Origin of the sequence: Meridianimarinicoccus zhengii, assembly GCF_003254465.1 — a bacterium.
In the GTDB taxonomy this organism is placed as follows: domain Bacteria; phylum Pseudomonadota; class Alphaproteobacteria; order Rhodobacterales; family Rhodobacteraceae; genus Meridianimarinicoccus; species Meridianimarinicoccus zhengii.
Map to the genome: position 1 here is coordinate 57672 of NZ_QDFI01000002.1, position 55213 is coordinate 112884.

The window sequence follows — 55213 nt, forward strand, 5'->3', positions numbered from 1 at the left end:
AAACCGGGCTCGTAGCCCTGTTCCTTCATGGCCTTGATCTCGATCGCCCCAAGTCCGGCGGCATCGGCCACGGCAGAGCCCGACATGCCGGAAAACAACATCGATGCAGCGATGTTCACATGGCCCAGCCCGCCGTAAATGCGCCCAAGCACGGTATTCGCCAGCCGGAAGATGCGTTCGGTCGCGCCGGAATGGTTCATGATCTCGGCCGCGAGGATGAACAGCGGGATGGCGAGCAGCGGAAAACTGTCCAGCGCGTTGCCCAACCGCTGGGAGACGATGAGCGTCGGCAGTGCCCCGTCCCAGACGATCAGCGCGAGGCTCGACAGGAGCAGCGAGAATGCGACCGGCACCCCAAGAAGCAAAAGCAGGAACAATCCGCCGACCAGGATTAGCGTGGCCATTTTCTATCACTCCAGCAGGTCGTGAGGATTTTTTGCAGTGTCGCGATAGATGCTGCCGCCCGTCAGGCACGACAGGAAGTTGATCGCCGTCGCCACGATCATCAGCAGCGCGCCGACCAGAACCGGGTAGAACATCCACGCGGTGGACAGCCGGGTCGCCGGGCGTTGCATGTTCTCCACGACCGGGATGATCTGCCAGGCACCCCATGCGATCACGGCCAGCACGCCGATGCACAGCGCCATGCGGACAAGATCGAACACGCGGTCGACGGCCGGGGACATGCCGAAGGTCTCCTGAAGATCGACCGCGATATGGGTGCGCCGCATGGATGCTTCGGCCGCGCCGATGAACACGAGGTAGATGAAGAACAGGCGGGCAAGCTCGTCCGACCAGGACAGGGAATTGCCGGTAAGGATCCGCGACCCGATCTGACCGCCGATCAGGACGAGGATGATCGCGAGGGCGATCCCGGCAACCAGGACCGCCCCGCGCGCGATCGCCTCGGCGATCGCGGGCAGAATGTTCAGTCCCACTGGGACTTCAGTTCGTCGACCAGTTCCGGAGAATAGCCGACGATGTCTGCGATGGTGTCGAAGTTGGAGCGGAAATGCTCCTTCCACGCCTGAACATCCACATCGATGATGTTGATGCCCTCGGCGGCCATCTTTTCTTCGGCGTCTGCGATCTGGATGGCGACCTGTTCGTTGTGCCAACCGGCAACTTCGTCGATCGCCTGCACGATGGCGTTGCGTTGGTCCTCGGTCAGCGACTGGAAGACCCGCTCGGAGATCATCACGCCGGTTTCTTCGTAGTTGTGATTGGTCCGCGTCAGGTTGTTCGCGATCGTGTGGTACTTGTTGCCATAGAGCCAGTTCGACGCCTGTTCGGTCGACTCGACGATCCCCTGCTGCAAGCCCGTGAAGGTCTCGGACAGCGGTATCGGGGTCGCCGCGGCACCTGCCAGCTTGAAGTTCTCGATCCAGCTTTCCTGCGGCGGCACGCGGATCTTCAACCCTTCGAGGTCTTCGATCGTGGCGACCGGCCGGGTCGAGATGAAATTGCGCGGTCCGCGATCCCAGTTCTGCGCCAGCACCCGGATACCGTGGTTCTCGACAAGCCGGTCGCCCATGGCCTCGAACGTCGCGCTTTCATGCATCGTTCGCGCCTGCTCCTGATCGTTGAAGACGTAGAGCGTGCCCGAGATCCAGAAATCCGTCTCGAACGTGCCCAGCCACGTGGTCGCGCCGACGAACATCTCGACCGTCCCCAGCTTCAGGCCCGACAGCATGTCATTGGCAAACCCAAGCTGCGCGGCAGGGTAGATCTCCATCTTGATCTCGCCGTCGGTGAGTTCCGCGACGCGGTCGGCGACCCGCTGCGATGCGACGACATCGATATGTGCCGGCGGATCGATCAGTCCGACCTTGAGAACGGTCTCGGCGACCGCCGGGCTCATCATTCCGGCGCCCATCGCGACGGCACAGGCCAAGCCCCCCAATTTCATCGGTATCGTCATTTGCTGTTCTCCTCCCTGGTTTGCAGTCGTTCGTCTGTTGCACCGGACAGCGCGTAGCGTCCGGTGCTGCCCCGGATGACGAGGTCGCAGTCGAGGCAATAGTTGCGCACTGGCGCGCCGATGGGCTCGACCGCGATCTGCGCCGCGAGCTGGCCGATACGGTAGGCATCGACGCGCATGGTGGTGATCGGCGGGTCCTGGTAGGCGCTGAAATTCATGTCGTCGAACCCGGCGATGGATACGTCGCCGGGCACCGACAGCCCGCGCAGCCGCGCCGCCTTGAGCGCGCCGATGGCGAGCAGGTCGGAGGCGGCAAAGACAGCCGTCGGCGGCTCTTCCTGGCTCATCAGGCTGTTCATGGCCTCCCGCCCTTCCAGCAGGTCGGGCCGTCGTTCCACCACGAGGTCGGGATCGAAGGGCAGGCCGGCCTTGTCCAGCGCATCGCGATAGCCTTCGAGGCGATGCTTGACCCGCGCCGAGCGCGAATATGGGCCGACGATCATTCCGATCCTGCGGTGCCCGAGACCGATCAGGTGATTGGTCATGCGTTCGGCCGCACTGCGGTTGTCGAACCCCACATAGGAGATGCCGACATCCGCCTTCGGCTTTTCCCAGACTACCACGATTCGGGCGCAATGATCCTTGGCAAGACGGCGGATGCGGGCCTCGTTGCGCAATGTGACGCCGGTCAGGATCAGGGCGTGAACCCGTCGCTCGAGCAGCGACGCGATCAGCCGCTCTTCCCTGTCGTCGTCATAGCGCGAAGCGCCCTGGATGACGGAAAACCCGTGTTCTGCGGTGACATCCTGCACGCCATGGATGGTCTCTCCGAACAGGGTGCTGCTGGATGTGGGCACCACAAGACCCACAACGGTCGAACGGCCCCTCAGGATGTCGCTGGCGGTGGCGTTGTAGACATAGCCAAGCTCTTCCGCCGCCCGGCGAACGCGCTCGACGGTTGCGGGCGAGACCTGCTCGGGACTCCGCAGGGCTCGTGAAACCGTCGCGACTGAGACTTTCGCGCGCCGTGCGACCTCCCGCATGTTCACAGATATCCTCCCCCAAGGCTGTGCAACTAGTTTCATTAAATTGATGCCACATCGTGGGAGGGCGGTCAACAGTATTGATTTTTGGATGGAACATGCTCCATATGCGATGTTCAGAGGGTGTCCCAGCGCATCCGATCAGGTTTGGATGTGCAACTAGTTGCGAAGTGCCGCCTGCCGCGCGTCAACGCTGGCGTGCGTTCCGAACCGCGTCGGGAAGGAAGGTCGCTGCCGAATATTGCGTCACCAACACCTCGGAATGGGTGGCTTCCCTGATCCTTGGTGCAGCGCGGCATTTCCGATGCTTTGAATGCTAGAGCCGACTTCAGCGGCTTGACCGGGGCGCGGACGACTGCAAGAACTGTCGGCCCGTACGCGCCCGCCTGTCACACCGCTGGCATGGAAGGGCCGCGGCATCAGTTCCGGCAGGATCGACATGCGGCGCGCGGCGCACCGCTCCCTCAGATCGGCGGGGCGGCGCGCTCGGTGATGAGCTGGCGGGCGGTGACCCGTTCGCGGTGGATCATGTAGAGCCCCGCCCCGACGATGATGACGATCCCGATCAGGGCCAGCGCATTGGGGAAATCGCGGAACACGAGATACCCCAGCAGGGTCGCCACCGGCAATTCGAGGTACTGCAGCGGCGCCAGCGTGGCCGATGGCGCCAGCGACAGCGCATAGGTCATCATCATGTGGCTCAGCGCGGCGAAGAACCCGACCCCCAGAAGCCAGAGCCACGCGATCCCTTCGGGCCAGACCGGATCGAGCAGCGCGGCCCCCGACCCGTCGGCCAGCAGCATCACCGGCACGCACATCAGGCTGGAGATCAGACCGGTGTGGAACTGCAACGCCACGGGATGCATGCGCCGCGACAGCCCGCGCGTCACGAGAATGTAGAACGCGAACCCCACCGCCGTGCCCAGCGGGAACAGCGCCACCGCGCCGAAGGCCGCGAAACTGGGCTGGATCACGAAGAGCACACCGACGAACCCCACCAGCGCCGCCGCCACCCGGCGCGGGCCAACGTCTTCGGACAGGTAGAACTTGCCCACCAGCAGCACGATGAACGGCGACACGAACACGATCGCCAGCGCATCGGCGAGCGGCATCACCCGGATCGCGGCGACAAAGCAGAAGGTCGAGATCAGTTGCAGCGCCGCCCGGACCAGCAGCGCGGGCCAGTGGCCGTGCGGCACCCGAAGCGATACGCCCATGACCCACACGAACGGCGCCATCAGCGCGCACTGCACGACAAAGCGCGCGGTCGTAATCTGCCCCACCGGTATACTGCTCGATGCCAGCTTGGACGCCACATCCAGCATGGGGGCCGTCACGCAAAACCCCAGCATCAGGGCGACACCGGCCAGGATCCGGTCGGGAGGCGGGGAGAGGGTTGTCGTGCTCGTCATGCTACCCGCTTAGGCCGTGATCCCGCCCGCGTCTATCCAGTTTGCGCCCCAAGACAGCACTGGGCAACGGCTGTCTGCCTGCAGTCGGTCCATCGCTTGAGGGACGCACGACACGGGGCCGGCTGGCTCGCGGGATTTCGTTCCTAGGGCGGTCCGCCGGGCGGTCCTCCTGACGCCGGTGTGCATTCCCGAGGATCGGAACTTCCACAGTGGCGCTCCGCCGGATGATGACGGCGTGGCCGAGGCGCGTGCGCAGGTGCCGTCGGCGGTGCGCGTTCCGATCTGACCTGCCTCCGGGACCTTGCCAAGCGGGGTGGCACACGGGGCTGTCGCGCACCGTTTCATGATGGAGCCGATCAGCCCGCCGGTGCGAACTTTGCGAGTAGGGCAGACTACGAGTTCTTGTCGTCTCTCCCGCCCTCGAGGTCGAACGAGGCTTCGATGCCTTGAAGATATTCGAGCATCAAGTCACGCGCGGCTGCGCTGTCTCGGCGGCGTATCGCGGCAAGGATGGCCCCATGCCCGTTCGATCCGCAGCACGACACGCTTCTCGATTCGTAAAGCGACGCGACAAGCGACAGGCGTGCCATCAGGTTCTGCAGGATGTCGTGCAGGACCATTATCCCCGCCGGTCGTGCCAGCTCGAGGTGGAAATTCCCGGAACTCCGCCGGATTGCCTTGTTGTCGCTTACGGCTGTGACGAACGCCAGATCCGCGCGGCGCAGAGGCCAGTCGCGGCGACGCCTGGTCCAAGGTCGGGGCTGTCCATCCGTGAGGTGTCCCATGCGGTCGACGGCACGCCAGCGCTGCAAGACGTCGTTTTTGATGTGGAGGCGAGCGAGGTCGTCGCCCTCTCGGGGCCGAGCGAATGCGGGAAATCCACGCTTTTGCGCGCGATTGCATGTCTCCTGATCCCCGACCGGGGGGGCATCCTTCTGGATGGGCGGAACCTGCGGCAGGTGCCCGCACGTAGCCGGGCGAGGCAGCCAACAACGCGCTGTGGGAGACCAAAAGAGACCTTGGGCAAGTTGAAGCGTGCGTTCGCCGAGCATCGATCCGACATCGCCGCGGGTCGATGGGAAGCGCCGGGGCGGCCGGGCGAAGAGCAGATCATCTGGCTTCTGACCGACAAGCAGGCAAAACTTGCTGCGGGGCGGCACGATGCCCTCGGACGGTCTCTTGAACGACGCCCGAACGCCACGCCTTCAACCAAGCTAGGTGCTTTCCTGTCGCCCGCGTCTCCGTTACACGGCGTGCATGATCTGGAACCTGCCCAATGTGCTGACCGTCCTGCGCCTTGCGTCCGCGCCGGCGCTGGCGCTTGTCTTCGTGGTCCTGCCGCGGCCCTTGTCCGACTGGGCGGCGCTGGCCCTGTTCGTCGGGGCGGCGATCACGGACTGGTGCGACGGGTATCTCGCGCGGCGCTGGAACCAGACCAGCCGTTTCGGTGCGATGCTCGATCCGATCGCGGACAAGGCCATGGTCATCACCGCGCTGGCCCTTCTGCTTGCGTTGTTCCGTCTCGATCCCTGGCTGCTGGTGCCCGCAACGGTCATCCTGTTCCGCGAGGTGTTCGTGTCCGGCCTGCGCGAATTTCTCGGACCCGATGCACACCGGTTGAAGGTCACGCCGCTGGCCAAGTGGAAAACCACGGCGCAGATGGTGGCCATCACGCTGCTGTTCCTGTCGCTTGCCCTTGGCGGCCAAGACGATGCGCTTCCCGGCCAGGCGGCACGGGCGACCGGGGTTCTCGGTCTTGCCTTGTTCTGGATCGCCGCTGTCCTGACCGCGATCACCGGTTGGGATTATTTCCGGAAATCCCTGCCCTTCCTTGCCGAGCCGCGTCCGTGATCCGATCCGGCTCCACGCCGTGCGAAGGTGACGGCTTCCAGACCGAGGCGCCGACATGACACCCGAACAAGACCAGACACTCGACATCCTGTATTTCGCCTGGGTCCGCGAACGCATCGGCGTTGCGCGCGAGCAGGTCACGACCTCCGCCGCTACGCCCCGCGCGCTTGTGGCCGAACTCGCCGCGCGGGACGACCGGTATGCCGCGGCTCTTGCCGATCTCGGTGCCTTGCGCGTTGCGATCGACCAGACGCTGTCGGATCTCGATGCGTCCCTCGCCGGCGCACGCGAGGTGGCGATCTTTCCGCCCATGACCGGGGGCTGATCGGCGCCATGGCCAGGGACATATGCCTACTTGATGGTCCCTTCGACCCCGGGGCCGAACTGACAGCCTTCACCGCCGCCAATCCGGGGGCGGGCGGGGTTGTCAGCTTCACCGGTATCGTCCGCGATGCCGACACGGGCGGGTTGCAGCACATGGAGATCGAGCACTATCCCGGCATGACCGAGGCCGCGCTGGCGGATATCCGGGCACGCGCCTGTGCGCGCTGGCCGTTGTCCGGCGCCTTGATCGTGCATCGCCACGGCATCCTGCGCCCGGGCGAGGTCATCATGATGGTCGCCACAGCCGCGCGCCACCGCGCCGACGCCTTCGCCGCGGCGGAATACCTGATGGATTACCTGAAGTCCCGCGCGCCGTTCTGGAAGAAGGAAGTGACCGGAAACGGCGCCGCCTGGGTCTCGGCACGCGATGCGGACGAGGATGCGCTGGACCGCTGGGACCGACCGGCTCAGCCCGCGTGACCGGCCCGCCGCAATTCGGCGCGCAGCGCCTCGCTGTCATGCCGCGCCTCGCGCAGCCCGTCCATCGCCGCGCGCAACTCGGCCTCGGCCTGTGTCAGTTGCGCCCCCAGGCGCGTCTCGACCGCGATCCGCTCGGCCAGCGCCGCGTCGCGGGCTTCCTCGGCATCGTGCAGCGCTTCGGCCATCGCCTCCAGTTCGGACAGGTCCGATTTCGACACGTGCGACAGGCGGCTGACCAGCCAGTGGGTCAGGAATCCGAGCAGGAACGCCCCGAAGAGAAGGATCGCCGTCGCGATCACGAGTTCACTGCGGTCCATCTTCGCCGTCTCCTGCTGTCGTCGCCTGTTCTGCCGGGGGTGCGTCCTGCGATGCCGGGGCGGGCGGCCCCTGCAACGGGTAGCGCAGGCTGAAATCGATCCGGCGGTTCGCCTCGCGCCCGTCCTCGGTGTCGTTGTCCGCCACGGGGCGCTCCTCGCCATAGCCGACGGCGGTCAGCGATCCCACCAGCACCCGTTCCGCCATCAGCGCGTTCAGGACAGCGTCGGCGCGGGCCTGGCTCAGCTCGGCGTTCATTTCGGCGCGGCCCTGGCTGTCGGTATGCCCGCCGATCTCCATCGCGACGCCTTCGCAGTCGCGCAACGCCGCCGCGATCCGGCGCACGATCCCCAGTGCCGCGCCATCGAGCTCCGTGGACCCCGGCCCGAAGGTGATCTTGTTCCGCGCCTGTATCGCCTGCACGCGGCCCAGGCATTCCTCGGGCGTCGGAAGGGCGGCCACCGGATCAAGCTCCTCCGCGTATTCGATGTCGATCTGAAAGGCCTCGGACGGGCCGAGCGCGGCTGTCAGCCGTGCCGCCAGATCCGCCTGCAAGGCCGGATCGCCCGTCGCGCCGGTCAGAAGGATCATCGCGGGGGTCACGCTCAGCCGTCCGCGATCCAGCCTGCTGAACGCGTCCAGCCCGGCCAGCACCCGCAGGCCCCAGCCCTCTGGCAGGTCGGACCGGCGGCGCAGGGCGAGGGTCAGCCTGTCCGGGTCGAACCGCGCGGCAGCGAACCCCCCCACGAGATCGTCGGACATCGTATCCGGCAGCGGACCGCGCACCTGAACCAACCCCTCGGGGCTGCGCGTGGCCGAGAAGGTCGGCGTGGCCGTTCCGCCGGCCGCGGCATCGGCGCCGCCGCGGTCGGCGGGCAGGGTGACGCGGTAACCCGCGGGCAGGTCGCGCTCCAACCCAGCGATGGCCGCATCGACCGCGGCGCGCGGGACGGTGGCATCCGGTGCCAGCGTCACCGTGATGTCCGACAGGGTGACCGCTCCCGCACCAAGCCCCTGCAGCGCCGCGATCGCCAGGGTCGCGACGCGATCCCAGTCGTCATCGGGTGCGCCATGGGCGACGGTGCAGTCCGCGGCGTCCTCGGGCAGACCGGCTGCCCGTGCCGCGGCGCGGATGCGCGCGGCACCGTCCGCGTCAGAGGCCGCGCAGGCGTCGAATCGTGCGACGCCGTCGTCCAGTCGCAACCGCATCACGAAGGGCGCGAGGACCGGGCGCGGCAGCGACAGTTCCGTGGACAGTTGCCAGCCCTCGGGCAACGCGGCGGCAAGGGTGGCGGCGAGATCCTCGGCCTGCGCGCGGTCATGGGCGAGCCCGGTCACGGTGATGTCCCGGCCCGTGACGACGGCGCGCCCGTCGCGCAGCCCCGCGACCCCGGTGAGGGCAAGCCGGGTCGCCGCCTCCCATCCCGCGGGTTCGGGATCGGCGCTGACCGTGACGATCTCGGACGACGCGAGGCCGGGCGCGGTGTCCGCGATGGCGTCCAGGAACCGGGTTTCGCCCGCTACCCCGCCCGGCAGCAGCCCCATCGCCGTCAGCGTGTCGCCGGTGCGCAGCAGTTCAAGCCGAAACGCGGGCGGCGGCAGATCCTGCGCCGGGGCGACGGTGATGGCGTCGCGCAACTGGTCCGGATTGACCTTTTCCGACACGGCCCGCAATGCGCGGAACCGCGCGGATTCGTCCGGCGCCGTGCCGCTGATCGTGGCCTGCAGCCCGTCGATGGACACGACCGCCCAGGAATGGCCGCCCTCGACCAGTTCAGCCGCGATCGCGTCGCGGTTACGGGTTTCGATCAGGTCTGCGGCCTGCTGCGCACCCCAGACGCTTCCTGCCGCCGCCGCGGCCAGCGCGATCAGGCGCAGCACGGGTTTCAGGCTGGAACGCATGGGCAACCTTTCCGGATCGGGCGTGCGCGCCGTCTCTAGGGCGTCAGCCGCGTGTTGGCAATCGTGGCACCGGAAGCCCCGGCGGGATGCCGCGCATCGCTACGCGGGCCCGATGCCCGCCAGCAGCACCGCCACCGCGAAAGCCGCGACCACCAGCAGCCCCGCATCGCGGTTCGACCGGAACAGCCGCAGGCAGCCGTCGGTGTCGTCGATGTCGAGCCTGCGCAACTGCCAGTGCATGTGCGCCCCCATGGCGAAGGGGCCGGCCATGGCGGCAACGGCGGGCAGGCTCAGCCGCGGGAAGGCCAGCAGCACCGCCACCACGAGCAGCGCCACGGTCGCCACCTGGAACGCGCGCAGCCAGCGCGCCGTGTCGGACCCGAACAGCCGTGCCGTGGACTTGACCCCGATCAGCGCGTCGTCCTCGCGGTCCTGATGGGCATAGATCGTGTCGTAGAACAGCGTCCACGCGATCCCCGCGAGATACAGCGCCACCGCTGCCGGGTGCAGCGCGCCGTGATGGGCGGTCCATGCCAGCAGCGCGCCCCAGTTGAATGCCAGCCCCAGGAAGATCTGCGGCCACCACGTGAAGCGCTTGGCGAACGGGTAGATGCACACGAGCGCGAGCGATCCTATTCCCAGCGCGATGGCCGTCCCGTTGAAGGTCAGCAGGATGCCGAAGGCCAGCAGCGACTGCGCACACATCCACGCGATCGCGGCGCGGACGCTCACCTGCCCGGACGGAATCGGGCGGCTGGCGGTGCGCGCCACGCTGCCGTCGATGTCGCGGTCGGTGATGTCGTTCCAGGTGCAGCCCGCGCCGCGCATCAGCCACGCGCCGACGGCGCAGCCCGTCACGATCCATGCGCCCAGCCAGCCAAGCCCGCCGCCGCTTGCCGCCGACAGCAGCACCCCCCACCAGCACGGCAGCAGCAGCAGCCACATGCCCACGGGCCGGTCGGCCCGCGACAGCCGCAGGTAGGGGCGGGTGCCGGGCGGCGCGAACCCGTCCACCCAGTTGCCGCGCACCGCGTCGGCGACGCGGCCCTGAAGGGTCTGCTCTGGCGCTTGGCGCGTGTGGGTCATATGACTGCCTCCATGTCGTCCGATCCGTCCCGCGTGGCCCGAACCCGGCTGTTCATCGACCAACCCCTGGCCGAAGGGCAGGTGGTGGACTTGCCGCGCGACCAGGCCCATTACCTGACAGGTGTCTTGCGGCTGGGGGCCGGGGCCGCCGTGGCCGTGTTCGATGGCCGCTCTGGCGAATACATGGCCCAACTGGCCGAGGCGGGCAAGCGATCCGCCCGGCTTGCGGTCGGCGCGCGGACATCACCCCTGCGGATGCCGCCCGACCTGTGGCTGGTCTTCGCGCCGATCAAGAAGGCGCGCACCGATTTCATCGTGGAAAAGGCGGCCGAGATGGGCGCGGCCCGCATCGTGCCCGTGCAGACCGATTTCACCAATGCCGAACGGGTCCGCCGCGACCGGCTTCAGGCCCATGCCATCGAGGCGGCGGAACAATGCGGCGGCACGTTCGTGCCGCCTGTCGATGACCTGCGCCCCCTGTCGCGGCTGCTGGACGACTGGCCCGAGGACCGCCAGTTGATGTTCTGCGACGAGGGGCTGGCCGGGCCGGTATCGGACCTGCCGGCCGCACCGGGGCCATGGGCCATTCTGATCGGGCCGGAGGGCGGGTTCAGCCCCGCCGAACGGACGCGGCTTCGGGATCATCTCAAAGCGCATCCCGTCAGCCTCGGCCCGCGCATCCTGCGGGCGGACACCGCGGCTGTGGCGGCGCTGGCGCTGTGGCAGGCGGCACTCGGGGATTGGCGGGCATGAACTGGTCCGCCTTCATCCGCCCCGAACTGCGCGCGGCCCTGCGCCGGTGGCGCGAGTCGCTGGCCGGTGCCGGGCTGTGCCTTGTGGCGTTCTGGGCATGGCTTGACGGCATCGGGATCGTCGCGTGGCTGGCCCTGCCGCTGGTCCTTGCGGGGGGTGCGCTGATCTGGACAGGGATTGTTCGTGGCCGGTTGCGTGGTCCCGGCACGGGTCCCGGCGTCGTGGACATGACCGAGGGGCAGCTTGCCTATTTCGGCCCGCTCGACGGCGGTGTCGTGGCCCTCGACCAGGTGCAGGCCATCGTGCTCGACCCGACCGGCAGGCCGCATCACTGGGTGCTGCACCGCACTGGCGACCCGCCGCTGCACATTCCCGTGACCGCGAAGGGCGCGGATACGCTGATCGACGCCTTCGCGGCGCTGCCCGGGTTCCGGCTGGAACGCGCCCTGTATCTGCGCGGCCCCGGGCGCGACGGGCTGCGCGTGATCTGGCAACGCGACGCCACAGCGCCCGTGCCGCTGGCACCGGGGCGGCGGCTGGACTGACCGGCGGCGGGCCGCGCCATTGACAGCCCCTGCGATCCGGGCCACCTGTGCGACCCGGAACAGGCGGCGGAGCAAAAGGGCATGTCCATTCCACAGACGGGCGGTGGTCCGATCGAACATCGCGACCAGCTGGCCGCCTATCTGGAAGCGGGCTGCAAGCCCAAGGACGACTGGCGCATCGGGACCGAGCATGAAAAATTCGGCTATTGCCGGGACACGCTGAACCCGCTGCCCTATGACGGTCCGCGATCGATCCGTGCCATGCTCGAAGGGCTCCGCGACCGGTTCGGCTGGGCCGAGATCCGCGAGGCCGGGCACCTGATCGGGCTGGAAAAGGACGGCGCGAATGTCAGCCTCGAACCCGGCGGGCAGCTTGAACTGTCGGGTGCGCCGCTCGTGTCGATCCACGAAACCTGCGACGAGGTGAACACCCATCTGCGCGAAGTGCGCGAGGTTGCGGACCTGATCGGTGTGGACTTCATCGGTCTTGGCGCCGCACCCATCTGGACCCATGACCAGATGCCGGTGATGCCCAAGGGCCGCTACAAGCTGATGACCGACTACATGGGGCGCGTCGGCACCCATGGCACGCAGATGATGTATCGCACCTGCACCGTGCAGGTGAACCTCGACTTCGCGTCCGAGGCCGACATGGTGCAGAAACTGCGCGTGGCGCTGGCGCTGCAACCCGTGGCCACGGCACTCTTTGCCAATTCGCCCTTCTTCGAGGGCAAGCCCAACGGGCACAAGTCGTGGCGGTCGCGCATCTGGCGCGATCTCGACCCGGACCGCACCGGCACGCTACCCTTCGTGTTCGAGGCCGGCATGGGGTTCGAGCGGTGGGTGGACTACGCGCTCGATGTGCCGATGTATTTCGTCTACCGCGACGGGAAATACCTCGACGCGCTGGGCCAGTCCTTCCGCGATTTCCTGCGCGGCGAACTGCCCGCCCTGCCGGGCGAGATGCCGACCCTGTCGGATTGGGCCGACCACCTGACCACGATCTTCCCCGAGGCGCGGATCAAGAAATTCATCGAGATGCGTGGCGCCGATGGCGGGCCGTGGCGGCGGCTCTGCGCGCTGCCGGCGTTCTGGGTCGGGCTGACGTATGACCAGGGCGCGCTCGATGCCGCGTGGGACCTGTGCCGCGACTGGGATGCTGACACGCGCGAGGCATGGCGCGTCGCGGCGTCGGTGGACGGGCTGCAGGCCCGCGTCGGCGGCATGTCGATGCGCGATATCGCGCGCGAGGCCGTCGCGATCGCCGAGGCTGGGCTGAAGGCCCGCGCGATCCCCGGCGCGGGCGGGATGATCGCGGACGAAACCCATTTCCTCAATGCGCTGCAGGAAAGCGTCGAAAGCGGGCGAACCCCCGCCGACGAGTTGCTGGAACGCTACCACGGTGACTGGAATGGCGACCTGACGCGGATATACGCCGACTACAGCTACTGACCCCGCTCAGGCGAGTCCGGTCACCAGCCCGTCGATCAGCCGCACGAGATCGCCGAAATAGCCCTGCGACCGGGCGGGGCGTGTCGGGTCCGACGTGATCACCACGGTCAGCCCCCGCTGCGGCACAACGGCCACGACCTGCCCGCCATAGCCGCGCGCCAGCGCATAGGCCGCCCCGTCCGTGCGCCCAAGGAACCAGCCGAGACCGTAGCCCAGCCCCGACCACGGCGAGCGGGTACGCGCGCGAAAGCTGTCGCGGACCCATCCCGCCGACAGAACGCGGGTGCCATCCCACGTACCGCCCAGCCGGTACATTTCGCCGAAGCGGGCCAGCGCCATGGGCGACAGCGCCATCTCGTTGCCGCCCATGTAGAAGCCCTGCGGATCGCGGGTCCAGGCGGGGATGTCGATGCCCAGGGGGCGGCCCAGCCAGCCGCGGGCCAGCGTCAGCAGGCTGTCGCCCGTCACCTCGGCCAGCACCGCGCCCAGCACATGGGTCGTGCCCGTGGAATACAGCATCTGCGCACCGGGGTCGGCCACCACGGGCCGCGACAGCGCGTCGGCCACCCAGTTGCGGCTGCCGACCCAGCCGCCGTAATTCGCGCCGGAGGTCCGCTCCAGCCCCGCCTGGAGGGTGACGAGGTCTTCGATCGTGATGCGCGCCACCCGTGGATCTGCCCCGGCGGGGATCAGCCGGGGCGCCACGTCGCCCAGCGTCGCCTCCAGCCCCGGCAGCGCGCCCCGATCGATGGCGGCTCCGGTCAGTGCCGCGACCACGGTCTTCGACACGGACTTGACGTTGACCGGCGTGCCGAGCCCCGGCCCGCGCACCCGCTCGGCCAGCACCGTCTCGCCATCGCGGAGCACGACCAGCGCGTTCAGCTGGTCAAGCATGCGGGCCTGCTCTGCCGCCGCCGCAAGCGCCGCATCCTGCGCACGGGCGCCGCGCGCAAGTGACAGCATGGGCGCGGCAAGGGCCGCGGTCAGCATCGCGCGGCGGGGCAGACGGGGTGCTATGGCTTGAATTCCCATGTCCTTAGTGTCGTCCGCCTGTGCCACAGTGCCAGTCACGTCTGCGCGACCGCGTCCGCGAACGGATCGTCCGGGTAGCCCACATGCGCTAGATACAGGCCCTGCGGCGGGCAGACCGGCCCGCAGGCCGCGCGGTCGCGGGCCATCAGCGCCGCGGTCACGTCGTCAGGGGTCCACGCGCCCGCGCCGACCCGCTCCAGCGTGCCCACGAAGCTTCGCACCTGATTGTGCAGGAAGCTGCGCGCGCGCACGTCGAAACGGTACTCGATCCCGTGCGGCACCGGATGGGCCGTGACCGTCAGCCGGTCGAGCGTCTTCACCGGGCTCGCGGCCTGGCAGATGGTCGAGCGGAAGGTGGTAAAGTCGTGGTGCCCGATCAGCCTGTCGGCCCCCGCCTGCATGGCCGCCACGTCGAGGGCGTGGCGCACCTGCCACACGAGGCCCGCGTCGTGGGTCGCGGGGGCGCGACGTGACAGCAGGCGAAACACGTAGCGCCGCTCCAGCGCCGAGAACCGCGCATGCCAGTCGTCTGCCACTGCCGCCGCCGCTACCACGGCCACGGGTGCAGGCTTCAGATGGTGGTTCAGCGCGGCCATCAGCCGGAACGGTGCCCAGTCGCGGGCGAGGTCGGCATGGGCCACCTGGCCCCAGGCATGGACCCCCGCATCGGTCCGCCCGGCGGCGGCGATGCTGCCGACTTGCGGATCGACCCGCTGTAGAGCCGCCTCGACCGCGCCCTGAACCGAGGGCTGGTCGCGCTGGCGCTGCCAGCCGGCGAAGGGGCCGCCGTGGTACTCGATCTTCAGGGCAAAGCGGGGCATCGCCCCCGATTACCCGCGCGGGCCGGGGGCGGCAAGCCGGACCGATGCAGCGCGGGCTGGCATTGTGCCGCCCAGCCCCATAGATGTTGCCCGGAACACGAGAGCACGAGGGACAACCGGTGGTTCTGGGACGGCTGGCAGACGAGGTGACGCGCGGGATCGAAGGCCTCGGCCAGACCGTGAACGACACGCTGTTCGACCCGACCCTGCGGCTGGGCGTGACCGGGCTGTCGCGCGCGGGCAAGACGGTGTTCATCACGTCGCTCGTGGCCAACCTGATCGACCGCGGGCGGATGCCGCAACTGGCCGCCGCTGCCGACGGGCGCATCCTCACGGCGTTCCTTCAGCCTCAACCCGACGACACGGTGCCGCGCTTCGACTACGAGTCGCACCACGCCGCCCTGACCGCCCCCGACCCGCACTGGCCCGAAAGCACGCGCGCGGTATCGCAATTGCGCCTGTCGCTGCGGCTGCGGCCCGGCGGGCTGCTGGGCGGCGTGACCGGGCCGCGGACCGTCCATCTGGATATCGTGGACTATCCCGGCGAATGGCTGCTCGACCTCGGACTGCTGGGCAAGAGCTATGACCAGTGGTCGGCGGATGCGCTGGCGCGGATGGACGACCGGCCCGGCGGTCCTGCGGCGCGGGACGCGCTGGCCGCCGCCGATGGCGCGGCGCGGCTGGACGAAGGCACCGCGCAACGGTTTGCGCAGGGGTTCACCGGCTATCTGAGGGCGGCGCGCGCGGCGGGGTTTTCGGACTGCACGCCGGGGCGGTTCCTGCTGCCTGGCGAGATGGAGGGCTCGCCCGTGCTGACATTCGCGCCGCTGCCGCCGGGGCCTGCGCGCCGCGGCAGCCTGCGGGCGGAGTTTGCGCGGCGTTACGACGCCTACAAGTCCCGCGTCGTGCAGCCGTTCTTCCGCGATCACTTCGCGCGGCTCGACCGGCAGATCGTGCTGGTGGATGCGCTGGGCGCGATCCATGACGGCCCCCGCGCGGTGGAGGATCTGCGCCGCACCATGGCCGACACGCTGGGCGCGTTCCGCCCCGGTGCCAACAGCTGGCTCGGGCGGCTGCTGGGCGCACGGCGGGTCGATCGCATCCTGTTCGCCGCGACCAAGGCCGATCACCTGCACCACAGCCAGCACGGGAAGCTGACCGCGATCATGGCGGCGCTGGTCAAGGACGCCCGCGCCCGCGCCGATTTCGCCGGTGCGAAGACCGAGGCGATGTCCATCGCCGCCCTGCGTGCCACGGTGGAGGAAACCCGCGACCATGACGGGCGCAGCCTCGACGTGGTGCGGGGGCGGTTGCTGGACGGCGGGCGACAGGCGGCGTTCCATCCCGGCGATCTCCCCGAAGACCCCGGCGCGCTGCTGTCGGCGGCGCGGGACGGATCGCCCGCGTGGCTGGGGGACGACTACGCCTTCATGCACTTCGCCCCCGCGCGGCTGACCCTGCGCCCGGGCGAAGGCCCGCCGCATATCCGGCTGGACCGCGCCGCCCAGTTCCTGCTGGGCGACCGGCTTTGAAGGAGGCTGATATGGGAACGCCCAAGGGCCCGGTGCTGATCGAACTGGACGACGACGCGCAGGCGGCCCCGTCCCCCGCCGACGCGCCGCCGGTGCCGGATGCGATGGGGACCACGCCGGAGGCCGCGGCGATGCAGCGGCTTGCGCGGCTTGGCGCGCGGCCGCGCAACCGGCTGGCGGCGTGCTTCTGGGGGCTTGCGGGGGCGCTGGTGGCGACCTTCACGGCGCTTGCATTGTGGGGCGCGGTCGATGCGCTGCTGGCGCGCAGCGCGGTGCTGGGCTGGGCGGTCAGCGGACTGCTCGTGGCCTTCGGGCTTGTCTGTGCGGCGATTGCCCTGCGCGAGGCGGCGGCCTTCGGGCGGCTGGCGCGGATCGACCGGTTCCAGCACCGGGCCCGCGATGCGCTGGCCGGGGACGATCTGTCTGCGGCGCGGGCGCTGTCCGTGGATCTGGCCGCGTTCTACGCAGGGCGGGCGGAACTGGAACTTGGGCGCGACGGGCTGACGGCGCAGGCCGAGGCCAGTTTCGATGCCGATGCCGTGCTGGCGATGACCGAGCGCGCGCTGCTCGCGCCGCTCGACGCGCAGGCCCGCGCGCAGGTGGAGGCGGCGTCGCGCACGGTGGCCACTGTCACGGCGCTGGTGCCGCTGGCGCTGGCAGACGTGATCGCGGCGGCGACCGCCAACCTGCGCATGATCCGCGGCATCGCGGAAATCTATGGCGGGCGCGCGGGCACGCTGGGCACGTGGCGGCTGATGCGCGCGGTGCTGACCCATCTCGTGGCCACGGGGGCGGTGGCGGTGGGCGACGACCTGATCGGGTCCGTGGCGGGCGGGTCGGTCCTGAGCCGCGTATCTCGCCGCTTCGGCGAGGGCGTGGTGAACGGCGCGCTCACGGCCCGCGTTGGCGTGGCGGCGATGGAGGTCTGCCGCCCGCTGCCGTTCCGCGCGGCGCCCCGTCCGTCGGTGGGCGGGCTGGTGAAGCGCGCATTGGCGGGACTGTTCGGGCAAGGCTGACAGGGTGGCAACCTTCATGCCTCCGGCAGGGATGCTTCGGGACAGAAGAGGCGCGCGCGCAGACGGCTTTACGCGCGCCGGGGCGGTGCCTATAAGCGCGGGCATGACGGGGATACGTGCCATCATCGCGCGAATTACCGGCCCGGCGCTCTGAGAGAGTTGCCGGGACAAGGCGCATGGCCTGCCGCGCCGCACCGAAACCCATCGCCTTCCAGCTCTTTCCGGGAATGATACCCCATGTCGTCCGAGACGCTTGACTACAAAGACACGCTGAACCTGCCCCAGACGGATTTCCCGATGCGCGCGGGATTGCCGAAGCGCGAACCCGACTGGCTTGCGCGCTGGGAACGGATCGGGGTCTATGACCGGCTGCGCGCGGCGGCTGACGGGCGCACGCCCTTCGTCCTGCATGATGGCCCGCCTTACGCCAACGGGCACCTGCATATCGGCCACGCGCTGAACAAGACGATCAAGGACATGATCGTGCGCAGCCACCAGATGATGGGCTACGACGCGCGCTACGTCCCCGGCTGGGATTGCCACGGCCTGCCGATCGAGTGGAAGATCGAGGAGAAATACCGCGCCAAGGGCATGGACAAGGACGCCGTGCCGGTTGTGGATTTCCGCCGCGAATGCCGCGAGTTCGCCGCCGGCTGGATCGACGTGCAGCGCGAGGAGTTCAAGCGGCTGGGCGTGACCGGCGCGTGGGACCGTCCCTACCTGACCATGGATTTCCATGCCGAGCGGGTCATCGCGGCGGAGTTCATGACGTTCCTGATGACCGGGGTGCTCTATCAGGGGTCGAAGCCCGTGATGTGGTCCCCCGTGGAAAAGACCGCGCTGGCCGAGGCGGAGGTGGAATACCACGACCGCCAGACCGACGCGATCTGGGTGAAGTTCCCCGTGATGCGCGGCGGCAACGCGCCCATGCCGCTGGACGAGCCGTCGGATTTCGACGGTGCGAACCAGGCGATCCTCGCGGCGGACCTGCGCGCCGCGTCGGTTGTGATCTGGACCACCACGCCCTGGACCATTCCACAGAACCGAGCGATCTGCTTCGGGCCGGAGATCGGCTACGGGCTTTACGAAGTGACCGGCACGCCGGACGAATGCTGGGCCGCTGTCGGGGACCGGTTCGTGATGGCCGACGCACTGGCCGAACAGGCACTGGTGTCGGCGCGGCTGGAGCCGGGGCAGTTCACGCGTCTGCGCTATGTCACCCCGGCCGAGTTGGCGGGCCTGACCTGCGCCCATCCTCTGCGCGGGGCCGAAGGTTCTGACGGCGAATGGGATTTCGACGTCCCGCTGCTGCCCGGCGACCATGTCACCGACGACGCTGGCACCGGCTTTGTCCATACCGCGCCCAGCCACGGCGACGACGACTATGCCATCGGGCGGGCGCATGGTCTGCCGATGACGTTCAATATCCTCGACGACTCGTCCTTCCGACCGGACCTGCCCTTCTTCGCGGGGGAGCGGGTGATCGCCGAAAACGGCAAGCCGGGCGGCGCCAACAAGGCTGTGATCGCCAAGCTGACCGAGGTGGGCGGCCTTCTCGCGCGCAAGCGGATCACGATTTCCGACGCCCATTCATGGCGGTCCAAGGCGCCGGTCATCCGGCTCAACCGTCCGCAATGGTTCGCCGCCATCGACCGGGCAGTGGGTGACGGAAAGGATACCCACGGCACCACGATCCGCGAACGGGCCCTGACATCCATCGACAAGCTGGTGACATGGACCCCGCGCAGCGGCCGCAACCGGCTGTATTCGATGATTGAGAACCGCCCGGATTGGGTGCTGTCCCGTCAACGGGCCTGGGGCGTGCCGCTGACCTGTTTCACCAGGCGCGGGGCCAAGCCGGACGACCCGGATTTCCTGCTTCGCGACGCGCGGGTGAATGCCCGCATCCTCGCGGCGTTCGAGACCGAGGGCGCTGATGCATGGTACATGGACGGCGCCAAGGAACGCTTCCTTTCGCCCGACCACGACCCGGATGACTGGGACAAGGTGGACGATATCCTCGACGTGTGGTTCGACTCTGGCTCGACCCATGCCTTCGTGCTGCGCGACCGCGACGACGGCACGCCGGACGGCATCGCCGACGTCTACATGGAAGGCACCGACCAGCATCGCGGCTGGTTCCATTCGTCGATGCTGCAGGCTTGCGGCACGATGGGGCGCGCGCCCTATCGCAACGTGGTCACCCACGGCTTCACGCTGGACCAGAAGGGTAACAAGATGTCCAAGTCGCTGGGCAACACCATCGCGCCCGACGACATCGTGAAGCAATACGGGGCCGATATCCTGCGGCTCTGGGTGGCGCAGGCGGACTATACCGCCGACCAGCGCATCGGGCCGGAAATCCTGAAGGGCACCGCCGACAGCTATCGGCGCTTGCGCAACACGCTGCGGTTCCTGCTGGGCAGCCTTGGCGATTACCGGCCCGAACTTGCGGTCGCGCGCGACGACATGCCGGAGCTGGAGCAATACGTGCTGCACCTCGTCGAAGGGTTGGATCGCCACGTGAAGGCGGGCTACGCGGCGTTCGATTTCCAGGGCGTGTTCCAGAAGGTGTTCCAGTTCGCCACGGTGGACCTGTCCGCGCTCTATTTCGACATCCGTAAGGACGCGCTGTATTGCGACGGGGATGACAGCCTTGACCGGCGCGCCGCGCTGACGGTGCTCGACATTCTCTTTCACCGGCTGACGACGTGGCTGGCGCCGATCCTCGTCTTCACCATGGAAGAGGTCTGGCTGGAACGCTTCCCCGGTGACGACAGTTCCGTGCATCTTCAGGACATGCCCCAGACGCCCGAGGGCTGGCACGATCCGGCGCTCGCCGAACGCGTCGAAGCCCACCGCGCCGTGCGCCGTGTGGTGACCGGCGCGCTGGAGGAAGCCCGCCGCGACAAGGTGATCGGCGCGTCGCTGGAGGCGGCGCCGGTGGTGCATCTGCCCGCCGACACGGCGTCAAAGCTGGACCCGGCGAATTTCGCCACGCTCTGCATCACGTCGGACATCACGCTGACGACGGACCCAGTGCCGGCGGGCGCGTTCCGCCTGCCCGACGTGCCGGGCGCGGGGGTGGTCTTCGCGCGGGCCGAAGGCCAGAAATGCCAACGCTGCTGGAAGGTGCTGCCGGATGTGGGCACCCATGACCACGCGGATGTGTGCGGACGCTGCAACGATGTGCTCGGCAAGTGACATCTCGGCGGTGTTGATGGACCTTGCCCATCGGCGCGGGGCGGGCAGGACATTCTGCCCGTCCGAGGCCGCCCGCGCGCTCGCCGCTGACTGGCGCCCGCTCATGCACCCCGTGCGGGCCGAAGCCGCCCGGCTGGCGGCGCAGGGGCGGCTGGTGGCCACACAGAAGGGGCAGCCGGTCGATCCGGTGGCCGCGCGCGGCCCGATCCGGCTGGGGTTGGCGCCGTGATCCTCGGCATCGGGACGGATCTGGCCAATATCGACCGGATCGCAGGGACGCTCGATCGGTTCGGCGACCGCTTCAAGACGCGGGTCTTCACCGAGACCGAACAGCGCAAGGCCGAAAGCCGCGCGGACGTGGCGGGCACCTATGCCAAACGCTGGGCCGCGAAGGAGGCCTGCTCCAAGGCGCTCGGCACCGGGCTGCGCATGGGGATCGCGTGGCGCGACATGGCCGTGTCGAACCTGCCCACGGGCCAGCCCGTGATGGCAGTGACCGGCTGGGCCGCGGCGCGTTTGGCCGAGATGACCCCGCCGGGTCATGACGCAATCATCCATGTCACCCTGACCGACGACCACCCATGGGCGCAGGCCTTCGTGGTGATCGAGGCGCGCCCGCGCCCCGCCGACCGCCACGCTTCTTGACTCCCCATGCCCCCGCGCCCATGAAGCGCCGGACCGAGGGCACAGGCAGGACAGCAGGCATGGCAACCAGGGCCGAAAAAGACAGCGGCATCGTCGAGACCATCAAGACGGTGGTCTATGCACTGCTGATCGCGGGCGTGTTCCGCACGCTGTTCTTCCAGCCCTTCTGGATCCCGTCGGGGTCGATGAAGGACACGCTGCTGATTGGGGATTTCCTGTTCGTCAACAAGATGGCCTATGGCTATTCGCAGCATTCCTGCCCGTTCTCGGCCTGTGGCTTCATCAATGACCGATGGTTCGCCAGCCAGCCCGACCGTGGCGACATCGTGGTGTTCAAGCATCCCGTGACCGGCAGCGATTTCATCAAGCGGCTGATCGGCCTGCCCGGCGACACGGTGCAGATGCGGGACGGGGCGCTTTACCTGAACGGTGCGCGGGTGCCGACCGAATCCGGCGGCATTTTCGTGGAACCCTATGAAAAGCAGGGTCCCGCGGGCAGCTTCCCGCGTTGCGAGAACGGCCCCGTGGGCATCGGTGGCGCGTGCGAAAAGACCCGCACCATCGAAACCCTGCCGGGCGGTGTCAGCCACGCCATTCTCAATATCGGCGCGGGGCCGCTGGACAACACGCCGGTCTATACCGTGCCGGAGGGGCATTTCTTCTTCATGGGCGACAACCGCGACAATTCCGTGGACAGCAGGGTGCCGCAATCGGCGCGCGGTGTCGGCATGGTGCCGTTCAAGAACCTGATCGGGCGCGCGGACCGGGTGATGTTCTCGTCCGCGGGGCGGTCGATCTTCTTCGTGTGGACCTGGCGGGGCGACCGGTTCTTCAAGGGGCTGAACTGAGCCTTGGCGCTGTCGGCGGAACAACGGGCCTTTGCGGGGCGGTTGGGGCATGATTTCGTGCGGGGTGACCTGCTGCAATCCGCGCTGACCCACGGGTCCGTCGCCACGCCCACGCGCGGCGACAACCAGCGGCTGGAATTCCTCGGCGACCGGGTGCTCGGACTCGTGATGGCCGAGGCGCTGCTGGAGGCCGATACCACCGCTGCCGAGGGGTTGCTGGCGCCGCGCTTCAACGCGCTGGTGCGCAAGGAAACCTGCGCCGAGATCGCGCGCAGTGTCGGTCTAGGCGACGTGCTGCGGCTGGGCCGGTCGGAAATGCTGTCGGGCGGCCGCCGCAAGGAAGCGCTGCTGGGCGACGCCATGGAGGCGGTCATCGCCGCCGTCTATGTCGATGGCGGGCTTGACGCCGCGCGGGACATGATCCTGCGCCTTTGGGGCGACCGCATCCGGTCGGTCAAGGCCGATGCGCGGGACGCCAAGACCGCGCTGCAGGAATGGGCGCAGGGCCGCGGGATGCCGCCGCCGCACTATGAGCAGTTGGGCCGCACCGGGCCGGACCACGCGCCGGTCTTCACCATCCGCGTGGTGCTTGAGTCGGGCGCGGACGAAACGGCACAGGCCCGCACCAAGCGGCAGGCGGAACAGGCCGCGGCGCAGGCGCTGCTGGCACGGCTGGAGGCCGGGGACGATGACTGACACAGGTGGCGGCAGCGAAGAAGGGCAGGGCACCCGCGCGGGGTTCGTCGCGCTGATCGGCGAACCGAACGCGGGCAAGTCCACGCTTCTCAACCGCATGGTGGGCGCGAAGGTGTCCATCGTCACCCACAAGGTGCAGACCACACGCGCGCGTATCCGCGGCGTGGCCATCGACGGCGCCACGCAGATTGTCTTCGTCGATACGCCGGGCCTGTTCCGTCCGCGCCGAAGGCTGGACCGGGCGATGGTGGCCGCCGCCTGGGGCGGGGCGGCGGATGCCGATATCGTCGTGCTGCTGATCGAGGCCCATCGCGGGATCACCGATGGCGTGGAGGCGATCCTCGAGTCTTTGGCAGATCGGTCGGGCGGGCACCCGGTGGCGCTGGCGATCAACAAGATCGACCGGGTGCAGGCCGCGACGCTGCTGAAGCTGACCGAGGACATGAACGCGCGCTTTCCCTTCGTGCAGACCTTCATGATCTCGGCGGAAAAGGGGTATGGCGTGGATGACCTGCGCGGCTGGCTGGCGGCGGAACTGCCCGAAGGCCCGTGGCTTTATCCCGAGGACCAGATCGCCGATCTGCCCATGCGCATGATCGCCGCCGAGATGACGCGCGAGAAGCTGACCCTGCGGCTGCACCAGGAATTGCCTTACCAGCTGACCGTCGAGACGGAGCAATGGGAAGAACGCAAGGATGGGTCGGCCCGCGTCGACCAGGTGGTCTACGTGCTGCGCGACGGGCACAAGGGCATCGTGCTCGGCCACAAGGGTGAGACGATCAAGGCCGTGGGCCAGGCCGCCCGTGCCGACATGGAGGAATTGCTCGGCCGCAAGGTGCACCTGTTCCTGCAGGTGCGCGTGCGCCCCAACTGGCTGGAAGAATCCGAGCGATATTCCGAGATCGGTCTGGATTTCCGCGATGGCGATGCCTGAACCGCGGCTCTCTGCCGGGCTGTGGGTGGCGGCCTATCTGCGCCGGCTACAGTTGGCCGACATTCCCGCCTATGTCACAGCCAAGGGCGATCCGACCGCGGGCGCCGTGATCGTCAAGTGCGCGCGTCTGGACGGCACGGCCCGCGCCAAGGCACGCCGCTTCGATCCGGCGACGGGCGGTCGCGTCTGGGACGTGCTGGCCGACGGCCCGGAAGCGGAGGTCGATGCCAGCCTTGCCCGCCAGCGCGGCTTCGATCCGGACCTTTGGGTGATTGAGGTCGAATCCCGCGACGGGCGCGACCTGCTGGACGAGCCTGGCCTGTCCGAGTGAGCCCTTGCAAATCCGCGCCACCGGGATAGCCAAGGGTCATGGACTGGCGCGAAGACGGCGTGCTGCTGGCGGTGCGCCGCCATGGCGAAAGCGCCGCGATCATCGAGGTGTTCACCGAATCACACGGCCGCCATGCGGGCGTGGTGCGCGGTGGCGCGGGGCGCAGGCTGGGCCCGGTCCTGCAACCCGGTGCGCAGCTTGACCTTGCATGGCGCGCGCGCCTTGAGGACCAGCTTGGCAGCTTCACCGTCGAACCCCTTCGCAGCCGGGCCGGGGCGCTGATGGGGGCCCCGCTAGGGCTGGCGGGCCTGTCGAGCGTCTGCGCGCTGCTGGCCCATGCGCTGCCGGAACGGGCGGCCTATCCCGCGCTCTACCACGAAAGTCGCACGCTGCTGGACCTGATCCCGGCGACCGACGCCTGGCCGCTGGCCTACCTGCGGTGGGAGGTCGCGTTGTTGTCCACCATGGGGTTCGCGCTGGACCTGACCCGCTGCGCCGTGGCCGGGGCCAGCGATGGCCTGGCCTACGTGTCCCCGCGCACGGGCCGGGCCGTCAGCACGCAGGGCGCGCGCGGCTACGAGGACAAGCTGCTGCCCCTGCCGCCCTGCCTGCTGGGCGAAGGCGACGCCACGAATGCCGAGATCGCAACGGGCCTGCGCGTGACGGGTCATTTCCTGCACCGCGAGATCGGTCCGCAGCGCCCCGGCCAGCCCTTTCCCCCAGCGCGGCAACGCTTGCTGGACCGTCTTGCCCGCAGCGCCGGGTGACACCCTCGGCACCCGACACAAAGAAGCCCCGGGCTTGACCCGGGGCCTCCTGCCGTCTTGCGCCGACACCGCTGATCAGGCCAGCAGGCGTCGCGCGATCACCTGCGCCTGGATCTCGGCCGCACCCTCGAAGATGTTCAGGATGCGCGCGTCGCACAGCACGCGGGAGATCGCGTATTCCAGCGCGAAGCCGTTGCCGCCGTGGATCTGCAGACCGTTGTCGGCCGCGGCCCAGGCCACCCGCGCGCCCAAGAGCTTGGCCATCCCGGCCTCCAGATCACAGCGGCGGCCTTCGTCCTTTTCCATCGCCGAGAAATAGGTAAGCTGCCGTGCGACCATGATCTCCACCGCCATCATCGCCAACTTGCCCGACACGCGCGGGAAGGCGATCAGCGGCTTGCCGAACTGCTTGCGGTCCTGCGCATACTGCATGGAGATATCGAGCGCCGAGCACGCCACGCCCACGGCCCGCGCTGCGGTCTGGATGCGCGCGGATTCGAAAGTCTCCATCAACTGGGCGAAGCCCTTGCCTTCTTCGCCGCCCAGAAGGTTTTCGCCCTTGACGTGGAAATTGTCGAAGGCGATCTCGTATTCCTTCATGCCGCGATAGCCCAGCACCTCGATCTCGCCGCCTGTCATGCCCTCGGTCGGGAACGGGTTGGCGCAATCGCCGGGGGTCTTTTCGGCGATGAACATCGACAGACCCTTGTAGTTGTCCGTCGCGGGGTCGGTGCGCGCCAGCAGCGTCATGATCTGCGTGCGCGAAGCGTGGGTGATCCAGGTCTTGTTGCCGGTGATGCGATAGTCATCGCCGTCCTTCACCGCGCGGGTGCGCAAGCTGCCGAGATCCGATCCGGTGTTCGGTTCGGTGAAGACAGCCGTCGGCAGCACCTCGGCGCGGGCGAGTTTCGGCAGCCATTTCTGCTTCTGGTCGTCGGTTCCGCCGCAGAGGATCAGTTCCGCCGCGATTTCCGATCGAGTGCCGAGCGAGCCCACGCCGATATACCCGCGCGACAGTTCTTCCGACACCACGCACATGGAGGCCTTGGACAGCCCGAAGCCACCGTATTCTTCCGGGATCGTCAGGCCGAACACGCCCATCTCGGCCAGTTCCGAAATGATCTCCATCGGGATGAGTTCATCCTTCAGGTGCCATTCATGGGCGTCGGGCAGAACCCGGTCGACCGTGAAGCGGCGGAACTGTTCGCGGATCATTTCCAACTCGTCGTCGAGGCCGGACGCCCCCACGGTCACGTTGGCCGACTGTTCCTGCATCAGCGCCACGAGCCTGGTGCGCGCGGCCTGCGTATTGCCCGCCTGCGTCAGCGTGCGCACGGCGTCGGTCATCAGCACCGACTGGTCGTCCTGGCTCAGCCCCATGTCCTGCGGGCGGACGAATTCGCCCTGGTTCATGGGAATACCGCCATACATCTGCCAGAGGTACTCGCCAAAGGCGATCTGCTGGATCAGTTGCTCCGTCTCGCCGAACTTGCCCTCGCCATTCAGCTTTTCGGCCCAGGCCTGCATCTGGCGCAGGGACTCGACGTAGGTCGCCAGCCACGCCAGCCCGTGCGCGGCGGTCTGGTGCATTTCGATCAGGCCGCCAGACACGCGGCCGTCTTCGGTCACCAGCCCAGCGACAGATGCCTTGGCACGGTCCAGCAGCGTCTGCGCGGGCTTCAGCGCGGCGCCCGTCAGTGTCAGGAGATCGTCCAGCACCGGGTTTTCAGCGTCGGCAATCGGCACGGTCTGTCCGTCATGGGCCATGAATCGGTTCCTTTTCTCTGATCTCGCCTCGCATACGCATTTCGCAGTTGCAGCGCAACAAATTTTCAAAACTGGCGCAATAGTTGATGGATTATGACCCTCAGACTTTTTGCACTGCCGCGTCAGCGGGTGCATATAGCGCGGGCTGCCCACTGGAAAATGCTTATGTCCTTGCTTGCGCTCGGGTCCGCGACCCTTCTTGCCGCCACTGCGGTCACGCTTGTGGCGAGTTTCGTCAAGGGCGCTGTCGGCTTTGCCATGCCCATGATCATGATCTCGGGGCTGGCCAGTTTCATGCCGGCCGAGCAAGCGCTTGCGACGCTCATCGTCCCCACGTTGCTTGCCAATCTGTGGCAGGGGCTGCGTGGCGGATGGGCGCAGGTCCTGTCAGTGCTGCGCGAGTTTCGCCTGTTCCTGGCCGTGCTGCTGGTGGTCATCGCCCTGTCCGCGCAGACGGTCACGTCGCTGCCGCCCGGGGTGATGTACCTGGTGCTGGGCGTGCCGATCATCATGTTTTCCGTGCTTCAGCTTCTGGGATGGGCGCCGCGCGTGTCGGCGGCGCGGCGGTGGATGGCCGATATCGGGATCGGCGGTCTGGCGGGGCTGTCGGGCGGTCTGTCGGGCGTCTGGGGGCCGCCCACGGTCCTGTACCTGACGGCGATCGACGCACCCAAGACGCGGGCGATCGCCATGCAGGGTGTGGTCTATGGTGCCGGGGCGGTCGTTCTGCTGCTGTCGCATCTGCGCTCCGGGCTGCTGAACGAAGCGACCATCCCGCTGTCGCTGGCGATGGTTGTGCCGATGGTGCTGGGCGTGTGGGTCGGGCAGCAGGTGCAGGACCGGCTGGACCAGCGCCGGTTCCGCCGCGCCATGCTGGTCGTTCTGATGGTCGTGGCGTTGAACCTGATCCGCCGCGGGCTGGGCGACATGGGCCTGGTGTTGTAGCCGCCCCATGCGACTGCGGCGACCGGCAAGCTGCCGGGGTGCGGATCGGGCAAAGGCGCGCAGGCCTTGCGCCATTGCCCGGACCCCTTCACCCGACGGCGATCCAGCCCTGCGCCAGCACCCGATGGTGCCCCGATACTGCGCCCTCACCCAATGGCGACGGCCTTCACGTCTTCGTCGATATGGGCGACATACTGCGCGAAGTTCTCGGCGAACATGTCCACCAGCTTGCGGGCCTGCGCGTCATACGCGCTCTTGTCCGCCCAGGTGGACCGGGGGTCGAGCAGCCGCGCATCCACGCCTTCGACCGTCACCGGCACGTCGAAACCGAAATTCGGATCCTTGCGGAAGGTTGATTCCGACAGCGAACCGTCAAGGGCAGCGGTCAGCAGTGCGCGAGTGGCGGCGATAGGCATGCGCGACCCGGTGCCGAACGCGCCGCCGGTCCAGCCGGTATTCACCAACCAGCAGGTGGCGCCATGTTTGGCGATCTTGTCGCGCAGAAGGTTGCCATAGACCTCGGGGCGCATGGGCATGAACGGCGCGCCGAAACAGGTCGAGAACACGGGCGTGGGTTCGGTCACGCCGCGTTCGGTGCCCGCCATCCGCGACGTGAAACCGGACAGGAAATGGTACATCGCCTGCGCGGGGGTCAGGCGGCTGATCGGTGGCAGCACGCCGAACGCGTCGCAGGTCAGCATGATGATGTTCTTTGGATGTCCCCCAAGCGCGCTGTCAGACGCGTTCGAGATGTAGTCGAGCGGATAGGCGCAGCGCATGTTCGGCGTCAGGCTGTCATCCTCGAAATCCAGATCCTTGGTTTCCGGGTCGAACACCATGTTCTCGATGACGGTGCCGAACTTTGTCGTCGTGGCAAAGATCTCGGGCTCGGCCTTTGGCGACAGGCTGATGGTCTTGGCATAGCAGCCCCCTTCGAAGTTGAAGGTGCCGCGATCGGACCAGCCGTGTTCGTCGTCGCCGATCAGCGTGCGCGCCGGGTCCGCGGACAGCGTGGTCTTGCCGGTCCCCGACAGCCCGAAGAAGATCGCCGTGTCCACCGGGTTGCCGTTCGCATGGTTGGCCGAGCAGTGCATCGGCATCACGCCTTTTTCCGGCAGCAGGTAGTTCAGAAGCGTGAACACGGATTTCTTGTTCTCGCCCGCATATTCAGTGCCGCCGATCAGGATCATCTTCTTTTCGAAGTTGAGCGCGATCACCGTGTCAGACTTGCAGCCATGGCGCGCCGGGTCGGCCTTGAAGCTCGGCACGTTGACGATGGTGAATTCCGGCACGAATCCGTCAAGCTCGGCGCGCGCGGGACGGCGCAGCAGGTGACGGATGAAAAGGTTATGCCAGGCCAGTTCGGTCACCACCCGCACGTCCAGCCGCAGCACCGGGTCCGCGCCAGCATACAGGTCCTGCACGAAGAAATCGCGCCCCTGCATGTGCGCCAGCATGTCGGCATGGAGCGCGTCGAAGCCTTCGGGCGACATCTCGGCGTTGTTGTCCCACCAGATCCTGTCGGCAACGTCCGGCGTCTTGACCACATGCTTGTCCTTGGGCGACCGGCCCGTGTATTTTCCGGTCGTCACCAGCAGCGTTCCGCCCTGGCCAAGCGTTCCCTCGTCGCGCCGGATGGCCGCGGACACGAGATCGGGTTCGAGAAGGTTGTAATACACCGCGCCGAGCCCCGTCATGCCCTGATGTTCCAGCGTGTGCTTGGGGTTCACTCGACCATGTTCCATGTGCCAACTCTCCGAAAACGCCATGCGCGGCGCTTGCTTGCCTGTTTCGCGGGGCATTGATGCGGCGCAACCCGTCCGGGCCGTCCGCACGTCCGCGCGGGTGACCCTGTCGCTATACCATGCCAGTTTCCCCGAAAAACAGGGCGGTTTCTAACAGTTAGCGCAATCTCCACCATGTTTGCGCAACCAAATGCCGACAGGATTAATCGCCGGGGCCCCGTTTGGCGCAATCATATGACCAGTTCGCCGGGTTCGGTGCCGTTGCGGCGATCCGCGTGTCCGCGCCTCGGTGCGCGGCGGCACGGCCCCGGATCGAGTCGCGGCAGTGCGGCGCGGGTTGCGCTGCGGGCGCAAAAGGCTACCTTCAAACCCCAGAGGTTTCATCACCCCGATCCCATGTCAGCTGTCTCGCCCCCGACCGGACCCAATGCGCCATCCGAGATTCGCCACGCCACCACCGTGGCAGTGGCCGGTCGCGGCCTCATGATCGTCGGTCCATCGGGGTCGGGAAAGTCGGCGCTGGCGCTGACACTGATGGCTTTCGGCGCGCAACTGGTGGCAGATGACCGCACGCGGCTTTGGGTGACGGGGCAGCCCGCACGGGTATGGGCGGATGCCCCGCCGGGCTTGCCCGCACTGATCGAAGCGCGCGGCGTGGGGCTGCTGCCCGCGCACCGCTGCGGGCCGGTGCCGCTGGCGGCGGTCGCCGACATGGGTCTGCACGAGCCTGCCCGCCTTCCAGAGCCCCGGTTTGCTGACATCCTCGGTCAGAACGTCGCCTTGTTTCACGGTGCCGAAAATGCACATTTCGCTTACGCCCTTCTGCAATACCTCGGAACAGGCGTGCCTTCGGGAGAGACCCATGAACAGTGACGCGGTCGCCGACCGCCCTGCCAGCAGCGATGACCCGCGCGGCGATGCCGGGCGGACCGGCGGATCCGTCGGGCGCGTCGTGCTTGTGTCGGGCCCATCCGGTGCAGGCCGATCCACGGCACTGGCCGCGCTGGAAGATCTCGGTTGCGAGACGATCGACAACATTCCGCTCAGCCTCGTGCCGCGGTTGATGGAAGGGCCCGCGCTGGCGGGCACGCTTGTGCTGGGACTCGATGTGCGCAACCGCGATTTCAGCGTCGCAGCGCTTCTCGACCTGCTCGACTGGCTGGCGGCGACGGGCCGGATGCCGGAGCTTGTCTATCTCGACGCGCGGCCCGACATCCTGTTGCAGCGGTATTCCGAAACGCGGCGGCGCCACCCGCTCGCCCCGGCCGAAAGCCCGCAGCAGGGGATCGAGCGGGAACTCGACCTGCTGTCGCCCGTGCGGCTGCGGGCGGACCTGCTCATCGACACGTCGACCCTGACGCCCCATGACCTGAAGGCCGAACTGGCGCGCTGGTTCGATCCGGCGGGCGCGCAGCAGATGGCGGTGATGATCCATTCGTTCAGCTACAAGCGGGGAATGCCGCGCGGGCTTGACATGGTGTTCGATTGCCGCTTCCTGTCGAACCCCTACTGGGATCCCGCGCTGCGGGGTCGAAACGGGCTCGACCCGTCGGTTGCCGCCTTCGTCGCGGGCGACGGCAGATATGCCCCATTCTTCGAAAAAGTTAACGATCTCGTCGCTTTTCTATTGCCGGCCTATAGTGCGGAGGGCAAGTCCTACCTGTCGGTCGGGTTCGGCTGCACGGGTGGTCAGCACCGGTCCGTCGCCACGGCGGCGGCGCTTGCAGACGCGTTGGAATCGGCGGGCTGGAACGTGTCGCTGCGGCACCACGAACTGGAACGGACCACGGCGCGACAGGGCGCGCAACACGGGGCGAAACCGGGCCGCGACCATGGCCCAAAAGGGGACGGGACAGACCGGTGATCGGTATCGTGATCGTGGCCCATGGCGGTCTGGCGCGGGAATACCTGGCCGCTGTCGAGCATGTTCTCGGCGCGCAGATCAACATGCGCGCCGTGTCCATTGCCGCACAGGAGGACCGGGACCGAAAGCGCCGCGAGATCGAACAACAGGCTGAGGCCGTGGATACCGGCGGCGGGGTCATCATCGTGACCGACATGTTCGGGGGATCGCCCTCGAACCTGTCGCTGCCCGCGCTGGGCAAGCCGGATCGCCGGATCATGTATGGCGCTAACCTGCCGATGCTCATCAAGCTGGTGAAATCGCGGCACCTGAGCGTGCCCGACGCAGTGGACAGCGCACTGAAGGCGGGTCGAAAATACCTTGATTGCTTCGATGCTTTCGGCAATTGACATCGCATCATGCCCGACCCGATCGTCAAGACACTCAGGATCGTCAATGAAAAGGGGCTTCATGCCCGTGCCTCGGCCCGGCTGGTCGAGGTGGTCGAAGGCTTCAACGCGCAAGCCGATATCAGCCGTGACGGCATGTCGGCATCCGGCGACAGCATCATGGGGCTGCTCATGCTCGGGGCCGCCCGCGGTTCGACCATCGAGATGCGCGTGACCGGCCCCGAAGCGGCGGCGCTGGCCGCGGCGCTGGAACGGCTCGTTGCCGAGCGGTTCGGGGAAGACACTTGACCGGGTGTGCCTCCGTGGAAAAGGGTGGGCGGGATGGTTGACAGTTTCACGCAACCCGACAGGCTGATCCGTCCGGATCGCGGCGATCCACTATCGCCGGGGCCGCGCACCGTCGCACGCGCGGAAAACGCGGCGCCGCCGCCGGATTACGTGCCCTACGACAAGCGGCGGCTCTCCTATGCCACGACATTCGACAACAGCACGCAGGCGGCCACGATCAAGACGATGGAATGGCTGACCGGCAAGCTGACGCTGCTGCGACTGATCCGGAAATTCGAACGCGCGGGCGTGCCCGAGGGTCAGGCGTTCTGGGCCAAGGCGCTAACGACAATGGGCATCACCCTGATGACCCCGGATGCGCAGGTCGCGCGCATTCCGCGCGAGGGGCCGCTCGTGGTGGTGGCGAACCATCCGCACGGGCTGGTGGACGGGATGGTGCTGGCGGAACTGATCGGACGGGTGCGCGAGGATTACAAGATCCTTACGCGCTCGCTGCTGGCCAGCGTGGAAGAGGTCCGGCGCTTCATGATCCCCGTGCCCTTCCCGCACGAACATGACGCGCTTCAGCAGAACCTGGAAATGCGCCGCCGCGCGATGGAGCATCTGGCGCAGGGTGGGGCGATCGTTCTGTTCCCGTCCGGTGTCGTGGCCAGTTCGCGCAGCATGTTCGGCCCCGCGGTGGAAGCCGACTGGAACCCGTTCACCGCGAAGATGATCCAGCGCAGCCATGCGACCGTGCTGCCGGTGTTCTTTCCGGGTCAGAACAGTCGTCTTTACCAGATGGCGAACCAGGTGTCGGCGACGCTCCGGCAGGGGCTTTTGCTGCACGAGGTCGTGCATGCGCTGAACCGCCCGCAGAACCCCGTCGTGGGGACGCCGATCCCGCCCGAGGAGATGCGCGACTGGGGGTCGGACCCGCGCGGTTTCGTGCGGTGGCTCCGGGCGCGGACGCTGGCATTGCGCGATACCTGACGACAGGGGGGGCCGGGCGCGCGGCGCTCACGCCTGCGCCAGCACCGCCCCCGCAAGATAGAGCGAGCCGCAGATCAGCACCCGTGCGCCCGGCGCGCCGGCCAATGCCATGCGCAGCGCGGTGTCGATATCTGGCGCCGTCGCGCTGTCCAGACCCGCCTGTGCCGCGGCAGCGGCGGTCGCGTCGGCGGGCAGGGTGGCGGCGGCGCCGGGGATAGCCACGGCCACCAGCCGCCGGGCCGCGCCCGCCAGATGCCCCATGTAACCCGCCACGTCCTTGGTGTTCTGCATGCCGCAGACAAGCACAGTGTCGCGCGGCGGCAGACCGTTCAGGACAGCGGCGAGCGCTCGGCCCGCATCGGGATTGTGCCCGCCATCGAGCCACAGCTCGGCCTCCGGGTGCGCACGGGCCAGCGGGTGGTCGCGCAGCCGCTGCATGCGGGCGGGCCATTCGGCGCGGGTCATGGCGCCGTCCAGCGCGGCGTCGGGCTGGCCGAGATGGCGCAGCACCGCCAGCGCCATCCCGGCGTTGTCCACCTGGTGCGCACCGGGCAGCACCGGCAGCGGCAGGTCGCGCAGGCCGGTTTCGTCCTGGTAGACCAGCCGCCCACGTTCCGTGATCACGTGCCAGTGCTGACCGTGGATCAGCAGCGGCGCGCCGACGCGCGCGGCCTGCCGTTCGATCACCTCCAGCCCTGCATCCTGCTGCCGCCCCACGACACATGTGACTCCGCGTTTCAGGATGCCCGCCTTTTCAAAGGCGATCTTCTCGAGCGTGTCGCCCAGGAATGTCTCGTGGTCCATCGACACCGGCGTGATGACGCAGGCGGCGGGCCTGTCCACCACGTTCGTGGCGTCGAGCCGCCCGCCCAGACCGACCTCCAGCAGCGTCCAGTCCGCCGGGGTGCGGGCAAAGGCCAGCAAGGCCGCCACGGTCGTGATCTCGAAATAGGTGATCGGGTCGGGCCCGTTCGCTGCAAGGCATTCGTCCAGCAGGGCCGTCAGCGCGTCTTCGTCGATCAGCCGCCCCGCCAGCCGGATGCGTTCGTGGAACCGCACGAGATGCGGCGAGGTATAGGCGTGACAGGTGACTCCCGCCGCTTCCAGCCCCGCGCGCAGCATCGCCACCGTCGATCCCTTGCCGTTCGTGCCCGCGACGTGGATCACCGGCGGCAGGCTGCGTTCGGGATGACCGACACGATCCAGCAGCCGCCAGACGCGATCCAGCACAAGGTCGATGACCTTGGGATGCAGCGACATCATCCTGTCGAGCAGGATGTCCGACCGGTGTGCGCTCACGCCTTGGCGTCCGTCCCGGCGCCTGCGTCGGGCGCCTGTCCCGGCGCGGCATCAGCCGTGGCCTCGGGCTTGGGTGCGGGGCCGGGCGGCGGCAGCTCGCCCTTGATCGCGGGCGGCAGGCCCATGAGCATCCGGGTGATCACGATCAGCTCGTCGCGCATGTCCTTGCGCGCGGTCACGCGGTCCAGCATCCCGTGTTCGAGCAGGTATTCCGCGCTCTGGAAGCCCTCGGGCAGCTTTTCGCGGATGGTCTGTTCGATCACTCGCGGCCCGGCAAAGCAGATCAGCGCGCCCGGCTCGGCGATCTGGATATCGCCCAGCATGGCGTAGCTTGCCGTCACGCCGCCCGTGGTGGGGTGGGTCAGCACGACGATGTAGGGCAGCCCCGCCTCGCGCAGCATCTGGACTGCGACGGTGGACCGCGGCATCTGCATCAGGGACAGGATGCCCTCCTGCATCCGCGCGCCGCCGGCCGCGGTGAAGACGATGAGCGGCGACCGCCGGTCCAGCGCGCGTTCGGCCCCGGCGACCAGCGCGTTACCCACATGCATGCCCATCGACCCGGCCATGAAGGCGAAATCCTGTGCCGCGGCCACGACGGGGGTGCGGCCCATCTCCCCCTCGGCCACGAGCATCGCCTCGGCTTCGCCTGTCGCGCGCTGTGCGGCACGCATCCGGTCGGGATAGCGTTTCTGATCGCGGAACTGCAGCGGGTCGGCCAGCGCCGCGGGCACGGGCACGTCGCGATAGATGCCGTTGTCGAAAAGCCGGTCGAACCGGGCGCGCGGCGCGATGTACATGTGATGGCCGCAATTGGTGCAGACGTTCAGGCTGTCGGCCAGTTCCCGGTGAAACAGCATTGTCCCGCAACTGTCGCACTTGGTCCACAGGTTCTCGGGCACCTCGCGGCGGGAGAACAGCGAATTGATCGTCGGGCGGACGTAGTTGGAAATCCAGTTCATCGGGCCTGCCTTGCGACGGTGACAACGGGTCTGTGCGCGCCGTCCGTTGGACCGGACGCCGTTCATTTCGCTCGCAGATAAGCCCCGACCGCGCCGAATGCAATCACGCGCGCAGACCGCGGCGCAGGATCAGCCACGCGATCAGGAAGGGCAGCGCGCCGGGCAGCACCATCCAGGGCGCCTCGGCGAGATCCGCGCGGGACTGCGTGGTGACGCGCAGCGCAAGCCCGGTCAGGCCGCCCTGCGTCGCCATCACGGATAGGCCGACAAGATTGTTGGCCAGGTGCATCCCCCAGGCCAGCCCAAGCCCGCCGGACCGTGCGGTCAGGTCCGCCGCCACAAGGCCGAACAGCATCGCCACCGCCGCCATGGGCCATGCCGCCGCCCCCATTCCCGACGGGTCGAGATGCAGAAGGCCGAACAGCGCGGCAGGCAGCACGGCCCAGACGAGCGGCGACCGGAAGCGCGCGGCCAGCTGTTGCAGGACATAGCCGCGGAACAGGATTTCCTCGGTCAGGGTCTGCACGGCCACGCCAAGGACCGTCAGCGGCAGGAGTGCAGCCCAGATACCCAGGGGGAGGTTGGGTTGTGTCGCGTCTAGCCCCCAAGCCAGCGCCAGCAGCGGCGCGAAGACCGCCAGCGTCACGCCCGCGCCGCGCGCCGCGTCGGGCAGCACGCGCGGTCCCAGCAGGCTGCGCAGGCCGCGCCGGTGCAGCAGCCGCGCGGCCACGACCACCCCCAGAAGCGGCGGCGCGAACAGCGCCAGCACCGTCAGCATCGTGGCGGGCGTGCTCGCCACGGCGAGCTTGGCGAGCCATGTGCCCGCCGCCTCCGGCCCGGCGAGCGCCCAGATGCCGCCCACCAGCAGGCCGAAGGCCAGCGCCTGTGCCGCGACGACGATCAGCAGACCCGGCACCAGCCGCCACAGGGCCGGGCGTGTGCGAGCGGGTGCCACGTAGCGCGCGAGCCGTTGTGAGCGATCGGGCCGGGAAGGATGGTCAGGCTGCGCAGGATCAGGCATGGCGGGAAACTGGTGCAGGCCACCGCCCGCCGCAAGGCCCTGATCCAGGGCGAACTGCCGACGGAAACATCCTTGTTAACCCTGCTTCCGTTAAATCGCTGAAAAAGTGACATGAATTCTCTAGCTGCAGGCGCACCGGGTGGCAGGCACGCCTGCCCGCTCGATCACGATCACGGAAGTATTCGGAAAGGTTTGGACCATGAAAGCCCTGCGCCACGCGCTCGTCGCCATCTCCCTTATCGCAGGAAGCCCCTTGGCGGCGGCTTCCATCACCGCGGGTTACAACCCCGCAATCGTCGGCGATGAAACCGTTGGCCTGCGCTTCCGGGGGCCCAGCACCGGCGGTGAAGTGTTTATCGGCCAGAACGATCTTGGCGTGGGCAGCAACAGGTCCGAGGCGAATGTGGAGTGGCCACTGCGCGCGCGCGTCCTGTCGCCCTTCGTCTGGACCTTCGACTCCCTGACCGGGGTCATCGAGTACGCGGAGGGGCCGGGCGCCCCGCTGACCTATTCGCTGGGCGGGCCGCTCGATGCGCCGGACGTGATCCAGATGACCCTCAGCAACCGGTCCCGCGCCAGTGGCACCTTCGGCGTGAACGGTCTCACAGTAAACGGCGAAGCCGTTGCGAATCAGGGTCGTCTGCTTGGGTTCAACGACTTCATGATCACCGACTTTGCCGTGATGGATACGCTCACCATTGCCGGGACGTTCGAAGCCTTCGGCCAGTTCGACCCCAATGACAGCGAACGTGTCCGGCTGGAGTTCCGTGCCAGCACCAGCCCTGCCGCCATTCCGGTGCCGGCGGCCCTGCCGCTGATGGGTGCCGGGATCGCGGCGCTGGCCATGCTGCAACGCCGCAAGCGCGGCTGACACCAGTCCAGCCCTCAACACGGTGCCGGGCGGTTCTTCGGGGCCGCCCGCTTCCGTCTCCGCCGCCTGCTTGCGCGCGCGGCCCGGGTTGCCTATTCCGGGTCAACCACAGCCCGGAGGACCCGATGCTCAAGCGCCCGTTCGACAAATCGTCCCTTCCCAGCCGCCATGTGACCGAAGGCCCGCAGCGCGCGCCGCACCGGTCCTATTACTACGCGATGGGCCTGAGCGAGGACGAGATTAACCAGCCCTTCGTCGGTGTCGCCACCTGTTGGAACGAGGCCGCCCCCTGCAACATCGCGCTGAACCGGCAGGCACAGGCGGTCAAGATGGGCGTGAAGACCGCGTCCGGCACGCCGCGTGAATTCACCACGATCACCGTGACCGACGGCATCGCCATGGGCCACGAAGGCATGCGGTCGTCGCTGGCGTCGCGCGAAGCCATCGCGGACACGGTCGAGTTGACCATGCGCGGGCACAGCTATGACGCGCTCGTGGGGCTGGCGGGCTGCGACAAGTCGCTGCCGGGTATGATGATGGCCATGGTGCGCCTGAACGTGCCGTCGGTGTTCGTCTATGGCGGTTCGATCCTGCCGGGGCGGCTCGACGGCAAGGACGTCACCGTGCAGGACGTGTTCGAAGCCGTGGGCCAGCACCAGGCGGGCAACTATTCCGACGAACAGCTTGCCGTGCTGGAGCGCGTCGCCTGCCCCTCGGCCGGGGCCTGCGGCGGGCAGTTCACCGCGAACACCATGGCCTGCGTGTCGGAAGCCATCGGGCTCGCGCTGATGAATTCCTCCGGAGCGCCGGCGCCTTACGAATCCCGTGACCAGTACAGCGAGGCATCGGGCGTCGCCGTGATGAACCTGCTGGAGCACAAGATCCGCGCCCGCGACATCGTCACCCGCAAGTCGCTGGAAAACGCCGCGCGTATCGTGGCCTGCACCGGCGGGTCCACCAACGCGGGCCTGCACCTGCCCGCCATCGCCCACGAGGCGGGGATCGATTTCTTCCTCGACGACGTGTGCGAGATTTTCCGCGACACGCCCTATTTCGTGGACCTGAAGCCCGGCGGGCAGTTCGTGGCCAAGGACCTCTATGAGGCGGGCGGTGTGCCCGTCGTGCTGAAGGAACTGCGCCGCGCGGGCCTGATCCACGAGGATTGCATGACCGCGTCGGGCCGCGCCATCGGCGAGGAGCTTGACCGGATCGACCGCGACGCGGATGGCCGCGTGATCCACCCTGTGGACACGCCGATCACGAAGACCGGCGGCGTCGTGGGGCTCAAAGGCAACCTCGCACCCGAAGGCGCCATCGTGAAGGTCGCCGGCATGTCCGAGGCCGAGCAGGTCTTCACCGGCCCCGCCCGCGTCTTCGAGAGCGAGGAAGACGCCTTTGCCGCCGTCAAGGCGCGCGGCTACGAAGAAGGCGAGGTCATCGTGATCCGTAACGAAGGTCCGGCGGGCGGCCCCGGCATGCGCGAGATGCTGGCCACCACCGCGGCGCTGTCCGGTCAGGGGATGGGCAAGAAGGTGGCGCTGATCACCGACGGGCGGTTTTCCGGCGCGACGCGGGGCTTCTGCGTCGGCCACGTGGGACCCGAATCCGCTCATGGTGGGCCCATTGCCTTGATGCGCGACGGCGACATGATCACCATCGACGCGATCACCGGCACGCTGTCGGTGGATCTCAGCGACGATGAACTGGCCGACCGCCGCGCCAACTGGGCCGGGCCGCGCGCGACGAACTATGCGTCGGGCGCCCTGTGGAAATACGCCCAGCTCGTGGGGCCGACCTACAAGGGTGCGGTTACCCATCCGGGCGCTGCGGCGGAAACCCATGTCTACGCCGATATCTGACCGGCGCGCCCGCCCGGCGGTGTGTCGGGCGGGGGTCGCTGTGCTGGCGCTGGCGCTGTCGGGCTGCCTGCCCCAGCCCGGATCGCTGGCGTTCCTGGGCGTGGCACCTGTGCAGGCGGTGCGTGTGTCCGGCAATGGCGTGACCGTCGTCGGACCCGAGGGCTATTGCGTCGATCCCGGCAGCTCGGCCGAGCGTCCGGCAGGGTCGTTCGTCATGCTGGGCAGCTGCGCCACCCTGCGCGGCACGGGCGAGGGGCCGGGCCGCCCCGCCGTGCTGACCGCGCTCGTCTCGCCCCCCAGCGACCCGCCGCTGGTGCCCACGGTGGCGGAACTGGAACGGTTCTTCCGCTCCACCGCGGGGCAGGCCGCGCTGGCCCATGACGGAAACGCCGACAGCGTGACGCTTCTGGAGATCGAGGCACGCGATCCGATCCTGTTCCTCAAGCTGCGGGACAGCAGCGCCGCGCGGCCCGCGGAACTCAGCGACCGGTCGTGGCGCGCGATCTTCCCGCTGCGCGACCGGCTGGTGGCGCTGTCCGTGGCCGGGCATGACGACCTGCCTGTGAACGATGCAGACATGCGCCGCACGCTGGACCGCTTCGTTGCCGCCCTGCGCGCCGCAAACCCCGAGACCGTGGCCGACAACGACACCTGATCCCGTGACGCGGCGTTCGGCGTGACAGGGCGGTTGCGGCTTGGCATCTGTCGTCCAGCCAACGGGAGCCGCCGCGATGACCCTGTATCCGCATCTTCTCGCACCGCTCGATATCGGTCACGTGACCCTTCCGAACCGCGTGCTGATGGGATCCATGCACACGGGACTGGAAGAACTCGGTGACTGGCGCAGGCTTGGGGCGTTCTACGCCGAACGGGCACGGGGCGGCGTCGGGCTGATGGTGACGGGCGGCATCGCGCCCAACCCCGAAGGCGCCGTGCTGCGCGGCGCGGCGGGCATGTTCGGCGCGGCGGACGTGGCCAACCACCGGCAGGTCACCGACATGGTGCATGACGCGGGCGGTCTGATCGCGATGCAGATCCTCCATGCCGGGCGGTATGGCTACAATCCCGATTGCGTGGCGCCCTCGGCCGTCAAGTCGCCGATATCGCCCTTTGCGCCCCGTGAGTTGGACGAGGCCGGGATCGAGAAGCAGATCGCCGATATTGCCGCTGCCGCGGCCCGCGCGCGTGAGGCCGGGTATGACGGCGTGGAGGTGATGGGGTCCGAGGGATATTTCCTCAATCAGTTCCTCGTGACCCACACGAACCGGCGGACGGACCGCTGGGGCGGGTCTTACGAAAACCGCATGCGCCTGCCGGTGGAGGTCGTGCGCCGTGTCCGCGCCGCCGTTGGGCCGGATTTCATCCTGATCTACCGGCTGTCGATGATCGACCTCGTGCCCGACGGATCGAGCTGGGACGAGGTCGTGCAGCTGGCCCGCGCCGTCGAAGCCGCGGGTGCCGACCTTATCAACACCGGCATCGGCTGGCACGAAGCCCGCGTGCCGACCATCGCCACGAGCGTGCCGCGCCGGGCCTTCGCCTTCGTCACGGCAAAGCTGATGGGGCAGGTGGGGGTGCCGCTGATCGCGTCGAACCGGATCAACACGCCCGAGGTGGCCGAACAGGTGCTGGCCGACGGGTGCGCCGACATGGTGTCCATGGCGCGCCCGTTCCTTGCCGACAGTCACTTCGTCGCCAAGGCTGCCGCGGGACGGGCCGCGGACATCGCGCCCTGCATCGCCTGCAACCAGGCCTGCCTGGATCACACCTTCGCGGGCAAGGTCAGCTCTTGCCTCGTCAATCCGCGCGCCTGCCATGAAACCGAGATCACCATCGCGCCCACCGCGGTGCCGCGCCGTATCGCCGTGGTCGGTGCCGGGGCGGCGGGCATGGCCGCCGCCATCACGGCGGCGGAGCGCGGCCATGACGTGACCCTGTTCGAACGGGACAGCAGGGTGGGCGGGCAGCTCAACCTCGCCCGTCAGGTGCCGGGCAAGGAGGAGTTCCACGGCCTCGTGGACTGGTTCGCCGGGCAGATCGCGGCCAGCGGTGTGACCTTGCGGCTCGGGCATGCAGCAGAACCGGAGGATCTGGCCGGTTTCGACGCTGTGGTGATCGCGACCGGTGTGCGCCCGCGCGATCCCGGCATCCCCGTGGCGGGGGCGACGCAGGTAGTCGGCTATGCGGATGTGCTGTCGGGCCGCGTGGTGGCGGGGCCGCGCGTCGCTGTGGTCGGTGCCGGGGGCATCGGTTTCGATGTCGCGACATTCCTTGTGGATGACGGGGCGCGGGTCGCGGAGGACGCGGCGGCGTGGAAAGCGGAATGGGGCGTTGCGGATCCCGCGACCTCCCGTGGCGGGCTGGCCCTGACGGGGCCGGCGCCCGCTCCGCCCGCCCGCGCCGTGACGCTTCTGCAGCGCAAGGCGGAGAAACCCGGAAAAAGACTCGGAAAGACGACCGGCTGGATTCACCGCGCGCATCTGAAGGCCAAGGGCGTTCGGATGCTGTCGGGCGTGCAATACGGCGCCATCACTGATGAGGGTCTCGCCATCGTCCGTGATGGGCAGGAATCGGTGATCCCGGCGGATACGGTCATCCTGTGCGCGGGGCAGGAGCCCGAGGCAGGTCTGGCCGCGCGGCTGGCGGGGACCGGGCGCGAAATGCATGTGATCGGCGGTGCCGAACTGGCTGCTGAACTGGACGCGAAGCGCGCCATCGATGCGGGCATGCGGCTTGGCGCGCGCCTGTGACCGCCCCGCGCGCCGGGCCCCAGAATTTTATCTAAAATTCTGGCGTCACCGGGCGTCGGGCAGGCGGACGACCTCGACCCGCCGGTTCGCGGAGAGCCCGTCAGGGTCGCTATTCGCGCTGCGCGGCGCGAACGGGCCGACACCGGCCACGGTGATCTGCGCGGGGGTCGCGCCCATGTCCTCCAGCGCCGCAGCGACGGCCGCGGCGCGCGCGCGTGACAGCGCCATGTTTGCATCCGGACTGCCGGTCCAGTCAGTATGGCCGACCAGCGCCACGCGCCGCGCCGGGTCCGCCGCGAGCCACGCCACGAGCGCCGAAAGCCTGCCGGCATCGCCCTGTGTCAGCGCCGTGCCGCCGGGCGCGAAGTCCAGTCCCTCCAGAACCGCTCGACCCACCGTTTCGAGACGTGTTGCCAGCCCGCCTTCCGCCGGCTGGTTCTGCTCGGTCGGCTGGTCCTGCGGTGGGGATGCGATGGACGGTTGAGGTGCCTCACCTGCCTCGGGCGCCGGTGTGACCAGCGTAAGTTGCGCATGGGTCGTGGCGGGACCCGCGCTCAGCAGCAGCGCGGCCAGCGCGGGCGGGTCTTCGCGCGCCGCTGCCATGTAGCGGAAATCGCCCAGATCCACCGCCATGTCGGGCAGCGGCAGGACCGGGAGCGCAAGCCGGAAATCGAACCCGCCGCAGGTCTGCGTCCGGCAGGTGTAAAGCGGCGTGAACCCTGAGGTATCGAGCGCATCGGTCAGACCGGACTCGATGGTGTCCGCGTTGCCCGCAGCCCATGCCCACGCGATGCGCAGGCGTGTGCCGGTCTGGACCCGTTCGGGCGGTGGTGCCATGGGACCGGCGGGGCCGATGGCAATGGCATGTGGGCCGGGCGGATCGGTGACGCGGACGGTTTCCTGCGCGCCTGCCGGCAGCGCGGCTTCCAGCGCGGGCAGCACCGGGTCGGCCAGCGCCGGGCCAATGCCCAGCACGAGTGCGGCAAGGACGGCGCGTCGATCAGCCCGCATCCGCCACCCCGGCGCGGTAGTGGTATCGCCCCTGCTCCACCAGCCCAAGCCCGGCATAGAGCGCCCGCGCGGGGGCGTTCGCCTGCGTCACGGCCACCGCCAGATCGGTGCAGCCACGATCCCGCGCCCAGGCGGCGGCGGCGGCCACCATCTGGCGGGCGAGCCCCTTGCGCCGCGCCTGCGGGCGGATTTCCAGCGCGTGCATCATCGCCACGCCGTCATGGGCGGCGACGAAGGCCGTCCCGCCGGGCTTGTCCCCGACCCGCCCGAGGATCGCGGTCTTCGGACCGGTCACGCGATCCATTACCGCGCGCCGGTCGGGCCCGATCCCGCCGCCGCGCCAGATCTCGTCCGCGATCGCAAGGGGGGGCCAAATCGCGAAGGCGGACAGACGCGGTGGCGGACCCGGCAGTGCCGTCAGCGACGCCGCCTGGAAAAGCGTGGGATCATGGCGGGTGAACCCGCGCGCTGCCAGAAGCGTGTCGAACCGCGCCTGTCCGTCACGGATGCGAAAGCGCGGAACCTGTCCCCAGCCCGTCATGGCCGCAACCGCCGCGTCGATCTGCGCCGCGTCGGGCACCGTGTCCGCGTCCAGCGTTGCGGCGCTGACCCGCGACCCGCCGCCGGGACTGCGGCGCAGGGTGAAGGGTCCGCAGGCGCAGGTTTGCGCCGCGGGCCAGGTGGCGGCCAGCACCGCATCGAGCCTGCCCGCGGGCAGGATCATGGCGTGGCGAACAGCGCGGCGAGACGCGCCATCGCGGCATCGAGCCGCGCGGGATCGTGGCAGCGGGCGACCACGTTCACCCCGTGGCGGCCATCGCGCAAATAGGGGTATGAGCCGAAGCCGACATCCGGCATCTCGTCCGCCAGCGCGCCGAGCGCCTCGGCGATGTCGCCTTCGCCCTGCGCCAGCGTGACCGAGCGGCTCAGGAGCGGCGCGCCCCCGGTGATGCCGGGCAGGACCGAGGCGACCATCGCCTCGAAGATCGCGGGCACCCCGGCCATCACGTGGCAGTTGTGCAGGCTGAACCCCGGTGCCGCGCTGATCGGGTTGTCGATCAGGGTCGCGCCATCGGGGATGCGCGCCATGCGCAGCCGGGCGTCGTTCAGTTCAGTGCCCCGTTCGGCGTAATGGGCGGCGAGGATCGCACGCGCATCGTCGCGCACGGTGATCGGCGTGTCGAAGGCTGCGGCCACGGCCTCGGCGGTGATGTCGTCATGGGTCGGCCCGATCCCGCCCGAGGTGAACAGGTGGTCATGGCGCCCGGCCAGGTCGCGGACCGCGGCGATGATCGTGTCGCGGTCGTCGCCCACCACCCGCGCCTCGGCCAGAGGCACGCCATGGTCGGTCAGCACGCGGGCGAGATGGTGCATGTTGCTGTCACGGGTACGACCGGACAGGATCTCGTCGCCGATGACCAGCATGGCGGCTTTCGGGGCGCTGTCGTTCATCGGCGGCTCCTTGTTGCGGCGTCGTCCGGGGTATAGACCTGCGATCATGCGCTTTGAAACCCCGCTCGTGCCGGCGCGGCTCGTCCGCCGCTACAAGAGGTTCCTTGCCGATGCGGTGCTGGAGGCGGACGGGCGACATGTGACCGCCCATTGCCCCAACCCGGGCGCGATGCTGGGCCTGAACGCGCCGGGGTCGCGCATCTGGCTGGAACCGAACGACGATCCGAAGCGCAAGCTGCGGTTCGGCTGGCGGCTGGTCGAATTGCCGGGCGGGCACATGGCGGGGATCGACACAGGCGTGCCAAACCGGATCGTGGCGGAGGCGTTGGCCGCGCGCGCGATCCCGGCGCTCGCCGCCTATGGCACAGCGCGGCCCGAGGTCAGATATGCCACGCGCAGCCGGGTGGATTTTCTGCTGACCGAGCCGGGCCTGCCGGATTGCTATGTAGAGGTGAAAAACGTCCATCTGCGGCGAAAGGGCGACTGGGCCGAGTTTCCCGATTGCGTGACCGCGCGCGGGGCGAAGCACCTGCGCGATCTCGCGGGCGTGGTCGCCACGGGGCACCGCGCCGTTATGCTCTACGTGGTGCAACGAACCGATTGCGCGCGGCTGCGCATGGCCGCCGACCTTGACCCCGCCTATGCGGCGGGTTTCGCCGCGGCCCGCGCGGCAGGGGTGGACATGCTGTGTCACGGCACGCGGATCGATACCGGTGGCGTGGCGCTGTCCGGGCCGCTCGCGGTTGCCTGACGCTGCGACAACGGGTCGGCAGGGGCACAGTCTGGCATTCCGTGGCGCACTGGCTTACATCCACTCCCATGAATCGGGAGAGATCATTGGATGATCGCAGTGGCGGCCGCCTGACCAAGGACGGCATCAGGATATACGAGCCCGCGGATTTCGCGGGCATGCACCGGGCCGGACGGCTCGCGGCGGAGATCCTCGACGGGATCGCGCCCCTTGTCGTGCCGGGTGTGAGCACCGCGGAAATCGACCGCGCGATCGAGGACGCGGTGACGGCCGCGGGTGCGACATCGGCGACGATCGGCTATCGCGGCTATCGCCACGCCTCCTGCATCTCGGTCAACCACGTGGTGTGCCACGGCATCCCCGACGCCGCCAAGAAGCTGAAGGATGGCGACATCCTGAACATCGACGTCACGGTGATCGTGGATGGCTGGTTCGGCGACACGAGCCGGATGTATGCGGCGGGCAAGCTGCCACGCAAGGCCGAGCGGCTGATCGCCGTGACCCATGACGCGCTGATGCGCGGGATCGAGGCGGCGCGCCCCGGGAACACGTTCGGTGATATCGGCCATGCCATCCAGACCTTCGTGGAAGGGCATCGCATGTCCGTGGTGCGTGATTTCTGCGGGCATGGGCTGGGGCGGGTGTTCCATGCGCCGCCCAACGTGCTGCATTACGGGCGCCCGGGTACCGGCCCGGTGCTGGAAGAAGGCATGTTCTTCACCATCGAGCCGATGGTGAACCTGGGCCGCCCGGAAACCAAGGTTCTGGCCGACGACTGGACCGCGGTGACCCGCGACAAGTCGCTTTCGGCGCAGTTCGAACATTCGATCGGGATCACGGCCAACGGGGCCGATATCTTCACCCTGTCTCCCGCCGGTCTGTTCCAGCCGACCCATCCGCAGGTCTGACCCTGCGCGGCGCCCATGCGGTGCCTCTCCAGAGGAGTTGTCCGATGTCCCTGATCCGCCTATTCGCCGCATGCGCCACGGCTGCGGGTGTCCTGGCCTCCGCCGCCTGTGCGCAGGCCCCCGAGGTGACCTTGCGGTTCCAGCATTTCGTGTCGCCGAATTCGGCCAACCCGAAGCATTTCATCGAACCCTGGGCCGAAAAGGTCGAAGCGGAATCGAACGGGCGGATCAAGGTGGAGATCTACCCGTTCATGCAACTGGGCGGCGCCGCCACGGCACAGTACGACATGATCCGCGACGGCGTGATCGATGGCGGCTGGGTGATTCCCGGCTACCAGCCCGGTCGCTTCCCCGAAGCGGAGGCGCTGGAACTGCCGTTCATGACGCCGAAACTGGGTGAAGCCGCGAGCCGTGCCGCGTGGGACTTCACGCAGAAACACCTGATGGACGATTTCGCGGATGTGCACCTGATCGCGGCGCACATGCACGGGCCGGGGCTGATCCATAAGAAGGGCCCGGCGGTGCAATCGGTCGAGGATCTGCAGGGCCTGAAGCTGCGCGGCCCGTCGCGCCCGGCGACGCTGCTGCTGCGCAAGCTGGGCGCGCAGCCCGTGGGCATGGCCGTACCCGCCTTCCCCGAGGCGCTGTCGAAGGGCGTCGTCGATGGCGGTGTCATCACGTGGGAAATGTCCCCGTCGCTGAAGCTGGACGAACTGACCGATAGCCATACCGACGTGGCGGGCGATACGGCGCTCTACAACCTCTATTTCATCTGGGCGATGAACAAGGACAGCTACGCGAACCTGCCCGACGATCTGAAGGCGGTGATCGACGCGAATTCCGGGATGTTCGCATCGGCCTGGGCGGGCCGTGCCCATGATACGGGCGATGCGGAAGGCCGCGCCGTGATGGCTGCGGCCGGCAACGAAATCGCCGAGATCAGCCCGGAAGAAACGGCGCGCATCCGTGCCCTCGGCGAGGACGTGACGGACGAATGGATCGCGGAGGTCACCGCGAAAGGGTTGGACGGTGCCGGGCTGGTGGAGGATGCGCGTGCGCTGATGGACCGGTACGGCGCGGCCGCGTCGAACTGACCGCGACGTTCCGTGCGACGGCGGCACCAGAATTTTATCTATAATTCTGGATCCGCGGCGGCGGTGAGCAGCGTGACATGGGTTGTGCCGTAGCGGCGAAGGCTGTCAGGTGCGAAGCCCGCAGGTGCATCCTGGGGCGACGCTTCTTCCCACACGACCAGTGCCCCCGGCGCAATCCACCCGCCCGCGCGGGCTGCTGCCAGTGCGCGCGCGCCGAGGTTCTTCCCGTACGGCGGATCGAGGAAGACCAGCGAGGCCGGCGGGCCGCCGCAAGGGGGCAGCCGCGCCGCATCGCGGGTGACGATCCGTGCCGCGGCCGTCGCATCGGCGCGCGCGATGTTGTCCGTCAGTAGCCGAAGCGCGGCGCGGCCGTTTTCCACGAATGTCGCGTGCGCGGCGCCGCGGGACAGGGCTTCGAGCCCCAGCGCGCCGGTCCCGGCGAAAAGATCGAGCACATGCGCCCCGGTCACCGGGTCGTCCGGGCGCGACGCAAGGGCGCTGAACAGGCTTTCGCGGACGCGGTCCGGGGTGGGACGCAGATGCGCGGCAGGATCGCCCTTGCCCAGTGCCGCAAGCTGCAGACCTTTCCGTGTTCCGGCGATTATCCTCATGATGTCGAAAGTCCCTGCATCTGGCACGCGGGTTCTGGCGGCGGGCGCTGGGGCGCTCTATAACCCGGCGCAACACGGGTAAACAGGGAAGGATACAGACCATGACGATAGCAGTCGGCGACACGCTGCCCGATGCGGACCTGCTGGTCTTCGACGGCGAACCGGGTTCGGTCTCTCTCGCGTCGCTCGTGAAGGGGCGCCGTGTCGTGATCTTCGGCTTGCCGGGTGCCTTCACCCGCACCTGCGATGCGGCCCACGTGCCGAGCTTCATCCGGACGAAGGACCAATTCGCTGCCAAGGGCGTGGACGAAATCGTCTGCATCTCGGTCAACGATCCGTTCGTGATGGCGGCGTGGTCGAAATCCACCGGCGCGGGCGATGCGGGCATCCGGATGCTCGCAGATTCCGATGGCGGGCTGACGCGGGCCATGGGCCTTGATTTCGACGCTCCGCCGGTGGGTCTTCATGGCCGGTGCAAGCGCTTTGCCCTGATGGCCGAGGACGGGGTCGTGAAGGTGCTGCACCTCGAGGAGAACCCGGGTGTGTGCGAAACGTCCGGTGGCGAGGCGATGCTCGACGCCATCTGAACAGGGGCGCGGGGGCGTTGCGCCCCCGCCCGCCGTCACAGCGCGTCGAGCCGGTCCGCCAGCGCGATATCCAGCCCGGACAGCCCGCCCGCGTCATGGGTCGTGAGCGTCACGGTCACCGTCTTGTAGACATTCGACCATTCCGGGTGGTGGTTCATCTTTTCGGCGATGATCGCAGCGCGTGTCATCCAGCCGAACGCGCCGATGAAATCTTTGAACGTATAGACCTTCGTGATCGCGTCGCGGTCGGTCTCCAGCACCCAGCCGCGTGCAAGCAGGGGGTCGAGCTCGGCGCGGTTCTCAAGCTTTGCCGTCATGTCATCCTCCGTCTCAGGGGTCGGTGTCGGGGGCGCATTTGCGGAACGGGCCGTAATCGGTCAGCACCTCGATTTCCTCGTCCACGGCGCGGGCTTCGGCATCGAGGAACCGGGCGACCGCGTCGGAAAAGCCTGGATCTGCGATCCAGTGCATCGAGTGACAGGGGGTCGGCAGGTAGCCGCGCGCAAGCTTGTGCGCGCCCTGTGCGCCCGCCTCCACCGTCGCCAGACCGTGCGCGATGGCATAGTCGATGGCCTGGTAATAGCAGCACTCGAAATGCAGGCATGGGTGATCCTCGATCGCGCCCCAGTAGCGGCCATAAAGCGTGTGCCGCCCGATGAAGTTCAGCGCGCCTGCGACGGGCCGACCGTTGCGCAGTGCCAGCACCAGAAGCATGTCTTCGCGCAATGTGGCATGGGCACGGTCGAAGAATGCCCGCGTCAGGTAGGGCGTGCCCCATTTCCGCGCACCGGTATCCGTGTAGAATTCCCAGAACGCGTCCCAATGCGCGGGTTCGATGGCCTCGCCGGCAAGTTGCACGATTTCGCCGCCGAACGCCTGTGCCGTCATGCGCTCCTTGCGCAGGGTCTTGCGCTTGCGCGATGACAGCTCCGCGAGGAAATCGTCGAAGCTGCCATAGCCGCGGTTGACCCAGTGAAACTGCTGGCTGGCGCGCGGCATCATCCCGAGGGCGCGCGCCGCCGCGGTTTCCGCGCCGGTGCAGAAGGTGACGTGGAGCGACGAGATCCCGTTGCGCTGTGCAAGGCTGCGCGCCCCGTCGATCAGGGCGGCGCGTCCCACGGTCTCGAACCCGGGCCGCACCAGAAGGCGCCGGCCGGTGGCCGGGGTGAACGGCACGGCGATCTGCAGCTTGGGGTAATACCTGCCGCCCGCGCGTTCATAGGCATGGGCCCAGTTGTGGTCGAAGATGTATTCGCCCTGGCTGTGCGACTTTGCATAAAGCGGCGCCGCGGCGATCATCTGCCCGTCCATCTCGGCGGTCAGGTAATGGGGCTGCCAGCCAGTGCCGGTGCCGACGGAACGGCTGTCTTCCAGGGCCCGCAGAAAGCGCCAGGTGGTGAAGGGATCGGCGGGGCGCCCGCCATCCGCCGTTTCGGGGCAGGCGCAGGCATCCCAGTCCGCCGGGTCGATGGCCGCCAGCGATGTGTGGGCCGTTACCGTGACCTGCGGCGATTGGGTGTCGCTGGCGGGCGACGTGGGCGTGGCCATGGGGCTTTTCCGCTTTCCGGTTGTCGCTCCGGATGGTGGTCCGGCCGCTGCCGGGGTCAAGGTGCCGGGATGCGCCGGGATCACTCGACCTCGAAGATCCCGTCGATTTCCACGGCAACGCCGAAGGGAAGGGCGGCCACGCCCACGGCGGACCGCGCATGACGACCGGCATCGCCAAGAAGATCGGCCAGCAGGTCGGACGCGCCGTTCACGACCTTGGGCTGGTCCGTGAAGTCGGGTGTCGAATTCACGAAGGCGCCCAGCTTGACGACCCGCTTGAGCCGCCCAAGATCGCCGTCAAGCGCGGCATTCACCTGCGCGAGCAGCGCAAGGGCGCAGGCCCGTGCGGCCATGGCGCCGGCGTCGATGTCCATGTCCGCTCCCAGCTTGCCCTTGATCAGGCCGTCCGCATCCGCTGCGATCTGGCCGGACACGTGCAGCAGCCCGCCCGCGCGCACATACGGCACGTAGTTGGCGGCGGGCGCGGGGGCTGCGGGCAGCGTGAGGCCAAGTTCGGCGAGGCGGGTCGAGATGGCTGGTGTCATCGTGGCTCCGGGGCAGGTGGGGCGCGCGGTCACGCGCGGTTTGCGGACGGTGTCGGGGTGGATCAGGTTTCGCGGAACGCCTTGACGAAATAGTCGGACAGCGGCTTGAGCAGATAGGCCAGCGGCGTGCGGTCGTCGGTGCGCAGGAATGCTTCGACCGGCATGCCCGGCAAAAGGACCGTGCCTTCGGGCAGGCGGGTGATCTCGCCGTCCTTCAGGATAAGTTGCGCGGTGTAGTAACTGGTCCCACGCTGCTCGTCGACGAAGGCGTCGGCGGAGATCTGCGTGACCGTGCCCAGCAGTTGTGGCGTGGTTCGGGCGTCGAGCGCGGAGAAGCGCAGGCTGACCTCCTGCCCCGGATAGACCTGGTCGATATTCGTGGGCTGAATCCGCGTCGTGATGACCAGCGGGCGGTTCTGCGGGATGAGATACAGCAGCGGATCGGCCGGGCGTATCACGGACCGTTCCGCGAACACGCGCAGGTCATAGACGATGCCCGAAAGCGGCGCACGAATGTCGAGCCGGTCGATCCGGTCCAGCAGCGCCAGCCGCTGTTCGGCAAGCTCGAATTCGCGGGTCCGGATGTCGCGCAGTTCGGTGATGGCCTCTTCCCGGCGCTGGTTGCGCAGCGACAGGACCTGGATGTCGATCTCCGTGATCCGGCCTTCTGCCTCGGCCTGCGATGCGATCAGTTCGCCGATCCGGCCGCTCAGGCTCGCCTCTTCGCGCTGAAGCGCCAGAAGCCGCGATTTCTGCGCAAGCCCGCTGGCCAGAAGCGTCTGCTGGTCGGTGAGTTCTTCCTGTATGAGCAGAAGCTGGGCATCGGTCGCGTTTTCCTGTGCCTCGATACCGTTGAGCTGGCTCTGGATCTGGGACCGCCGCTTGCCGAGCTGTTCGACCTCGCGCTGCAGCGAATCGCGCCGCGCTTCGAACAGGTTCTCCTGGCCCTGCATGGTGTCGGCGACGGCCGGGCGCTTGGCGGCAAGTTCGTGGAGCCAGCTGTCGAATGCGACGGACGTGGTGTTGTCGCGCTCGGCTTCCAGCCGCCCGCGGCGGGCCATCAGTTCGAACAGCTGACCTTCGATGATGGACAGTTCCGACCGCAGCGTCGTGCCGTCGAGCCGGATCAGGACGTCGCCTTCGGACACGGTATCGCCGTCGCGCACGTGGATTTCCTCCACCACGCCGCCGTCGATATGCTGAACGACCTGCCGGTTCTGATCGACCTCGATCCGGCCGGTGGCGATCACGGCGCCCGCGATCTGCGTGAACACGGCCCAGCCGCCGAAGCCGCCGAACAGGATCGCGATGATGATCACGCCAAGTGTCAACTGGCGGCGCGCCGACATGGAGCTGCCGGTCGATGGGTCGCTTCCGCTGCTCATGCGATTCCCCCGGTCTTGGTCTGTGACTGCATGATCTCGCCCGCGTTGCGCACCATCTTGGCCAGAATCTCGTCCCGCGGTCCGAAGGCGCGCACGGCGCCGCCATCGAGTACCAGAAGCTTGTTGCACTCCTGGATGGCCGCGGGCCTGTGTGCCATGATGAGAACGCCCTTGTTCTCGGCTTTCATGCGGCGGATCGCGTCGTTCAGCGCCTTCGATCCTTCGTTGTCGAGATTCGAATTCGGCTCGTCGAGCACGAGCAGCACCGGGTCGCCGTACAGCGCGCGCGCCAGCCCGACACGCTGGATCTGTCCGCCGGACAGATGCCCGCCCATCATCGTGAGATAGGTTTCGTAGCCGTTGGGTTGCTTCAGGATCATTTCATGGGCGTCGGCCTGCATGGCGGCCTTGATGATGTCCTCGTCCCGGGCGTCGGGATCGAGCCGGGCGATGTTCTCGGCGATGGTGCCGTCGAACAGTTGCACCTTCTGCGGCAGGTAGCCGATATAGCGCCCCAGCACGTCCGGATCGTACTGGTCGAGCGTGGCACCATCCAGCCGGATCGATCCCCCCGCGGGCGGCCATGCGCCGGTGATGGCCCGCGCAAGGCTGGACTTGCCCGACCCCGAAGGCCCGATCACGCCGATCGCCTCGCCGGGTTCGAGATGAAAGGTGATCATGCGCAGCGCCGCGTGGTGTTCGCCTGGCGGCAGCACCGTCGCCGACGCCACCTTGAGATTGGCACGCGGGCGCGGCAGGTCCAGCTTGCGCTGGCGTTCGGGTACCTGTGACAGAAGTTCGGCGAGATTGTTCCAGGACCGGACGGCGCCCTGCACCATGGACCACTGGCCGACCGCCATCTCGATCGGGGCCAGCGCCCGGCCCATCAGGATCGATGCCGCGATCATCCCGCCGGCGGTCATCTGTTCGCGCAGCACGAGAAAGGCCCCGAGCCCGAGCATCGCGGATTGCAGGAACAGGCGGAACGTCTTGGTACCCGCCGAGTAGCCGCCCTGTGCGTCGCTGGCCTTCACGGTCAGGTCGAGCGCGCGGTCGCGCAGCCGGTTCCATCGGATGTAGGCGGCACCACGCATGCCGAGCGCCTGCACCATGTCCGCCTCTGTCTTGAGCCGTTCCGACATCCGGTCCGCCTCGGCATTGGCGATGGACGACCGCAACACGGGGTCGCGGGTATGGGCCTGGTTGATGAAGGTCGTGACCACCAGGATCGCCCCGCCCGATACGGCGAGGATGCCGAGCCACGGGTGGAATATGAAGATCCCCACGAGGAAGACCGGCGTGAACGGGACGTCGAAGAACGCGCTGAGCACCGGGGAAGACAGGAACCGCTGGATCGTCTCGAGGTCGCGCACGCCGGCCGCCGTGGCCTGGCGTTCGCCCGTGGCTGCCCGTTCGATCGCGGCGGCGAACACGCGCTTGTCGAGCCGCGCCTGGAACCGTGCGCCGATGCGCGCGAGAACCCGCCCGCGCACGAAATCGAGAATGCCCATCATGAGGTAGAGAAACGCGACCAGCGCCGCCAGCGCGACCAGCGTCGCCTCGGACCGCGATCCCAGCACCCGGTCGTAAACCTGGAGCATGAAGAGCGGGCCGGTCAGCATCAGCATGTTCACGCAGGTGCTGAAGATGGCGACGAACCAGTACAATCCCCGGCTTTCGGCCCGCACCATCGCGAGTTCGCGTCGCCCGGCGCTGTCTGAGACTGTCATCGGTTCGCCGACCTCGCTGGTTTGTTGCGGTCCGTGACCGGAATGTAGACTGCGCGATCGTTCCGTGTCACGACCCCGCGAGACGGTGGCGCTCTCGGTTTCGATCTACTATGTGTCGGCCTCAGGTTACAATAGGGTGGACACCGTGCGCATTGTTTGGTTTCAGCTTCAGCCTGGGCGCAGGTCGGCCCTTGGCATTGCCGCGCTTGTGGCGCTGGCCCTTTCGGGCTGCGCGGCAAGTTCACCGCCCGGATCGGAATTCAACGACCCGTTTGAAAGCACGAACCGCGCTGTCCACGAATTTAACAAGAGCTTCGACAAGGCGCTGTTCCGCCCTGTGTCGCAAGCCTATGGCACGGTCGTGCCCAGCTATGGCCGCCAGCGGTTGAACAACGTCCAGTCACATTTCAGCCTGCCGTCGGACATCATCAACGGTGCGTTGCAGGGGCGCGGCGAGAACACGGTGCACAACGTGTTCCGCTTTCTCGTCAACACGACGATCGGCGTTCTGGGGATCTTCGATCCCGCCACGTCCTTCGGGCTGGAGGATCGCAGCACAGATTTCGGAGAGACCCTGTTCGTCTGGGGAACGGGCGAGGGGGCCTATCTCGAAGTGCCGTTCTTCGGCCCCTACACCCAGCGCGACCTTGTGGGCGAAGTGGTGGACGTGGTCCTGAACCCGCTGTCCTTCGTCAGCCTCAGCCCGCCCGAATCCTATATCCCGTCCGGCACCTACGTGGCCGAAGCGCTGGATTACCGCTATGAGTTCGCCGACACGGTGGACGGGATCTTCTACGAAAGCGCGGACAGCTACGCCCAGATGCGGCTGATCTATCTGGAAAACCGGCGGTTCCGGCTTGGCGACACGTCGCAGGCCACCGCCATCGACCCCTACGAGGAGCTTTATGGTGAATGACATGACCCTGACGCGCCGCGGTTTTGCCGCGGCTCTTGCCGCTGCGTCCCTGCTGCCCGGCGCGGCCCATGCCCTGACCAATGGCGAGGCGGAAAGTCTTGTGCGGTCGCTGGTGGCCGATATCCAGTCGACCATCGACTCGGGCAAGTCGACATCGGCGATCCTTGCGGATTTCGAACGTGCGTTTAAGCGATATGCGGATGTGCCGACCATCGCGCGCTTCTCGCTCGGCGTGGCCGCGCGTTCTGCGAGTTCGGCCGAGTTGCGCGCCTACAGCGACGCCTATGCCAGCTACGTGTCGAACAAGTACGGGCGCCGGTTCCAGGAATTCAAGGGCGGCAGCATCGACATTCGCGGCGTGCGGTCCGAAGGCCAGTACCTTGTGGTGCAGGCCCGCGCCAACCTGCGCGGCCAGAGCCCTGTCGCGGTGGATTTCCACGTCTCTGACCGGTCGGGCAGCCCCAAGGTGTTCAACGTCATCATTGAAGGCGTGAACATGCTGACCACGGAACGGGCAGAGATCGGTTCGCTTCTGGACCGCGCCGGCGGCAGCATCCCGCGCCTGACGCAGGACCTGCGCGCGGCGTCCTGACCTTCCCGGCGCACCAAGCCCCGATATAGACGCTGCGGCGGGCATGCCCGCCGCAGCGGTTTCGCACGGGGTCAGCCCCCGAAGATCGACCGAAGGACGTTGGTGATGGCCCGTTCCGTGTCGCGCACGGCGCGGTCACCGGCTGCGCCGAACCGGTCCAGCGGGCCCGTTCCGGTGCCGCCCGAACCTGTGCCCGACCCGGCCCCCGAGTCCGCCCCGGCCACACGGTCCGCCCCCGCGGCCGGCGCGTCCATCGGCAGCGGCGCAACGGGCATACCGTCATGGACCCGCAGCATCGTTTCGCGCCAGATATCGGCAGGCAGACCGCCCCCGGTCGTGCCCGACAGCGGCGTGTTATCGTCATAGCCCATCCAGACGCCGGTCACGTAGTCGCCGGTGAACCCCACGAACCATGCATCTCGTGCCGCCGAGGTCGTGCCG

The 55213-nt window shown here is 68.1% G+C and carries 58 protein-coding genes and 1 pseudogene (2 of these 59 only partly in view); 33 read left to right on the forward strand and 26 right to left on the reverse strand.

What is annotated here, in order from left to right; genetic code table 11:
• The 6 genes from DDE13_RS01005 to DDE13_RS22720 all read right to left on the reverse strand — a co-directional run.
• Nucleotides 1–404, reverse strand: the beginning of a protein-coding gene (locus DDE13_RS01005) for a TRAP transporter large permease (RefSeq protein WP_111400882.1). The gene continues 874 nt to the left of window position 1, outside the view; the window shows 404 of its 1278 coding nt (coding positions 1–404); the start codon lies at nt 402–404; its stop codon lies off the left edge, out of view.
• A gap of 6 nt (nt 405–410) precedes the next feature.
• Nucleotides 411–938 carry a TRAP transporter small permease gene (locus tag DDE13_RS01010; RefSeq protein WP_111400883.1) on the reverse strand — a complete coding sequence of 176 codons (528 nt, stop codon included), beginning with the start codon at nt 936–938 and terminating at the stop codon, nt 411–413.
• Nucleotides 929–1921 carry a TRAP transporter substrate-binding protein gene (locus DDE13_RS01015; RefSeq protein ID WP_111400884.1) on the reverse strand — a complete coding sequence of 331 codons (993 nt, stop codon included), beginning with the start codon at nt 1919–1921 and terminating at the stop codon, nt 929–931. The genes DDE13_RS01010 and DDE13_RS01015 overlap by 10 nt, the downstream gene beginning before the upstream one ends.
• Nucleotides 1918–2964, reverse strand: a complete 1047-nt coding sequence (locus DDE13_RS01020) for a LacI family DNA-binding transcriptional regulator (RefSeq protein ID WP_162630813.1) — start codon at nt 2962–2964, stop codon at nt 1918–1920. Before DDE13_RS01020 ends, DDE13_RS01015 begins: the two co-directional genes overlap by 4 nt.
• Nucleotides 2965–3428: 464 nt before the next feature.
• Nucleotides 3429–4376: a DMT family transporter gene (locus tag DDE13_RS01025; RefSeq protein ID WP_111400886.1), complete on the reverse strand. Its 948-nt coding sequence runs from the start codon at nt 4374–4376 to the stop codon at nt 3429–3431.
• 392 nt (nt 4377–4768) lie between these two features.
• Nucleotides 4769–5161 carry an FCD domain-containing protein gene (locus DDE13_RS22720; protein ID WP_162630814.1) on the reverse strand — a complete coding sequence of 131 codons (393 nt, stop codon included), beginning with the start codon at nt 5159–5161 and terminating at the stop codon, nt 4769–4771.
• On the opposite strand from DDE13_RS22720, the pseudogene DDE13_RS23535 reads away from it, so the two are divergent.
• The 4 genes and pseudogenes from DDE13_RS23535 to DDE13_RS01045 all read left to right on the forward strand — a co-directional run.
• Nucleotides 5153–5338 (forward strand): annotated as a pseudogene (locus DDE13_RS23535) (ATP-binding cassette domain-containing protein); the annotation flags it as partial. The gene DDE13_RS22720 and the pseudogene DDE13_RS23535 overlap by 9 nt on opposite strands.
• A 295-nt stretch (nt 5339–5633) precedes the next feature.
• Entirely contained in the window at nt 5634–6227 is a 594-nt protein-coding gene (gene pgsA, locus DDE13_RS01035) for a CDP-diacylglycerol--glycerol-3-phosphate 3-phosphatidyltransferase (protein ID WP_111400888.1), read from the forward strand.
• A 55-nt stretch (nt 6228–6282) separates the two neighbouring features.
• Entirely contained in the window at nt 6283–6552 is a 270-nt protein-coding gene (gene moaD, locus DDE13_RS01040) for a molybdopterin converting factor subunit 1 (RefSeq protein ID WP_111400889.1), read from the forward strand.
• A gap of 8 nt (nt 6553–6560) precedes the next feature.
• A complete protein-coding gene (locus tag DDE13_RS01045; protein WP_111400890.1) occupies nt 6561–7031 on the forward strand; it encodes a molybdenum cofactor biosynthesis protein MoaE in 471 nt (156 codons plus the stop codon).
• Here the strand turns inward: DDE13_RS01045 and DDE13_RS01050 are convergent.
• From DDE13_RS01050 to ubiA, 3 genes are all read right to left on the reverse strand, one after another.
• Complete coding sequence (locus tag DDE13_RS01050) at nt 7019–7348, reverse strand: hypothetical protein (RefSeq protein WP_111400891.1); 330 nt, start codon at nt 7346–7348, stop codon at nt 7019–7021. The genes DDE13_RS01045 and DDE13_RS01050 overlap by 13 nt on opposite strands.
• Nucleotides 7335–9248, reverse strand: coding sequence for an OmpA family protein (locus DDE13_RS01055; protein ID WP_111400892.1), 1914 nt, complete (start codon nt 9246–9248; stop codon nt 7335–7337). The genes DDE13_RS01050 and DDE13_RS01055 overlap by 14 nt, the downstream gene beginning before the upstream one ends.
• A 99-nt stretch (nt 9249–9347) precedes the next feature.
• On the reverse strand, nt 9348–10334 hold the full coding sequence (ubiA, locus tag DDE13_RS01060) for a 4-hydroxybenzoate octaprenyltransferase (protein WP_111400893.1): 987 nt from the start codon (nt 10332–10334) through the stop codon (nt 9348–9350).
• Nucleotides 10335–10346: 12 nt separating this feature from the next.
• Between ubiA and DDE13_RS01065 the strand changes: the two genes are divergently transcribed.
• The 3 genes from DDE13_RS01065 to DDE13_RS01075 all read left to right on the forward strand — a co-directional run bounded on the left by DDE13_RS01065 (nt 10347) and on the right by DDE13_RS01075 (nt 13084).
• Nucleotides 10347–11087: a 16S rRNA (uracil(1498)-N(3))-methyltransferase gene (locus DDE13_RS01065; protein ID WP_111400894.1), complete on the forward strand. Its 741-nt coding sequence runs from the start codon at nt 10347–10349 to the stop codon at nt 11085–11087.
• Nucleotides 11084–11632, forward strand: coding sequence for a hypothetical protein (locus DDE13_RS01070; RefSeq protein ID WP_111400895.1), 549 nt, complete (start codon nt 11084–11086; stop codon nt 11630–11632). Before DDE13_RS01065 ends, DDE13_RS01070 begins: the two co-directional genes overlap by 4 nt.
• A gap of 81 nt (nt 11633–11713) precedes the next feature.
• Complete coding sequence (locus DDE13_RS01075; RefSeq protein ID WP_111400896.1) at nt 11714–13084, forward strand: glutamate--cysteine ligase; 1371 nt, start codon at nt 11714–11716, stop codon at nt 13082–13084.
• A 6-nt stretch (nt 13085–13090) separates the two neighbouring features.
• On the opposite strand, the gene DDE13_RS01080 is transcribed toward DDE13_RS01075, so the two are convergent.
• On the reverse strand, nt 13091–14116 hold the full coding sequence (locus DDE13_RS01080) for a serine hydrolase domain-containing protein (protein WP_394340274.1): 1026 nt from the start codon (nt 14114–14116) through the stop codon (nt 13091–13093).
• Between the two features lie 35 nt (nt 14117–14151).
• A complete protein-coding gene (truA, locus tag DDE13_RS01085) occupies nt 14152–14937 on the reverse strand; it encodes a tRNA pseudouridine(38-40) synthase TruA (RefSeq protein WP_111400898.1) in 786 nt (261 codons plus the stop codon).
• 119 nt (nt 14938–15056) lie between these two features.
• Here truA and DDE13_RS01090 point away from each other — a divergent pair, with 119 nt between their 5' ends.
• The 10 genes from DDE13_RS01090 to recO all read left to right on the forward strand — a co-directional run bounded on the left by DDE13_RS01090 (nt 15057) and on the right by recO (nt 24910).
• Complete coding sequence (locus tag DDE13_RS01090; protein ID WP_222626001.1) at nt 15057–16469, forward strand: YcjX family GTP-binding protein; 1413 nt, start codon at nt 15057–15059, stop codon at nt 16467–16469.
• An 11-nt stretch (nt 16470–16480) separates the two neighbouring features.
• On the forward strand, nt 16481–17485 hold the full coding sequence (locus DDE13_RS01095) for a YcjF family protein (protein WP_111400900.1): 1005 nt from the start codon (nt 16481–16483) through the stop codon (nt 17483–17485).
• 237 nt (nt 17486–17722) lie between these two features.
• Nucleotides 17723–20689, forward strand: a complete 2967-nt coding sequence (ileS, locus tag DDE13_RS01100) for an isoleucine--tRNA ligase (RefSeq protein ID WP_111400901.1) — start codon at nt 17723–17725, stop codon at nt 20687–20689.
• A complete protein-coding gene (locus DDE13_RS01105) occupies nt 20673–20918 on the forward strand; it encodes a DUF3253 domain-containing protein (protein WP_111400902.1) in 246 nt (81 codons plus the stop codon). The genes ileS and DDE13_RS01105 overlap by 17 nt, the downstream gene beginning before the upstream one ends.
• Entirely contained in the window at nt 20915–21334 is a 420-nt protein-coding gene (gene acpS, locus DDE13_RS01110) for a holo-ACP synthase (protein ID WP_111400903.1), read from the forward strand. Before DDE13_RS01105 ends, acpS begins: the two co-directional genes overlap by 4 nt.
• Before the next feature lie 59 nt (nt 21335–21393).
• The gene (gene lepB, locus DDE13_RS01115) at nt 21394–22182 is read left to right on the forward strand and encodes a signal peptidase I (RefSeq protein ID WP_111400904.1); all 789 of its coding nucleotides are present in this window, start codon (nt 21394–21396) and stop codon (nt 22180–22182) included.
• A 3-nt stretch (nt 22183–22185) separates the two neighbouring features.
• Nucleotides 22186–22878 carry a ribonuclease III gene (gene rnc / locus DDE13_RS01120; RefSeq protein ID WP_111400905.1) on the forward strand — a complete coding sequence of 231 codons (693 nt, stop codon included), beginning with the start codon at nt 22186–22188 and terminating at the stop codon, nt 22876–22878.
• Complete coding sequence (gene era / locus DDE13_RS01125; protein WP_111400906.1) at nt 22871–23812, forward strand: GTPase Era; 942 nt, start codon at nt 22871–22873, stop codon at nt 23810–23812. Before rnc ends, era begins: the two co-directional genes overlap by 8 nt.
• Nucleotides 23805–24143: a DUF1491 family protein gene (locus DDE13_RS01130; RefSeq protein ID WP_111400959.1), complete on the forward strand. Its 339-nt coding sequence runs from the start codon at nt 23805–23807 to the stop codon at nt 24141–24143. The genes era and DDE13_RS01130 overlap by 8 nt, the downstream gene beginning before the upstream one ends.
• 38 nt (nt 24144–24181) lie before the next feature.
• On the forward strand, nt 24182–24910 hold the full coding sequence (gene recO, locus DDE13_RS01135) for a DNA repair protein RecO (protein WP_111400907.1): 729 nt from the start codon (nt 24182–24184) through the stop codon (nt 24908–24910).
• Between the two features lie 75 nt (nt 24911–24985).
• Here recO and DDE13_RS01140 read toward each other — a convergent pair whose 3' ends face one another.
• Nucleotides 24986–26677, reverse strand: a complete 1692-nt coding sequence (locus DDE13_RS01140) for an acyl-CoA dehydrogenase family protein (protein ID WP_111400908.1) — start codon at nt 26675–26677, stop codon at nt 24986–24988.
• 165 nt (nt 26678–26842) lie between these two features.
• Here DDE13_RS01140 and DDE13_RS01145 point away from each other — a divergent pair, with 165 nt between their 5' ends.
• Complete coding sequence (locus DDE13_RS01145; protein WP_235868531.1) at nt 26843–27622, forward strand: sulfite exporter TauE/SafE family protein; 780 nt, start codon at nt 26843–26845, stop codon at nt 27620–27622.
• Between the two features lie 146 nt (nt 27623–27768).
• Here DDE13_RS01145 and DDE13_RS01150 read toward each other — a convergent pair whose 3' ends face one another.
• A complete protein-coding gene (locus DDE13_RS01150; RefSeq protein ID WP_111400910.1) occupies nt 27769–29367 on the reverse strand; it encodes a phosphoenolpyruvate carboxykinase in 1599 nt (532 codons plus the stop codon).
• A 483-nt stretch (nt 29368–29850) separates the two neighbouring features.
• Between DDE13_RS01150 and DDE13_RS01155 the strand changes: the two genes are divergently transcribed.
• Genes DDE13_RS01155 through DDE13_RS01175 form a run of 5 tightly spaced genes read left to right on the forward strand, consistent with a single transcriptional unit; the run spans nt 29851 to nt 32880 of the window.
• Nucleotides 29851–30240 (forward strand): HPr kinase/phosphorylase, encoded by a 390-nt coding sequence (locus DDE13_RS01155; RefSeq protein ID WP_235868532.1) that lies wholly within the window; start codon nt 29851–29853, stop codon nt 30238–30240.
• The gene (rapZ, locus tag DDE13_RS01160; RefSeq protein WP_111400912.1) at nt 30230–31231 is read left to right on the forward strand and encodes an RNase adapter RapZ; all 1002 of its coding nucleotides are present in this window, start codon (nt 30230–30232) and stop codon (nt 31229–31231) included. The genes DDE13_RS01155 and rapZ overlap by 11 nt, the downstream gene beginning before the upstream one ends.
• Nucleotides 31228–31620, forward strand: coding sequence for a PTS sugar transporter subunit IIA (locus tag DDE13_RS01165; RefSeq protein ID WP_111400913.1), 393 nt, complete (start codon nt 31228–31230; stop codon nt 31618–31620). Before rapZ ends, DDE13_RS01165 begins: the two co-directional genes overlap by 4 nt.
• A 9-nt stretch (nt 31621–31629) precedes the next feature.
• Nucleotides 31630–31908, forward strand: coding sequence for an HPr family phosphocarrier protein (locus DDE13_RS01170; protein ID WP_111400914.1), 279 nt, complete (start codon nt 31630–31632; stop codon nt 31906–31908).
• Nucleotides 31909–31941: 33 nt separating this feature from the next.
• Nucleotides 31942–32880 (forward strand): lysophospholipid acyltransferase family protein, encoded by a 939-nt coding sequence (locus DDE13_RS01175; RefSeq protein WP_111400915.1) that lies wholly within the window; start codon nt 31942–31944, stop codon nt 32878–32880.
• Nucleotides 32881–32907: 27 nt separating this feature from the next.
• On the opposite strand, the gene DDE13_RS01180 is transcribed toward DDE13_RS01175, so the two are convergent.
• The 3 genes from DDE13_RS01180 to DDE13_RS01190 form a co-directional block, all read right to left on the reverse strand.
• Nucleotides 32908–34179, reverse strand: a complete 1272-nt coding sequence (locus DDE13_RS01180) for a bifunctional folylpolyglutamate synthase/dihydrofolate synthase (RefSeq protein ID WP_111400916.1) — start codon at nt 34177–34179, stop codon at nt 32908–32910.
• Entirely contained in the window at nt 34176–35141 is a 966-nt protein-coding gene (accD, locus tag DDE13_RS01185) for an acetyl-CoA carboxylase, carboxyltransferase subunit beta (protein ID WP_111400917.1), read from the reverse strand. Before accD ends, DDE13_RS01180 begins: the two co-directional genes overlap by 4 nt.
• Before the next feature lie 103 nt (nt 35142–35244).
• On the reverse strand, nt 35245–36096 hold the full coding sequence (locus tag DDE13_RS01190; protein WP_162630815.1) for a CPBP family intramembrane glutamic endopeptidase: 852 nt from the start codon (nt 36094–36096) through the stop codon (nt 35245–35247).
• 265 nt (nt 36097–36361) lie between these two features.
• On the opposite strand from DDE13_RS01190, the gene DDE13_RS01195 reads away from it, so the two are divergent.
• The 4 genes from DDE13_RS01195 to DDE13_RS01210 all read left to right on the forward strand — a co-directional run bounded on the left by DDE13_RS01195 (nt 36362) and on the right by DDE13_RS01210 (nt 41642).
• Complete coding sequence (locus DDE13_RS01195; RefSeq protein ID WP_111400919.1) at nt 36362–37033, forward strand: VPLPA-CTERM sorting domain-containing protein; 672 nt, start codon at nt 36362–36364, stop codon at nt 37031–37033.
• A gap of 125 nt (nt 37034–37158) precedes the next feature.
• Entirely contained in the window at nt 37159–38892 is a 1734-nt protein-coding gene (gene ilvD, locus DDE13_RS01200; RefSeq protein ID WP_111400920.1) for a dihydroxy-acid dehydratase, read from the forward strand.
• Nucleotides 38873–39547: a hypothetical protein gene (locus DDE13_RS01205; protein ID WP_162630816.1), complete on the forward strand. Its 675-nt coding sequence runs from the start codon at nt 38873–38875 to the stop codon at nt 39545–39547. Before ilvD ends, DDE13_RS01205 begins: the two co-directional genes overlap by 20 nt.
• A 76-nt stretch (nt 39548–39623) precedes the next feature.
• Nucleotides 39624–41642, forward strand: coding sequence for an NADPH-dependent 2,4-dienoyl-CoA reductase (locus tag DDE13_RS01210; protein WP_111400922.1), 2019 nt, complete (start codon nt 39624–39626; stop codon nt 41640–41642).
• Nucleotides 41643–41687: 45 nt separating this feature from the next.
• Here DDE13_RS01210 and DDE13_RS01215 read toward each other — a convergent pair whose 3' ends face one another.
• From DDE13_RS01215 to DDE13_RS01225, 3 genes are read right to left on the reverse strand one after another with little or no spacing between them, the layout of a single operon-like run.
• Nucleotides 41688–42653, reverse strand: coding sequence for an OmpA family protein (locus DDE13_RS01215; RefSeq protein ID WP_162630817.1), 966 nt, complete (start codon nt 42651–42653; stop codon nt 41688–41690).
• Nucleotides 42643–43377, reverse strand: a complete 735-nt coding sequence (locus DDE13_RS01220; RefSeq protein ID WP_111400924.1) for a GNAT family N-acetyltransferase — start codon at nt 43375–43377, stop codon at nt 42643–42645. The genes DDE13_RS01215 and DDE13_RS01220 overlap by 11 nt, the downstream gene beginning before the upstream one ends.
• The gene (locus tag DDE13_RS01225) at nt 43374–44105 is read right to left on the reverse strand and encodes a competence/damage-inducible protein A (protein ID WP_111400925.1); all 732 of its coding nucleotides are present in this window, start codon (nt 44103–44105) and stop codon (nt 43374–43376) included. Before DDE13_RS01225 ends, DDE13_RS01220 begins: the two co-directional genes overlap by 4 nt.
• Nucleotides 44106–44151: 46 nt before the next feature.
• Here DDE13_RS01225 and sfsA point away from each other — a divergent pair, with 46 nt between their 5' ends.
• The 3 genes from sfsA (at nt 44152) to DDE13_RS01240 (ending at nt 46858) form a co-directional block, all read left to right on the forward strand.
• Complete coding sequence (gene sfsA, locus DDE13_RS01230) at nt 44152–44856, forward strand: DNA/RNA nuclease SfsA (RefSeq protein WP_111400926.1); 705 nt, start codon at nt 44152–44154, stop codon at nt 44854–44856.
• Between the two features lie 68 nt (nt 44857–44924).
• Entirely contained in the window at nt 44925–45764 is an 840-nt protein-coding gene (gene map / locus DDE13_RS01235) for a type I methionyl aminopeptidase (RefSeq protein ID WP_111400927.1), read from the forward strand.
• Between the two features lie 44 nt (nt 45765–45808).
• A complete protein-coding gene (locus DDE13_RS01240) occupies nt 45809–46858 on the forward strand; it encodes a TRAP transporter substrate-binding protein (RefSeq protein ID WP_111400928.1) in 1050 nt (349 codons plus the stop codon).
• A gap of 38 nt (nt 46859–46896) precedes the next feature.
• On the opposite strand, the gene rsmD is transcribed toward DDE13_RS01240, so the two are convergent.
• Complete coding sequence (gene rsmD, locus DDE13_RS01245; protein ID WP_111400929.1) at nt 46897–47469, reverse strand: 16S rRNA (guanine(966)-N(2))-methyltransferase RsmD; 573 nt, start codon at nt 47467–47469, stop codon at nt 46897–46899.
• A 101-nt stretch (nt 47470–47570) separates the two neighbouring features.
• Here rsmD and DDE13_RS01250 point away from each other — a divergent pair, with 101 nt between their 5' ends.
• A complete protein-coding gene (locus DDE13_RS01250) occupies nt 47571–48056 on the forward strand; it encodes a peroxiredoxin (protein ID WP_111400930.1) in 486 nt (161 codons plus the stop codon).
• Between the two features lie 35 nt (nt 48057–48091).
• Here the strand turns inward: DDE13_RS01250 and DDE13_RS01255 are convergent, their stop codons facing one another.
• From DDE13_RS01255 to DDE13_RS01275, 5 genes are all read right to left on the reverse strand, one after another.
• A complete protein-coding gene (locus DDE13_RS01255) occupies nt 48092–48373 on the reverse strand; it encodes a 4a-hydroxytetrahydrobiopterin dehydratase (protein WP_111400931.1) in 282 nt (93 codons plus the stop codon).
• 13 nt (nt 48374–48386) lie between these two features.
• The gene (locus tag DDE13_RS01260; protein ID WP_111400932.1) at nt 48387–49604 is read right to left on the reverse strand and encodes a GNAT family N-acetyltransferase; all 1218 of its coding nucleotides are present in this window, start codon (nt 49602–49604) and stop codon (nt 48387–48389) included.
• A gap of 80 nt (nt 49605–49684) precedes the next feature.
• A complete protein-coding gene (locus tag DDE13_RS01265; protein ID WP_111400933.1) occupies nt 49685–50149 on the reverse strand; it encodes a RidA family protein in 465 nt (154 codons plus the stop codon).
• A 62-nt stretch (nt 50150–50211) separates the two neighbouring features.
• Nucleotides 50212–51534, reverse strand: a complete 1323-nt coding sequence (locus tag DDE13_RS01270; protein ID WP_111400934.1) for an HlyD family type I secretion periplasmic adaptor subunit — start codon at nt 51532–51534, stop codon at nt 50212–50214.
• Nucleotides 51531–53264 carry a type I secretion system permease/ATPase gene (locus DDE13_RS01275; RefSeq protein WP_235868533.1) on the reverse strand — a complete coding sequence of 578 codons (1734 nt, stop codon included), beginning with the start codon at nt 53262–53264 and terminating at the stop codon, nt 51531–51533. Before DDE13_RS01275 ends, DDE13_RS01270 begins: the two co-directional genes overlap by 4 nt.
• A gap of 64 nt (nt 53265–53328) precedes the next feature.
• On the opposite strand from DDE13_RS01275, the gene DDE13_RS01280 reads away from it, so the two are divergent.
• Together DDE13_RS01280 and DDE13_RS01285 are read left to right on the forward strand one after the other, a co-directional pair.
• Complete coding sequence (locus DDE13_RS01280) at nt 53329–54180, forward strand: MlaA family lipoprotein (RefSeq protein ID WP_235868534.1); 852 nt, start codon at nt 53329–53331, stop codon at nt 54178–54180.
• A gap of 1 nt (nt 54181) precedes the next feature.
• Entirely contained in the window at nt 54182–54772 is a 591-nt protein-coding gene (locus tag DDE13_RS01285; RefSeq protein ID WP_235868535.1) for an MlaC/ttg2D family ABC transporter substrate-binding protein, read from the forward strand.
• A gap of 71 nt (nt 54773–54843) precedes the next feature.
• On the opposite strand, the gene DDE13_RS01290 is transcribed toward DDE13_RS01285, so the two are convergent.
• A protein-coding gene (locus tag DDE13_RS01290) for a transglycosylase domain-containing protein (RefSeq protein ID WP_111400937.1) crosses the window boundary here: on the reverse strand, nt 54844–55213 show its 3' portion. The gene runs 1892 nt beyond the window's last position; 370 of the gene's 2262 nt are visible here — the last part of the coding sequence; the start codon falls outside the window, past its right edge — the gene reads right to left on this strand; it ends in the stop codon at nt 54844–54846.

Bases quoted from the DNA above. Each gene is read 5' to 3' on its own strand.
- DDE13_RS01015 (WP_111400884.1), bottom strand. From the start codon at position 1,921: ATGACGATACCGATGAAATTGGGGGGCTTGGCCTGTGCCGTCGCGATG.
- DDE13_RS01020 (WP_162630813.1), bottom strand. From the start codon at position 2,964: ATGCGGGAGGTCGCACGGCGCGCGAAAGTCTCAGTCGCGACGGTTTCA.
- DDE13_RS01025 (WP_111400886.1), bottom strand. From the start codon at position 4,376: ATGACGAGCACGACAACCCTCTCCCCGCCTCCCGACCGGATCCTGGCC.
- DDE13_RS22720 (WP_162630814.1), bottom strand. From the start codon at position 5,161: ATGGGACACCTCACGGATGGACAGCCCCGACCTTGGACCAGGCGTCGC.
- pgsA (WP_111400888.1), top strand. From the start codon at position 5,634: ATGATCTGGAACCTGCCCAATGTGCTGACCGTCCTGCGCCTTGCGTCC.
- moaD (WP_111400889.1), top strand. From the start codon at position 6,283: ATGACACCCGAACAAGACCAGACACTCGACATCCTGTATTTCGCCTGG.
- DDE13_RS01045 (WP_111400890.1), top strand. From the start codon at position 6,561: ATGGCCAGGGACATATGCCTACTTGATGGTCCCTTCGACCCCGGGGCC.
- DDE13_RS01050 (WP_111400891.1), bottom strand. From the start codon at position 7,348: ATGGACCGCAGTGAACTCGTGATCGCGACGGCGATCCTTCTCTTCGGG.
- DDE13_RS01055 (WP_111400892.1), bottom strand. From the start codon at position 9,248: ATGCGTTCCAGCCTGAAACCCGTGCTGCGCCTGATCGCGCTGGCCGCG.
- ubiA (WP_111400893.1), bottom strand. From the start codon at position 10,334: ATGACCCACACGCGCCAAGCGCCAGAGCAGACCCTTCAGGGCCGCGTC.
- DDE13_RS01065 (WP_111400894.1), top strand. From the start codon at position 10,347: ATGTCGTCCGATCCGTCCCGCGTGGCCCGAACCCGGCTGTTCATCGAC.
- DDE13_RS01070 (WP_111400895.1), top strand. From the start codon at position 11,084: ATGAACTGGTCCGCCTTCATCCGCCCCGAACTGCGCGCGGCCCTGCGC.
- DDE13_RS01075 (WP_111400896.1), top strand. From the start codon at position 11,714: ATGTCCATTCCACAGACGGGCGGTGGTCCGATCGAACATCGCGACCAG.
- DDE13_RS01080 (WP_394340274.1), bottom strand. From the start codon at position 14,116: ATGGGAATTCAAGCCATAGCACCCCGTCTGCCCCGCCGCGCGATGCTG.
- truA (WP_111400898.1), bottom strand. From the start codon at position 14,937: ATGCCCCGCTTTGCCCTGAAGATCGAGTACCACGGCGGCCCCTTCGCC.
- DDE13_RS01095 (WP_111400900.1), top strand. From the start codon at position 16,481: ATGGGAACGCCCAAGGGCCCGGTGCTGATCGAACTGGACGACGACGCG.
- ileS (WP_111400901.1), top strand. From the start codon at position 17,723: ATGTCGTCCGAGACGCTTGACTACAAAGACACGCTGAACCTGCCCCAG.
- DDE13_RS01105 (WP_111400902.1), top strand. From the start codon at position 20,673: ATGTGCTCGGCAAGTGACATCTCGGCGGTGTTGATGGACCTTGCCCAT.
- lepB (WP_111400904.1), top strand. From the start codon at position 21,394: ATGGCAACCAGGGCCGAAAAAGACAGCGGCATCGTCGAGACCATCAAG.
- era (WP_111400906.1), top strand. From the start codon at position 22,871: ATGACTGACACAGGTGGCGGCAGCGAAGAAGGGCAGGGCACCCGCGCG.
- DDE13_RS01130 (WP_111400959.1), top strand. From the start codon at position 23,805: ATGCCTGAACCGCGGCTCTCTGCCGGGCTGTGGGTGGCGGCCTATCTG.
- recO (WP_111400907.1), top strand. From the start codon at position 24,182: ATGGACTGGCGCGAAGACGGCGTGCTGCTGGCGGTGCGCCGCCATGGC.
- DDE13_RS01140 (WP_111400908.1), bottom strand. From the start codon at position 26,677: ATGGCCCATGACGGACAGACCGTGCCGATTGCCGACGCTGAAAACCCG.
- DDE13_RS01145 (WP_235868531.1), top strand. From the start codon at position 26,843: ATGTCCTTGCTTGCGCTCGGGTCCGCGACCCTTCTTGCCGCCACTGCG.
- DDE13_RS01150 (WP_111400910.1), bottom strand. From the start codon at position 29,367: ATGGAACATGGTCGAGTGAACCCCAAGCACACGCTGGAACATCAGGGC.
- DDE13_RS01155 (WP_235868532.1), top strand. From the start codon at position 29,851: ATGATCGTCGGTCCATCGGGGTCGGGAAAGTCGGCGCTGGCGCTGACA.
- rapZ (WP_111400912.1), top strand. From the start codon at position 30,230: ATGAACAGTGACGCGGTCGCCGACCGCCCTGCCAGCAGCGATGACCCG.
- DDE13_RS01170 (WP_111400914.1), top strand. From the start codon at position 31,630: ATGCCCGACCCGATCGTCAAGACACTCAGGATCGTCAATGAAAAGGGG.
- DDE13_RS01175 (WP_111400915.1), top strand. From the start codon at position 31,942: ATGGTTGACAGTTTCACGCAACCCGACAGGCTGATCCGTCCGGATCGC.
- accD (WP_111400917.1), bottom strand. From the start codon at position 35,141: ATGAACTGGATTTCCAACTACGTCCGCCCGACGATCAATTCGCTGTTC.
- DDE13_RS01195 (WP_111400919.1), top strand. From the start codon at position 36,362: ATGAAAGCCCTGCGCCACGCGCTCGTCGCCATCTCCCTTATCGCAGGA.
- ilvD (WP_111400920.1), top strand. From the start codon at position 37,159: ATGCTCAAGCGCCCGTTCGACAAATCGTCCCTTCCCAGCCGCCATGTG.
- DDE13_RS01205 (WP_162630816.1), top strand. From the start codon at position 38,873: ATGTCTACGCCGATATCTGACCGGCGCGCCCGCCCGGCGGTGTGTCGG.
- DDE13_RS01210 (WP_111400922.1), top strand. From the start codon at position 39,624: ATGACCCTGTATCCGCATCTTCTCGCACCGCTCGATATCGGTCACGTG.
- DDE13_RS01215 (WP_162630817.1), bottom strand. From the start codon at position 42,653: ATGCGGGCTGATCGACGCGCCGTCCTTGCCGCACTCGTGCTGGGCATT.
- DDE13_RS01220 (WP_111400924.1), bottom strand. From the start codon at position 43,377: ATGATCCTGCCCGCGGGCAGGCTCGATGCGGTGCTGGCCGCCACCTGG.
- DDE13_RS01225 (WP_111400925.1), bottom strand. From the start codon at position 44,105: ATGAACGACAGCGCCCCGAAAGCCGCCATGCTGGTCATCGGCGACGAG.
- sfsA (WP_111400926.1), top strand. From the start codon at position 44,152: ATGCGCTTTGAAACCCCGCTCGTGCCGGCGCGGCTCGTCCGCCGCTAC.
- map (WP_111400927.1), top strand. From the start codon at position 44,925: ATGAATCGGGAGAGATCATTGGATGATCGCAGTGGCGGCCGCCTGACC.
- DDE13_RS01240 (WP_111400928.1), top strand. From the start codon at position 45,809: ATGTCCCTGATCCGCCTATTCGCCGCATGCGCCACGGCTGCGGGTGTC.
- rsmD (WP_111400929.1), bottom strand. From the start codon at position 47,469: ATGAGGATAATCGCCGGAACACGGAAAGGTCTGCAGCTTGCGGCACTG.
- DDE13_RS01250 (WP_111400930.1), top strand. From the start codon at position 47,571: ATGACGATAGCAGTCGGCGACACGCTGCCCGATGCGGACCTGCTGGTC.
- DDE13_RS01255 (WP_111400931.1), bottom strand. From the start codon at position 48,373: ATGACGGCAAAGCTTGAGAACCGCGCCGAGCTCGACCCCCTGCTTGCA.
- DDE13_RS01260 (WP_111400932.1), bottom strand. From the start codon at position 49,604: ATGGCCACGCCCACGTCGCCCGCCAGCGACACCCAATCGCCGCAGGTC.
- DDE13_RS01265 (WP_111400933.1), bottom strand. From the start codon at position 50,149: ATGACACCAGCCATCTCGACCCGCCTCGCCGAACTTGGCCTCACGCTG.
- DDE13_RS01270 (WP_111400934.1), bottom strand. From the start codon at position 51,534: ATGAGCAGCGGAAGCGACCCATCGACCGGCAGCTCCATGTCGGCGCGC.
- DDE13_RS01275 (WP_235868533.1), bottom strand. From the start codon at position 53,264: ATGACAGTCTCAGACAGCGCCGGGCGACGCGAACTCGCGATGGTGCGG.
- DDE13_RS01285 (WP_235868535.1), top strand. From the start codon at position 54,182: ATGACCCTGACGCGCCGCGGTTTTGCCGCGGCTCTTGCCGCTGCGTCC.